We start from the raw sequence: 57,671 nt of genomic DNA, 5'->3' as shown, positions 1-57,671 counted from the left end.
TTTTCAGCGACCCTTTGATCTCGAACTGGATAGCTCCATTTTCCTCTTTTCCTTTTGGGGCAATGTAATCAAGAACGGCATCAAATACTTTGTTTTCAATGGCACCAACCGTAATCTCCAACGGAAGGTCTTCTTTTATGCGCCCCACCTCGGATTCGTCCACCTTGCCTTCAAAAATCATTTTGTTCACATCGGCAATGGCCGCAATGGTGGTTCCTTCATTAAAATTATTGCTTTCAATGACTTGGTTGCCCACTTCAACAGGCACCTCCAGTACCATTCCGCTCACAGTGGCCCTGATCATGGTATTGGCCGCATTACTAAATCCACTGGTGGTTCCTGTTTTCACAATATCATACCGTTTATTGGCAGCCGCATAGGCCTGTTTGGCCTGATCATAAGTGACTTGGGCGCGTTCCATATCGGTTTTGGAGATGACTCCTTTACCAAATAACGTAGTTTGACGTTCCAGGTTACGCTTTTGATCGTCCAAGCTGATCTTGGCTTCATCAATGGCATTTTTGGCATCGTTGAGCGCAGAAAGGTTAGGAACCACTTTGATCTTTGCCAACAGGTCGCCAGATTTTACAAAATCCCCTCCTTCCACAAATATTTCCTCTATCACCCCAGAAATGTTGGGTTTGATCAATACTTCTTCCAAAGGAAGAATACTGCCCGTAGCCACTGCTTTTTTAACAATGGTCTGTGTAGATGGTGTTTCGGTCTCATAGATTATCGGGTCCTCAGCATTTTTCTGATAGAGATAATACATGGAGCCACCGAACACGATCACGATGAGCAACAGGATGGCAATGGTTACCGACTTTTTCATTTTTGTATGCTATTATTTTGATTGATTTCTATTTATTCTGTTCGCAATGCTTCGATGGGTCTAGCCCGAATGGCACTTTGTGCTGGGATAAACCCGGCCAATAATCCAGAGACCATTAAAATGGTGAGAGCCCCTGTCACCACTCCAACACTCACACTGGGGCTCATGAACATATCCACTGGGCCAACACTATCCAAAAGGGAATTGATTCCGAAAATGACCAAAGACCCAAAGATGATACCTACCATCCCGGAAATTAGCGTCAAAAAGATGGATTCCATCAAGATTTGCTTTTTAATGGACCAAGGTTGTTCACCTAAGGCTCTACGAATCCCTATCTCCTTGGTACGCTCCTTTACCACGATCAACATGATGTTACTGACCCCGATAATACCGGAAAGCAATACCATTATTCCTACAATGTAAGCAACGCCTTTCAGTGCTCCAAAAAGACTTTCTACCCGATTGTATTGTTCGTACAGGTCAAAATAACCAACGGCCCTGGTATCCTCTGGATGCACCTTATGTCTTTCCTTCATTACGCTTACAATCTTGTCCTTCAATACGGAAATGGAACTGCCATTATGGGCTGTAATCGCCATCCAGCCCACATTTTCGCCCCTGTTAAATGCCTGGGAAAAGGAAGTGAAGGGCACAAAAATCTCCTTCTGGCCTTCTTCCCCTCCTCCGCTGTTGTTCTTTTTATAGGTTCCGATCACCATAAAATTAACCCCTTGTATCTTAATGTAAGTACCCAAGGGATCCTCATCTTTATCGTACAGATCATTCTTGACCCCCTGACCGATAATGGCCACTTTTCTTTTTTCATTGATATCATTGTAGTTCAGGAAACGGCCCGAGGTGACTGCCATGGGATCTTGGTTGATGATTTCGGGATAGTCGCCGTACACATTATAGGCTCCGGTCCTAATACCATGCACCACATTGTTGTTCCCCCCAAATCCGCCCAATTGGTTCCTTGGCGATATGAACCGAAGGTTGGGCACATTGTCCCTAATGGCCTGAACGTCATCAACCTTAAACTCAAAGCGTCTGCCTTGGGGCAATCCTTCATGGGCCCGGGTAGTGGCGCGCGTCCACATGAACATGGTATTGGTGGCGATATCGCCAAAATCCTTTTTGATACCATTTTCAAGACCCTTACCGGCAGCCAACAGCACAATAAGGATAAAGATTCCCCAACAGACCCCAAAGGCCGTAAAAATGGTACGCCACGTATTTTTTGTGAGCACCTCCAAAATTTCCCGCCATCTATCTCTATCGAACATCTTGATTTACTTTGGGCATTATTTATTCATCCCGAAGGGATTCGATCACTTTTACTTTTGCAGCACGATAAGCCGGAACAAAACCGGCCAAAGTACCAGCCACGATCAACACGAGTACGGTGGAGAAGGCCACGTTGAAATTCACTGAGGGATTCAACACATAATCCACCTCAATGTTGGGCCCCACAAGTTCCAACAAGGCCATACTAAAAATCAACCCCGCAAACCCTGAAATGGCAGTAACAAAAATGGCTTCATGCAGGATCATCCCGATTATGGACCAAGGCTTGGCGCCAAGCGCCTTTCTTATGCCAATCTCTCGAGTGCGTTCCTTAACCACGATCATCATAATATTGCTCACCCCAACCACGCCGGCAATGATGGTGCATATCCCTACAAACCAGAAAAAGAGTTTGATGTTGTTGGTAAGTCCGTAGTATCTTTTGGCCTCTTCCATGGCACTCCATACTTCCATGGCACTGGTATCGTCAGGAGCTATGGTATGGACCTGTTGTAAGTATTCCCGGAGTCCATTCTTGAAGTTGATGGCCTGGGCCACGGCTTGGTCAAAGTTTTCTACAGGAGGCAAGGCAAAGGACATATTGTTCACACGATTGCCCCCGTTGAAAGCTTTTTGTGCAGTGGTAATGGGAATGTAGATTCTTTCCTCTTCGCGGTCTTCCATTTCCTTGTATACACCGATGACCTTGAACGGAATCCCAGAAATATCGATAAACTCTCCTATGGGAGTTTCCACTTCGTTGAAAACATCCGTTTTGATCTTGTGGCCGATGATGGCCACCTTACCCACATTCACTTCATCTTGGTAGTTGATGAAACGACCTTCGGATATGGATGCATTCTCTATAAATTGAAAATCCGAAGAGATTCCCTGGACTCCATATATCAGGGCTTCTTTTCCATAATTGACGCTTACTCCACGGACAAATATTCGCGGAGAAGCATATTCAATGTCACTTTTGAACATCTCAGTGGCATTGTTGTAGTTTTCATTTACCAACTGAATGGACCTACCTGGGTTTAGTCCTTTGTATTCTTTCGAGGTTACTCCCGGCCATACCCAAACACTGGTAGAGGCATCTTCTTTGAACTCTTGCTCAATGCCATTCCTCATCCCTTGTCCAAAACCCAAAAGAATAACCAAAATAAAGATGCCCGAAGCTACGGAAAGCCCGGTCAAAAATGTGCGGAGTTTGTTCTTTCGGATGGTGTCAAATATTTCTTGCCACCGCTCTAGGTCGAACATAGGTTAGCGATTTTGATTGATGAAATACGCAAGCGTACATCTATTAGATGAAAAAAAACAGTAAATGTTACACTTCAAAAGAAAAAAAATGAGGTTTGGGACCTATCCTCTCATTTTTCTATAGATAAAATAAAAAAGTCCTGCAATCAAAACATAGGGAACGGCCATTAAATATACAATGCCATTATTGATCCCTTCGGCCGTACCACCTTCCGCCTCACTTTCCACCACCGCACGGCACATAGCACATTGCGCTTCCACTATGGAAGGAAAAGCAAAAAGTAAAACCAGAATTAAAAGCAGTTTAGCCTTCATCAAAAATCAATATTGGTAGTAGGGGGATATCATAAGGTATACGATTACCCCGGTCAAGGCAACATAAAGCCAAATAGGGAATGTATATTTGGCCCACAGCCTGTGGCTTTCAAAATCATCCAAATACACTTTTGAATAGGTGATCAACACCAAGGGAATCACAGAAATGGACAACACAATATGTGTTAAAAGGATGAAGTAGTACACATATTTTAGAAAACCTTCCCCGCCATAAATAGTGGTTTCCGATGTCATGTGATAGGCTACATACATTACTAAAAACAGTGCGGACAATACAATGTTGGTGGTCATCAACTTTTGATGAAGCGACTGTCTCCCATTTTTGATGGCAAGAACTGCAACCACCAGTAAGATGGCCGTTAATCCATTAATGCCCGCATAAATGGGCGGTAAAAATGACAGCGGTTTTGCATTGGGTATCTTGTAGCCGAACAACAGTGCTACCACCAATGGTATCGCGATGGATATCACCGTTATCCATTTATTGAACCGTTTTTCCCTCAAAGAAATTTCCTCGGTCATTCTGCCAATAATTTTTTAATGTCCTCTTTTAATATGGTAATCTGTTGGGCCTCTCCCTCATCGTTTATCCCTTGTTTTTCGGTAATGGTCCCCCTATAATAAATCAGGGGGTTACCGTATTCATCTTCCCTAGAACGAAGATACCCATTTTTATCTACCAATGCGAACATTCCTGAGTGTTCAAACCCTCCTGGGGCCTCCCCGTTCTCAGTGGCATAAATGTAAAATCCCTCTTCCGCCAATTTATAGATTACATCCTGTTTCCCTGTCATCAAATGCCAGTCTTTGTTGGTGATACCATATTTTTCGGTATATTTTTTTAGGACCGAAGGGGTATCGTATCTAGGATTTATGGTAAAGGATGCCACTCCAAAATCATCATGATCTTTGAAGGTCTTTTCTATTTCTACCAAATTTTTGGTCATGATCGGGCAGATAGTAGGGCAAGTGGTGAAGAAAAATTCTACTACATAGACCTTTCCGAGATAATCCTTGTTGGTTATCGGAACACTATCCTGGTCCAAAAAGGAGAATTCTGGCACCTTTCTTCTTTTGCCCTCGTTCACGATAAACGCCAAAGGCTTGTGCTGCATTCCCACACTCATTCGGTCGTTTTCAACAATGGATCCCCCCTTTATCCGCTTGGTGATCTCGTGCACTGCGAAACTGCCAAAAATCAAGATGATGGCCGAAACCCATACGTAGGTATACTTTTTCTTGCTATTTGATCCTGTCGGCATTGTTCTTTTTTAAAGCTAAGCGGTATTCTGCCAGAATTATCTTGACATCGTCCACCATTTTATTGTTGAGCTCCGCCACGGAAGAGGTATCGAACCCATATTTCACACCTTCGTCCTCATCATCATTTCTACCCCTAAGGGCCAAATCTTTATCTATAATGAACACATATGGGGTTGAAAGGTCGCTCCCTAGATCAAGATTGGTTCCCAAACCTTTAAAATAGGATCGGACCTCATCCTCGGGGGCATATACAAAATACCATTTATCCACTTCGGAAAGTTCTCCCAGCTCCTTCTTCAATTCCATGGTCTCCGTCTCATTCCCTTTGGGAACCACCATCACCACCTGAAAATCGTTAAACTCCCCAAACCGTTTATAAATCTTTTGATTTAGGTTAAAAGCAGATCCCTTTTTGTTTTCCAGGTCATTGCCCAAAAATCCCAAAACGGTAATCTTATCCTTTAACCTCACATTAGGGTCCATTTCATTCATATCCGGAACCTTCTCGACCAAAATGGGAAGTTTGCCAAAATTGTTCACCCCTGAGGCAAAAAAAAGATATGCCACCACAGGAAACACAAAAAGAATAAATAAAACCGCTTTTTTCTTCATGGCATTTTAAACCATACAAAAATAAAAAAAGACGGCTGGAAAACCGTCTTTTCATATCGTTAATACTTTCTTAGAAGTTCCAAGTTACAAACCCGTCCTTGTACACATTGTAGATGTAGTCCGCCTCAAAAAGCAAGATGAAAATCAAATAACAAATAAGGAACACGGGGGTCCATACGATTACCCTTCTCAAAGAGGTCTTCTCATCACGCAAGTGCATAAAGTCCCAAGCAATGTAGTAGGCCTTCACCAAAGTTAGTACGATAAAGATCCAGTTAAGCAACTTCATGCCCAACAAGTGACTGTGGGTCAAGGCTGCTGGTTTCATGATACCCAAGGCTACCTCCACAGAGGTAACAATGGAAAGAAATACCAATACGCCCCATATTTTTTGGGTGTTCGACTTAAATTTTAAAAGTCCTCTAAAAATCTCGAGTTTATGATCGTGTGCCATAAAAAATCAATGTTTTAAACCAAGTAAAAGAATGTAAATACGAATACCCAAACCAAATCCACAAAGTGCCAGTAAAGACCAACTTTCTCTACCATTTCATAATGCCCCCTGCGCTCATAGGTTCCCAAAATGACATTGAAGAATATGATAATGTTGATGATAACCCCTGAGAATACGTGGAATCCGTGGAATCCTGTAATAAAGAAGAAGAAATCGGCAAACAATCGGTGACCGTATTCGTTGTGGACCAGGTTGGCACCTTCCACCACCTGAGCAGCGTGGGAAAGCTGCGTAAGCGATTGTGCCCTATCCAAAACGGTCTTATGTCCTTCTTCATTCAATTGTTCGGTTCTGATAACGACGTTTGGATTGGCCTTGAAACCTTCTACAACCTCGTTCAAGGAGAAAGACGTTTTGTATCCTTCACCAACAAACCAAATTCCCTCACTCTTTTCGTGTTTTACCCTTTCCTCTGGAAGTGTTTTTGCAAAATCGGCCAACGATAATCTCGCTCCGCTCTCTGCATCCACAAACTGAAGGATCTTCCCAGCTTTGGTCTCAACGGCACCATGGTCTCCCCTGATGAAGGTTGCCCATTCCCAAGCCTGTGACCCAACGAAGATAAGACCACCGATAACGGTAAGGAACATATAGATGATTACCTTGTTTTGCTTCATTTTATGCCCCGCGTCCACGGCCAATACCATGGTAACGGAAGACATAATCAGAATAAAGGTCATAAAGGCCACATAGTACATGGGAAAGTTACCGTGGAAAAATGGCACGTGTGTGAACACCTCATCGGCAATAGGCCAAACTTCAATGAACTTGAACCTTGAAAAGCCATATGCCACCAAAAATCCAGAAAAGGTAAGTGCATCAGACATGATAAAGAACCACATCATCATTTTTCCATAGCTAGCGCCCAGAGGTTGATTACCACCTCCCCAAACGCTCTCTTCAGTACCGGTTGTTACCGTTGCATCCATATAAAAGGTCGTTTTATTAAAACTTTCACAAATTTACACCTTTTGATGTATTCGAAAAGATAAAGTTGAAGTAAAACTACTCCAAGCTAATTTTATTTCATGAAATACATGAAGAGGATCAAATACACCCAAATAAAATCCAAAAAATGCCAAAACGTGGCCCCCAGCTCCAATCCCAGCATTTTGCCAGACGTGTACTTGCCACGTAACTGCTGAACCATCACCACCAAAAGGGTTATCAGACCAGCCAACACGTGTGCAATGTGCACAGCGGCAAGCAAGAACACATAGGACATTTTAATGTTACTTGTGGGTCCTGTAAAATAATACCCGTTTTTCAACATTTGGGAAAACCCAATGAACTGCAGCACTATAAAAGTGATTCCCAAAGCCAAAGTCGTCGTCAAAAAAATAGTGGCTTGCTTTTGGTTTTCTTTTTTGATGGAAGCCTTGGCCATCCAATAGGTAATGCTACTTAAAATGATGATTGCCGTACTTACAAAAAACGCTTGCGGCAACTCCAGATCACTGATCCAATCCTCGCGTTTACTGCTCACAATGTAGGCACTGGTCCAACCGGCAAAGCCCATGGTCAAACTCACGATACCAAACCAGAGCATCATCTTTTTTGCCCTGACCACTTTTTCTTCTTCTGTTCCTTGGGTCAAATCCATATCAACTTACAAACTTATCTATAACGTATATTACTTGAATCAATGAAATGTAGGTCACACTGGCCAACATGAGCTTTCTTGCCGATACATTATCCCTTTTTTCATATAGCCCGAAGGCAAAGAACAGCATGACCAATCCTGCTAAAAGTACAATGGCCGCTGCCACAATGGACAGTTGTAAACGACCGGTGATTCCAAACACTGGAACAATGGAAATCACGATCATCCAGAACGTATAAAAAATAATCTGAATGGCTGTTCCCTTATCCTTGTTTCCCGTAGGCAGCATTTTAAATCCTGCCTTTTTGTAGTCTTCATCCAACATCCAGCCCAAAGCCCAAAAATGCGGGAATTGCCAAAAGAATTGGATCATGAAAAGGGTTCCTGGCTCTATGCCAAAATCGTCAGTGGCCGCCACCCAACCCAACATAAAGGGTATGGCCCCGGGAAAAGCTCCCACAAAAACTGAAAGCGGTGTCTTGGTTTTTAAAGGGGTGTATACGCTGGTGTACAGGAAAATGGAGATTGCCCCGAACATAGCTGTTTTTGGACTAAGGGCCAAAAGGGAAAGCACTCCAAGCACCGTTAACGTTACCGCAATGGTCAATGCAGTCTTTACCGACATTCTTCCTGATGGGATGGGTCGGTTTTTGGTTCGGTTCATCAAGGCGTCCAAATCCTTTTCAATGACTTGATTATAGGCGTTTGAAGCGCCTACCATACAATAACCACCAAAGGTGAGCAGCAAAACGGAAACCAGATTGATTTGGTAGGCACCCAAAAAATACCCCGCTATAGATGAGAACACCACACTGATGGCCAGTTTGGCCTTGGTGATTTCCTTGAAATCGGTATAAATCAAGGAAAGGGTATTGTTTTTAACGGAACCTACTGCAGATTTCATCCACTAAGTTAATTGGCTGGCAAAGATAACGTCAGCGGCTATCTTATGCAACCTAAGTTGCGGTTTTATGATTCACTTGCGATATATTGAAACGGAATTGCCATAAAAAAAGCCCCGATGTGATTATCAGGGCTTTTTCCATTCCTGCCTCAACAGGAATCAATCATATTTTATTGCAGTTTGAAGGTAATCGGAATACTGAATGGTACTTTTACCGGTCTTCCCCTTTGCTTACCTGGGGTCATTTTAGGTAATTTCTCAATGATCCTTCTTGCTTCGGCCTCCAAGTTCTTATCTGGTCCTCGCATTCTGATGTCCCCGATACTTCCGTCTTTTTGGATCACGAAGATTACGCTTACCCTTCCTTGAACTCCCATCTCTTGAGCAATTTCTGGATAGCGGAAATTTTTACGGATATGCTCCTGCATCTGCTCTTGGAAACAGGCCTTTTTATCTTTAGCTCCTTCGCAACCAGGGAATACGGGTACATCCTCGATTACGGCAAAAGGAACTGAAATATCTTCTTCAACCTCTTCAACCTCTACCTCTTCGATTTCAACCACTTCCTCTTCTTGGCTGGTTTCGGTAGACTCGATCACGGTTTCTTCCACTTCTTCCTCATCCTCCACTACCTCGATCACCTCTGGTGCAGCGGGCGGCGGCGGCGGCGGCGGGGTCTTGATCTGCTCCGTCATCGGAACTTCCTCGTCCAACTGATCTTCAACGTTCAAGGCGATATCATAATCGTTACCCTTGTCGTATTTCTTCCACTCCATAGCGCCATAGACCAAAGCCAAAACAGCAGCCATCCCTACCACAAAGTAAAGGGAGCTGTTTCTACCTACGTCCGCTTTTGGATTCTTTTTTAGTTCCATCCTTTCAAAAATTTAGTGTTCGCTAATTTAATTATTAATTGGTTAAATAAACAATTAAAATTTCCATTTTAACGGCTTTTCTTTAGAAAATAACCATCGAATTAATCCGATTCCTGTTAATGCTCCTAAAGAATTTGCCAAAACATCACCCATTTCGGCCATTCGGTCCGTGGTGAACAAATATTGCAATAGCTCAATAAGAATGCCATAACATATGGCGGTTACCAGCACCATCAAGGTTGCCCTTCCCAACGGGACGTTGCCCCGGGTGCGCTCCCTTAAACATAGACTACCCAAAAAAGCGAATCCGGAATAGAACACGAAATGTGTGATCTTATCCGCATAGGGAACATGTATTTTGCCCGTTTTCAGATGCAAGGTTGAGAAAGAAAATAAGCTGAGCATTGTGATCAATACCGCCCAGCCTATAAAAAATAAGGTATATCGGTTTGCCCTAAGCACCAATCAATGCCTTGTAATCCTCAGCATTCAAAAGCTCTTCAATCTCTGAGGCATCACTAATCTTTATCTTGATCATCCAACCAGCTCCGTACGGATCCGAGTTTACTTTTTCCGGTTCATCTTCCAGAGCCGAATTGAACTCTATGATCTCTCCCGTCAATGGTAAAAAAAGATCGGAAACTGTTTTTACGGCCTCCACTGTTCCAAAAACCTCTTCCTTATCCAAGGTTTCATCCAAGGTCTCCACTTCTACATAAACGATATCCCCCAACTCTCCCTGGGCAAAATCGGTAATACCAACTGTGGCAATATCCCCATCGATCCTTACCCATTCATGGTCCTTGGTGTACTTTAATTCTGATGGTATGTTCATTATTATATGTTTGAATTAGTCGTTGGGCAAATGTAACGGATTGCGGAAAGCTTTTCAAACAATAACTTCAATTAAATTGAAGGAATTTGGATTCGAATCTCGTTTAGTTTCCAAAGTTGTACCGCAACGTGAACCCAGCATTGATGGTCGTTTGCGGAAATGCAGTGGATACGGCAAACTTGGAAAAAGAATGATCATAGAAGAAAAGGGCATTCAAACTTTTGCTTAGGGCGTAATCGGCCGTAAATTTCATGGAGACCAATTTTTGACCCGATGTAATTTGGTTGTTGTCTATATCCAAGTTTCGGATGATTGTAATATTATCACGTAAGGAAAGGTCGGCCTTCAGATTCAAATCGCCCTTCAACCTTGTTTTTTCTCCACCAATATTGGTCACGAACTTTACATCTTTAAATCGATAACCCAATCCCAGCGTATATTCCTTCCCGTTGATCTCGGTCAACAAGTTATTGTCAAAACTCAAGGACAATGTTCTATCCGTGCGCACTTCTGCCAAAAAGCTAAAGGAGTTCACCATTTCAAAATCCACACGCATTAATGGGTTGAACTGATCGGTAAGCACCACATTATTGATCAAAGTCTCGGGCAACAAATCCCCCGTTTCGGCATCAAACTGGGTGTTCTGGCGTTCCAAATTGGTCTGGAACTGGTTGATACTGTATGCGGCACGATAGCCATGGCTCAATGAGAACCGTTTGAATTTCTTCTTGAACCAGCGGTTCTTCATCAAGCCGGTATACTTAATGTTCCAGTTCGGAATAGGGATTTCCCTGAAAGCATCCAAATTCACCCTATTTACATCCTGACCTGTATAAGCAGCGAAGAAAGCAGGCAATAATACTTCCTGTTGGGTTTTTCCATACAATTCCGGAAAACCGTCTTCATCCAATTCCCCTGGATTTTGGCCACGATCAGAAACCAATCGATTGGCAATGGTTATCCTGTTCTGTTTAAACTGTTCAAAGGTCTTGGAATCAAATTGGTCACTCTTGTTGAAAATGGTACCGATCATAACGGTAGAAATACTAAAATTCCCCATCTCGTTGACCAATCCGTCCTCAAAATTGATCCATTGCTCCGGACTATAATTTTCCTGCGAAGTGTTCGTGTATTGTCTGTCCGCACTAAAATCGATGGTAATATCCTGGGTAGGCTGGGCCGTGGCGGTCAGGTTCAATTGTTTCCTTGTGGTTTGGATGTATTGCGAATTGTATTCCGGATAGCTCGTTAACCAACCATTACGGGCAGCTTCGTAACGTACATCGGCTTGACTACCAAAAACGAATCCAAGGGTTGGCCTTGCTGTTCCGATAAATCCTACCGATTGGGTGTACCCTGGCAAAACGGTACCGTTATTCTCACTGTAGTTGATATTAATCCTTTTCACCATCGTCACCACATCTACCAACGTATTGAAACCTTTACTGGTCTTTCTTGGACCCTTATCTTCCTCACCACCTGCCGGATTGCCTGCCTTGTCCCTTCTGATCGGAGTTTGGTTGGCCGTTACCTTACCGTCCTTTTTCTTCAATCCTAAAAAGTCATACAAACGTTGCATGCTCAAGTTAGCGGTCAGGTTATGGGTGTTGGCGTTCTGCACAATATTGATGTTCTCACCAGCCACCTCAATCAAGGCATCACCCCCACGCTGCCAATCAAAATTACTGGTGTAGGTATATTGAGCGTTGATGAAATTCAAGAACGGTATCTTACTGAACGGCAATTCGTAGTTCAACTGCATCTGTTGCGCATGACGGTTGGGCTCCCCAATATCGAAGAAACCATCCCAAAGATCCAAGGCTTGGTTGATACCCGAATCGGGATCATCATCCACATTGAAATAATTACGGACAATATTGTTGTTGGATGCCGTTAGGTTTACCCTCAAAGATTTGGTAATACTGTAATTCAACGCGTACTGCCAATTGAAAAGATAGTTACGCTGTTGCAACAAGGGCAACGCCAAGGATTCTACCCCTGGTTCCAACACATCCCTAAAACGTTGTTGATTGAAGGAACGGTTGTAGTTGGCATTGACCGAAATACTGGTCGGTAACAAATTAAAGTTCAAATCCTTTAACCATTGCCAATACTTGCTCATGAACAACGAGTCTTTTTTGGCAAACGGGGCCACACTGGCCGGTTTAAAATTATAGTTATAAACTGCACCCGTGGTCACATTTTGATCCCTAAGGTCGGCCACCTCAAAATCGCGGTGATTGGTTTCGTTGTATGAATAGTTAAAAGTGAAGTTTTCAATATCGAAGAAGTTTTCCTTGGCTTCTTCTCCCCTGTTCTTGCGTACCCCAATCAAATTGATACTGGTCCGTTTTGTATAATCCTCGGCTTGTTTTTTAATGGTTTCAGCTTCCTCAGCTGTTGAAGCTGCGGCGATGCGGTCATCCAGTTTCAAATCATCATATACGGGGTCAAACTCGGGTGTAATCAAGGTTTCCGATATTCCGTAGTTGAAAGGCAATTGCAGGTTCCATTTTTTGGGGAACAATTGGCCCACGTTCACATTGGTTACCACGTCATAAGAAATGGCATCTTCCCTGGACCGTTCGTTCGGGGTTTGATCGATGGAACCAAATCCGGACGTACTTTTGCTCCCCGTTGCCGTAACATTGGCAAAATCGGCCATGTTGGCATCCAAAGCGGCAATGGCCGCCCATCCTCCCTTGTTGTCCAAGCCCGCCAAACGCAATTCGTTGAACCACACTTCGCCTCGTGCCGGTACGTTATCAATGTTCTTTACACCGACCATCATGGCCCGTATTCTTCCCAAAGATGGGTTACCCCTTATTCCAATCCGGATGGTACCTAAAGTTCTTGGTGCAAATTCATCCACAAGCACCGCTTCACCATCCAATATTTCATAATAATTGATCTGTGTAAGGGTTTGATCGGAAATGCCTCTGGACTTCACTTTGTTCAAATCACTTAGGGCGATATCAATTTCGTTAACATCGGGCCAGATTTCCTCTGCGGAGGAGGCACCATAGGAGGTGAACTGCAATGGTAATTCGATTTGATAGAAGTTTTCGGAAAAATCAGTTCCGATCCGAAGGAACCCGACCAATGGGGTATCACTGTCTGAATAATCCCCGTTCAATATTTTCTCGGCATGCATGAACATTTTAAGGCGTTCGTACTGTCTCACATCAATGTTCACACTTTTGAAAACACCTCTGGAATCCTGAGATTCCAAATTTTCCACCACAAAGGACAAGGATTGCTCGTTCTGACGGATGATGGTGTTGTTGTTGTTCAACTGTTCCCTAACCACTCCAGGAGGCAATACATACGGAATAGGCTGTCTGCCATAGTTCTCCTCAATGTTCACGGTGTTTACATCCGTTACGGTACCGTCATCGGTTGGGTCATTGTCCACATCCGGTTGAAGGGAACTGGTATAGGTCCTCCAATCGCCCCGGACCAAATCCAAAGTGGCAAAACGGAGCACCACATCACTGGTAAAGCCTGTAAGGTACATCCTCATAAAACTGATGGACCTAAAGTCCGCAATACCTCCCACTGCATCAGTAAAATCACTCAAAGGAACTTTGTACTGGATCCACCTTCTGTTCAATTGGGTGCCGTTGGGAAGGGTTGGGGTAAGTCCTTCACGGATATCGGTCACATACTCATCATTGATGGTGGTATTCGGTTTGATCTGGATGCGATATTCATAATAACTGTTCACCGTGTTCATGGTAAGGTCCCTATCAATATCCTCCACATCCGGAAGCGTAGTAGAACCTCTATTGGTATTGGTCACGGTCACGGGAGAGTTGCCTTGGGTATTGTTAAAATCGAGGTATCGATCCAAGATGCTTCCTTCCCTGTTCAAGTAATATTGATAGTTATCCAAAGCCGGGTCACTCGCTGGACCGTTATAAATGGCCTGTTCTTCTGCGTCGTCAAGTCCATCCAGACCAGCATCTTGGGCCGTTCTGTTGGCCTCGTCCGCATCAAAGGCATATACCAAGGATTGTGTGGAGGGCACTTGACCCCAAATGGTTTCTCTTGGAACCTCGTTATTGGTGGTCGCTGGCAGTCCGTTCTCGTATTGCTTACGGCCGTCCTTCAAAATATCTTCCGAAATATTACCCAAGTTCAATACCAATTCCCCCACATTGGCATCCGCTGCTTGCCCATCCACATAGGGATCCAAGACCCAAAATTGAACAAATTCCACATTTGATTGCTCAAAGTTGGTACTACTCAAAGGCCTCATGATTCCCGCCCATTTGTTATCAGCTGTTTCAGTTTCAAAGCTTGGGTTGGCGTTGTATGGCCCCTTTTGATTTGGGTAATAGGCAATATCCAAGGTGCTTTGTACCTGGGTTTGCCCTTGGGCAATGTCGGTTTCGGTAAACACCTCATCAATGAACACCCTACGGGTGGCGTTCAAGGAAATATCGTTGTCCGATAAGCTGGTTGGTCTTTGGTTGGTATAAAAAATGGGGTCGATGGTATACCAAGCCATTTTGGCCCTTTCGTACCCTACATCGATTCCTGTTCTGTCCTGTAAAAATTCCACTGGCGGACTTGCCAATGTCCAACCCAATGAAGAACGGATATCGATCAGGGACTGAGCTCCCTCAAAATCGTCCAGATAAGTTGTGGTCTCTCCCTGAAAATCTGCATTTTTAGGCGAGTTCGGTTTTAAGAATGCCACCTCACCTCGCAATGAAAGATTGGAGGGCACATCGGTATCAATATTGGGCAATTTGTTCGCCAAACGGGTCAGGAACGGAATTTCGGTACTGAAGTTTCCGTTCAGACCAAAAATGGTATTGTTCACGGGCTCTACCCCGTAATTGGATTTTTGGGTAAGGGGACGTTCATTCAGGTTGAGCAGGGTACCACCCAATACAAAGTTTTCATTGAACTGGTGTTCCACATTCACCCCGGCAAATCGTCTTGTCTGTTGTCCGAAAACCGCATTATTTTCCACAGAAATGTTGATGGGGGTATCCGAAGCGGCCAAACTGGGATCCAATATTTGGACCGTTCCCGCTTGATAGTTCACCGTATAGTCGATACCTTCCTGTAATTGTCTTCCGCCTGCTGTCACTCGAACCGAACCTTGTGGTACGTTAAAGGCCCCGATCGGGATGCCGTTGTTTCCGGAAGACTTATATCGACCTTTGATCTGAAAACGGTTTTTTTCTGCATTTTGAAGGGAAGCCGCCTTGGTTTTGGCATACATATTCCTAAATACGTAACGTCTTTGGTTGGAATTGTATCCTTGGTCATTTTCCACATCGTAGGTTCCGCCTCCAAGTAAATCGAAAAGGAATTCTCCAAAAGGTTCCACTTTGGTAAAGATGATGCGACCAGTTTGGGAATCAACCGTGATGCCTTCGTAATAATCAAAGAATCCATCACCACCGGGCTGAATATCATTATAGGCGTTCAACCGGTCCAAGTTAAAGACACGAAGCAGAATTTGGTCTTCCAACCCGGATGGCCATCCAATGTTTTGATCCACGGGTGTAATGTAGTTCCTTGGTGTAGGATCGGAATATAGAATATTCAACCTGAAATCTTCCTGACTCAATTGATAAGCACCGGTGGAATAAATGTTTTTCATCATCAAATCCCAAATGGGATCTTCCACATTGGTAATGTTGCTTTTCAACAACTTCAAAATCAATGTGTTGTTCTCAATGAGATTGGTTGTTGTCGAGACGGTTGTGGCATCTATACCTCCGTTGGCAAATTCACCTACTTGGTATACCTGTCCGTTAAAAGTATACTGGAAGGCAACACCCAATACCTCATCGTTGCTCAAACTTTGGCTCAATGAGATATATCCCAATTGGGGATCAAAATCATAATCCCTACCTGCTTCCAGTTTTCTGGCATTTTCAAGAATGGCATAGTCAAACCCTTGATTCACCGGATACCCTGGGATATTGAAACCAGATTCCACCGTAGCAATATCTCGGATGGATTGCGTCAATGCGCCACCACTTCCAATTTGGTTGGGATCATAGGTATTGGCAGGGTTTTGAGGTAATCCCGATGCAATGGCGGAGGGGTTGAAAAATCCTGCGGGGTCCCCATTGTTCCTTCCGATTCGGGTATTGGCTTCATTGGCTTCACCCAAATCCTGAATGGCCACCACATTCCGTACATTTTGGGTCTGTTGGTTCCGGTTGGTCACCCAAACTTCCAAACGGGTAATCTGCACCTGACTTTGAATAAACGGATAATTTTCTAGGGCGCGATCATAATTGTCCCTAAAATAATGGGCCAGAAAAAAGTGCCTGTCCTCGTCATAATCCAAGGCGGTCATGGTAAAATCCTTCACCTGTCCGCCACCTTGGGCCACAACGGTATTGTTTTGGGAACGCTGTTCCGAAAAGACAGCCGTAACGGTCGTTCTTCCAAATTTCAATTGGGTCTTTACCCCAAAAAGACTTTGTGCACCGGTAATCAGGGAACTGTTAAGAGGCATGTTCACGTTACCGATCTCTATTTTTTGGAGAATATCATCTTCTGTTGGGGTATAATCCAACTTTACCAAATTCTGAAAATCAAAAGTGGCCTCGGTATCATAGTTGGCGGTCACTTGTAGACGTTCCCCTACTTTCCCCAGCAAACTCAAACTGATACGCTGGTCAAAATCAAAAGAAAGGTTGGTCCTATTACGGGGTGAAAGGGCCGGATTGTCATTCTTTTGCCACAACACCCCCAAATCCATGGCTACGGAACCTTGGGGAATCACTTCTATTGTATTTCCACCAAAAATGGATTCGAAGAAATTACTGTTCACATAAAAATTGGGCAACAGGTTTTTTCTGGCTTCCTCACTTCCTTCCTTTTTACCGGCATAAGCATCCGACTTTTGCTTGAAGTAGGATTTCATCTGCTCCTTACGCACCAGTTCATAATACTGCTCCGGGGTAAGGATGATGGGATAGTTGATATTGAAATCCCCAACACTTTCCGTATAGATGTAACGGTCCGTTTTGGGATCGTAGGTATATTTGGCAATAATGCTATCGGGATTGTTTAAAATAAGGCGACCAAGCTCCACTCCGGTCGGTACGGAATCCTGAGCCTGCTCGGTGGTTTCCTGGCCTTTGGCAATTGCCACGACCAAAAAACAGACCATAAAGAAAATGTACTTAAAACGTGTTGGTTTAAGTATTGGTTTCGCCCCTCTTTTCAAACTAGTTACAAATTTTTCAGCGCCAGTTTTATAATGTTCTCTACGCTAAGCGAAGTGTCTTGGGCAACGACCTTGTCCACCACCTTTTCAGATTGCTTTCTGGTGAAACCAAGAACCTCTAATGCAGATAACGCTTCTTCTTTATTTGTATTGTTTGTTTGGGATGAAACTTCACCCATATCATAGACTTTCAAAATCTTGTCCTTTAAGTCCAAGATTACTCGTTGTGCCGTCTTGGCCCCAATGCCCTTTACGGCTTGGATCGTGGCCACATCACCTCCGGCAATGGCATCCCTAACATCACTTGGGGAAAGGGAAGACAACATGGTACGCGCCGTACTGGAACCCACCCCGGAAACGGAAATCAATAATCGGAAGATTTCCCGTTCGGAACGCTCTGCGAATCCGAATAAAGTATGGGAATCTTCCTTGACCAATAAGTGGGTGTGCATGTGAATGTTCTCCTGATCTTTGAGCATGGAAAAGGTGTGAAGAGAAATGTTCAAAAAATAGCCTACCCCATTGCACTCCACAATTACGTAGGTTGGATTTTTTTCTACCAGTTTTCCTCTTAAATGTTCTATCATCAGGTTTTCGGATTGCTTATGTTGCGGGTTATGGATTTACTCCTCACCCATTCGAGCTTTTCTTCTTTTTTCCCTTTCCTGGGCATCAATAACAGCTACGGCAGCCATGTTCACCATTTCATCTACGCTGGCACCCAATTGAATGATGTGGGCCGCACGTGGCAAACCAACCATGATCGGACCAATGGAATCGGCATTGTTCAACCCTTTCAACAATTTATAAGTGATGTTGGCAGATTCCAAATTCGGGAAAATAAGCGTGTTCACCTTTTTACCGGATATCTTGGAAAAAGGAAAATTATTATTGGAAAGTTCAGGACTTAAAGCAAAATCCGTCTGGATTTCTCCGTCCACTACCAATTCAGGGTTGCGTTCGTGTAAAATGCGCACCGCTTCCCTAACTTTTTGGGCATGCGGGTGAGCCGATGATCCAAAATTGGCATAGGACAACATGGCCACCACGGGATCAAAACCAAAGGTTTTGGCCACATTGGCCGTCATTTGAGCAATTTCCGCCAATTGTTCAGCATCCGGGTCTATGTTGATGGAGGTGTCCGCCAAAAACAAAGGTCCCCTTGCAGTGATCATAATATTCACGGTTGATGCATTCTTCACTCCTTTGGCCCTTCCCAATACCTCAAAAACGGGACGAAGCACACGTGGATATGATCGGGAATAACCTGAAATCATTCCATCTGCATCGCCTTCTTGCAACATCATGGCACCAAAATAGTTGCGTTTGCCCATGTTCACTCTGGCACTATACCTGGTCTCCCCTTTTCTTTGCCTGGATTCCCAGAGTTTTAATGCATATCTCGTTCGCATTTCACGGAATTCATCGGAACGCGGATCAATGATCGGCACCTGTGCATCAAAATCAAGGTCTTTCTTTAACTGTTCAATAGTTTCCTTATGACCCAAAAGTATAGGTTGCGCAATACCTTCGTCATGCACAATCTGGGCAGCCTTCAGTACATCCAACAATTCTGCTTCCGCAAAAACGATACGTTTTGGATTGAGCTTGGCCCTGTTATGCATCAAACGCACTACTTTGTTATCGTTGCCCGAACGTTGGTATAATTCCTCTTCATACTTGTCCCAATCCTGTATAGGTGCTTTGGCCACACCACTCTCCATAGCGGCCCTAGCCACGGCAGGCGGGATTGTAGTGATCAAACGGGGATCGAAGGGTTTTGGAATGATATAATCCTTACCAAAAGTCAGACGTGTAGTATCGTAGGCAATATTTACCTGTTCCGGAACGGATTCGCGGGTTAAATCGGCCAACGCCCTAACAGCCGCCATTTTCATTTCCTCATTGATTTTCGTGGATCTAACATCCAAGGCTCCCCTAAAAATAAATGGGAATCCGAGTACATTGTTCACCTGGTTGGGATGATCGGAACGACCAGTTGCCATGATGATGTCCTTACGGGTCTTACAGGCCAACTCGTATTCGATTTCCGGATCGGGATTGGCCATGGCAAAAACAATCGGGGTATCCGCCATAGAAAGCAACATATCCGGAGTAACCACATTGGCTATGGAAAGTCCGATAAAAACATCGGAATCCTTCATGGCTTCCTCAAGGGTATCAATTTTTCTATCTGTGGCGAACTCCAATTTCTCTATACTGAGATTGGGCCTATCACTTCTGATCACACCCTTGCTATCCAACATCACGATGTTTTTGGCACTTGCCCCGAAGGCTTTGTACAATCGGGTGCACGAAACGGCTGCGGCCCCTGCACCACTGACCACGATTTTTACTTCCTCAATTTTTTTATTGGCTATTTCCAATGCATTCAACAAGGCTGCCGCAGAAATTATGGCCGTACCATGCTGATCATCGTGCATCACGGGAATATCAAGTTCTTCCTTTAGGCGTCTTTCAATTTCGAACGCTTCGGGAGCCTTGATGTCTTCCAAGTTGATACCTCCAAAAGTCGGGGCAATGGTCTTTACCGTCTCGACGAACTTATCCACATCTTCCGTATCCAACTCAATGTCTATTCCGTCTATATCGGCAAAAATCTTAAAGAGCAAACTTTTTCCTTCCATTACCGGTTTGGATGCTTCGGGACCTATATTTCCCAATCCCAAAACTGCGGTTCCGTTTGAAATGACGGCTACAATATTTCCTTTGGCGGTGTATTTGTAAACGTCGTCCTTGTTCTTTTCAATTTCCAAACAGGGTTCAGCTACCCCCGGTGAATAGGCCAATGCCAAATCACGTTGAGTGGAATAGGGTTTTGTGGGAACAATCTTTATCTTTCCAGGTTGGGGCTCTGCATGATATTGCAATGCCTCCCGTCTTTGTTTTTCCTTGCTCATAAGTTAGCCAATGAATCGGTAAAGTTAGGGCATTCCGATATTTTTAGGGAACATTACGACAATCAAATATTTATATCATATTACCCAAATGGACCTGAAATGCAAATGGGACGGTATTTGATTGGCATCCTGAAAGTTATAACCCGATTCTGGATTTGTTTGGGTCTTTGGGCATGTTCAACCGGGTGGCCAAAAGTCCGGCGATCACAAAAAATGTCCCGGCAAAAAGCATCACATTTACGGAGTTTGCCCCTAAAAAATTCTTGAATATGGGACCGAAGGATACTGTTTGGATTCCCATCGGGATTACAATCATCATATTCAAAATGCCCATATATACCCCCCTTCGTTCTTGTGGAACAATTTTGGATACCATACTATAGGGAATCCCCATCATGGCCGCCCACCCAATACCGAACAACACCATGGGGAACAACACAAAAACAGGATCCGAAATGTAAGGAATGGATATCAAGGCAATGGCGGTGCCAAAAAGACTGAGGGCATAGACTTTTTTGCCTCCAAACCGAAGGGTAAGCGGCACCAAGATCAAAGCTACGACCGCTGTGACCACATTGTAAGTGGTACTCATTTTGGCCGCTTGGGCCGCCGCTTCGGAAGTACCATATCCCATGGTCACCCGGAACAATGGCGTTATAAACTGCCAATACACAAAAAGGGCATACCATTGAAAGAGGTATACGGCCGAAAGTCGCCACATAAATCCGGGCATTTCCTTAACTGCGTGCCTAATTTCCACAAACGGCATCTTAAACCTTTCGGCAAAAGGTAGATTTTTATGCCTGTTGATTTCTTCCAACTCAGCATCCGTTGGTGGAATTTCTGGAGTTTTGAATACGGACCATGAAATGGTCGCAATGGAAAGAAACGACCCAATAAAGAACGAATAGTATAGCCATTTCGGAATGGTCCCTTCAATATCCTGACCCCCACCAAACCAATCCTGGAACAAAAAGAGCGAGGCATTGGCCAACAAGATTCCCGCCCCAACAAATAAACTTTGCATTTGGTATCCCATGCTCAATTGTTCATCGGGCAATTTATCGCCTACAAAAGCACGGTAAGGCTCCATGGCCATGTTGTTGCCCACATCCAAAATCCATAGGAGACCAACGGCAAACCAAAGGGCGGGACTTAACGGAAAGGCAAAAAGACACAAACTACCCATAAGGGCACCTATCAGAAAGAAGGGTTTTCTTCTACCCCAACGTGGTGACCAAGTCTTATCTGAAATAGCCCCTATCAAAGGTTGAATCACCAATCCAGTAACCGGCCCCGCAATATTCAAAATGGGAAGGATTTCCTCTTTTGCCCCAAGAAATAGAAAAATGGGATTGATTGCACTTTGTTGCAAGCCAAAGCTATATTGGATTCCAAGAAACCCAACGTTCATATTGAAGATTTGCCAAAAGCTGAGTTTGGGTTTTATTCTGTTGAGCATAGTCTGAGTTTGGTTAATTTTCTACAGCATATATCTTGAAATGTGAATTTATCAAAATATGTGTGTTAATATAGCATTTTTCGTTATTTCAAGCCTTTTAATTTGAAAACAAACCATCTTTCATGGCAATCACTCCTTCAAAAATGTAATATTTCGCCTTAATCCTTCCCATTTGGTTCGTTTCACGGCTGATTTCTTGAAAATTTCCTGAAAAACTTCCTCGGTAATTTCTTCCCAATCCTTTTTGGAATAGTTAAGCAAATCCGGATTGGGGTTGAAAAGTGGTTCCTGGTGTGGGGCTGAAAAGCGGTTCCATGGGCAAACATCCTGGCACACATCACAACCGAACATCCAATCGTCCAATTTTCCATGAAACTCGGATGGGATTTCATTTTTCAATTCGATAGTAAAATAGGATATGCACTTACTACCATCCACTACATAAGGTTCCACGATGGCTTGGGTAGGACATGCATCGATACAAGCCGTGCAGGTTCCGCAATGATCCGTTACCGGCGTGTCATAATCCAACTCTAGATCTACAATAAGTTCGGCGATAAAGTAAAAAGACCCTACTTGCTGGGTCAACAGATTACTGTTTTTGCCGATCCAACCCAAACCACTTTTGGCTGCCCATGCCTTGTCCAAAACGGGTGCCGAATCTACAAAGGCACGCCCGTGCACCTCCCCAATTTCCTCTTGAATGAAATGGAGCAATTGTTTCAGTTTATCCTTTATCACAAAGTGATAATCGGTACCATAAGCGTATTTGGAAATTTTGTACGCATCTGGATTCTGGCTTTCGGAAGGAAAATAATTCAACAACAGGGAAATGACCGATTTGGAGCCTTCCACCAATTTGGTGGGGTCCAAACGTTTGTCAAAATGGTTTTCCATATACCTCATTTCGCCATGCATGTTCTGGTTGAGCCATTTTTCCAGTCTGGGAGCTTCAATTTCCAAAAAACCAGCTTTGGAAATACCGCACGACAAAAAACCGAGGCGTTTGGCCTCGGTCTTGATTTGTTGTGTCCATTGGGTGGCGTTCATGCCCTAAAGTTAGCAGATATTCGGATGAACTAAAAATACATTCAGTTCACTTCCTTGATGTACCCCCAACCTTCCTGCTGTTTCATCACGATTTCAAAAATCCCGTCCGGGACAGAGCCCACTCCAGGAATCAGATCATCATGTACCATCTTATGGCGTTTCATGGTCTGCTCACAGACCACCACCGATACATTGTCCCTTTTTACCATTTCGGTCAGGGTTTCCCCAGCTACGGAAGCTTTTTTATCCACCATTTCAATGGCACCACTGTAAATGACCATTTCAAATTGGGAATCGGGATAGGCCTCGGCCATCAACCGTAAATGCTTGGCTGCAGTCCGATGGACTTCCGGATTGGCGCTGGTTACATCAAAAACTACCTTTATGGGTTCTTTCTGTGCAGAAAGCAAACCTGTCATTAAAAGGCAAACGAATAAAACGAATGTTCTCATGATTTCACCTTTACTCTCCTGCAAAAATATAACCACATCCTTCCTCCTGGGCCCTCCCCAATGCCCAAACTCCTGAAGGTACAATCTGGATTCCGGGTAACACGGCAGCCTTCCACTCCTCGTATACTTCACCAGGATCTTTACCTGCGGCCTGGGCAGCAAAACTGCTGTACACGTTCAAAGCCAAATTACAAACACAGAACATAGCTCCCCTACCTATCATATCCTTGATACCCTGTATCATTGGAAGTGGAAAATCTCCTTCTTGCGGTTCGTAATAGGGGTTTCGATCGTAAACGGTACCATCCGCCTTTTTAACATGGAACATTTCCCCAAGGGGATATTTTTTCCAGAGGTCATCATGTAAAGCCAAGGGAATACCATCATGGCGTAAAACCGTCATAGCCGTTACATCAATATCTGGCGACCCCATCTCATTGTTGGACAAGTAGTAGGCCCAATTCCATATAATCGGAAATCCTTTGTGGGGATAAGAACCGTCGTACACTACACGGTGGCTTCCCTTAATGGTTTTCATCCAAGCCTCTGCATCATTCATTATTGAATGTGAAAAATCTGCCATTCCTGTCAACGCAGGATTGGAAAAAGCCGATAATGTGGATGCAGTGGCACCCAGCATCATCGCTCCCATAAACTTTCTTCGCGATGTTGCATTTGTTGTTTCCATTATTAATTGTGTTTATTTGGTTTTTTTGAGCTGATACTCCTTTTGGTAGAATTCCATAATGGGTTGGAATGGTCCCAGCTGATGCTGTTCCTCTGAGAAAGGATCCACGTATGGGCCGTAGGGCGTGGAGACAGGTTTTTTAAGAAGATTTGGAAAGTCGGCTTCCCGATTGGCCTTGGAGGGCCGAAGCTGCTGGTTGATGAACCCGGCCACGTCATAGGCTTCTTCATCCGTCAAAATTGGGTTTTCGTATGTAGTGCCAAAGGGCATATTGGCCTTAATAAATTCTGCGGCGGTGATGACACGGGTCATTCCGGCTCCATTGTTATAGGAATCCGGGCCCCACAGGGGTGGGTAAAGGTACAAATCGCTATCGGCCATTTTCTGGCCTTGACCGTCCGCTCCATGGCAAACCGTACATTGTTGGTCAAATACTTTTTTGCCATGCTCCAAATCCACGGCCCGGTTAGGTAGTTCCAAGGTCACGAAACCTTGACCTTCAATCTTTCCATCTGGGGGAGTCGTTCTTCCCAACCAATCCATATATGCCACCAAGGCCACCATGGCTTCGTTGTCCTCTGGCATCATCCTGCCGTTCATGCTCCGTTCCATGCAGCCGTTTATCCGTTGCTGGATGGTTCCTATTTTGTCTTCACGGCCACGATACTGCGGAAAACGTTTGACCACACCAATAACAGGAGCCGCAAAAAGCTGGGTTCCTCCATTCAAGTGGCAACTGGCACAGGCCAAATTGTTGCCTGCAAATATTTGATTGCTATCGGTTTGTTTGGGACCAATATGCAGCGGGGTATTCCTGAAAATTTCAAAGCCTTTTTTGATCAGGTCGTTTTCAGCAGAAGCGGTTAGTTGGTTGACGTCATATTCACCATATACCATACTTTCCGATATCGCTTCTGTGGAAAGCAACCCATCCAAGGCTCCAAAACGCAACATCAAAATGACAAACGAAAGAAGCATGATCATCCCCATTCCAACTCCGACTTTAAGGCCAAGCTTTTTGATCTGAAGGGAAAGTGCATGCCCATCTTCCAAGTGCGATGGTTTCGTGTTCTTTATTGGTTCACCCATGAGGTAAAAAGGTTGCGACCATCATTCAAAAGAAATTCAGTTCTAAACGTAAAATTGGGGACTAGCACCTTGTTTTTCCATCATGGAATAGTCAAAAATTGATTCTAAAAACACCTAAACCACTGATAAACAAAGTACTATGTAAGATACAAAAAAGAAATGGATTTTTTAACACTTTTGACGCCTGCCTAAAATGAAAGAAGTTTTTAAAAAAGACCTCCCTGAACGCCTCCTTTGATCCTTCCCAAGTGTTTGTACGCCAATTCGGTAACCTCACGCCCTCGCGGAGTACGCATGATAAATCCTTGTTGGATCAGGAAAGGTTCGTACACTTCTTCAATGGTCTCGGCACTTTCCGAAACCGCAGTGGCCAAGGTCGTAATCCCCACCGGACCACCCTTAAACTTATCGATGATGGTGGCCAATATCTTATTGTCCATTTCATCAAGGCCATGGGCATCCACGTTCAACGCCTTAAGACCAAATTGTGAAATACCAATATCGATGCTGCCATTTCCTTTGATCTGGGCAAAATCCCTTACCCGTCTCAACAAAGCATTACAAATCCTAGGGGTGCCCCTGCTCCGTCCCGCAATTTCAATGGCGGCCTCTTGGGAAATGGGCACTTTTAAAATCTCAGCACTTCGCTCTACAATGGTGGACAACAATTCGGTATTATAATATTCCAATCGACTTTGGATACCGAACCTAGCCCGCATGGGGGCCGTCAGCAAACCTGATCGCGTTGTTGCTCCAATCAAGGTAAACGGGTTCAGGTTTATCTGAACGCTTCGGGCATTGGGTCCCGTTTCGATCATGATGTCAATCTTGTAATCTTCCATGGCGGAATACAGGTATTCTTCCACAATGGGACTCAATCTATGTATCTCGTCAATGAAAAGCACATCGCGTTCCTCCAAGTTGGTCAATAGACCCGCCAAATCACCCGGTTTGTCCAATACGGGGCCAGAGGTCACTTTGATGTTCACTCCAAGCTCGTTGGCCAGAATGTGGGCCAAGGTAGTCTTCCCCAATCCGGGAGGACCGTGAAAAAGGGTATGGTCCAAGGCTTCACCACGAAGATTGGCCGCCTGCACGAACACCTTCAGGTTTTCCAATACCTGTGCCTGCCCGGTAAAATCATCAAAAGAAATGGGCCGTAATGCCCTTTCAATATCGAGTTCTTCTTGGCTAAAATTATCCGCTGTTGGGTCTAAATGTTCGTTCATCGCTTAACAAATATAGTCCAAAACGACATGGCAGGAAACATTCTTCGAGGAATGAAAAATAAGTACTTTAGGCAACCAAGTTCATTCCATCTTTTTGATGAGCTGCGAAGTATCCAAAAATTCAAGAACGGTTATTTGAGGGGTTCCATAGAGGTATACCTTGGAATTTCCCTTAATGCTGAGTTCAAGGTCTCGAAAGGCATATACCCAAGCACTGGGATCGTTCTCCATAGTGAGGATCAGGTTGCCCACTTCCATTTTTTCACCCTTCAATTTGGCGTCGCCCATTAACTTGGCCTGAATCCTATCCGAGGTACCTTCAATGGCCAAGGTCGCATTTCCTTCCAGATCTACCAACCCGGTTTCATTCACCGCATATACAAAAGCCTCTGCCCTGTGGCCCATACTAATGTTCAACGAATCCACATCCACATTGAAATTACCCTTGCTGTTATCTTCCAAATTGATATCCATAACGGCCGCATTTGCCTTGATATCCAATCTGGTCTGATTGAAACCATCTACAAAAAGCTCATCGCTTTCTATGATATCCTTTGAAACGACACTGCCATCCTTTAGGGTTATAGCCCTTAAATCGGTATAGTTGATGGTGATATCAAACTGTTTTTTTGCGGTAACATCATAATAGGAACTGATAATCAATGTACTATCCTGCACATTGAATTTTAGGATGTCAATCAAATTATCATCCGCCACAACACGATAACCCGGTCCGTATGATCTTTCGAGGACAATATCCAAATTATCATTGAGCACAATGGCATTGAACGAGGGCAGTTCCTCACTCACTTCGGTAACAATGCGGCTTCCCTTTATCTTAGGTTTTCGTTGCCCCATGGAAAACAAGGGCAGGAGCGCGATCAATAGCAGAATTATCTTTTTCACAGTGAATTGTTTTGGGGTATCGGTTGCCTAAAGATATTATAATTATATACATATCAGAGCACTACAAACAAAAAAGCCCATCCTAAAGGATGGGCGCTGTATTTGGTTCAACTTATTAGTGGTTGAGTTCTTCCTCGTTATCCTGCAAGGGGACGTTCTGTGGCACGAAATCCTGTCCTGCAATGATGTACTCCCCGTTCTCATAGGTCTTACTGTAATCGTAAGCCCAACGATATACGTGGGGGATTTCCCCTGGCCAGTTTCCATGAATGTGCTCTTGTGGAGTAGTCCACTCCAATGTATTGGAACTCCATGGGTTAACAGGTCCTTTTTTACCGTAGAAAATACTGCTGATAAAGTTATATACGAAAATCAACTGGGCCAGACCTGCAATGATGGCGAAAACGGTCATCAATACCTGTACATTGGTCAATTCATCGAACATTGGGAAAGCAGTGTTCTCATAGTAACGTCTTGGCACACCGGCCATACCTACAAAGTGCATAGGGAAAAATACCCCATAAGCACAGATAGCGGTAATCCAGAAATGTACATACCCTAAGTTCTTGTTCATCATCCTACCTTGGAACATTTTAGGGAACCAGTGGTAAATACCGGCAAACATTCCGTAAAGGGCCGAAATACCCATTACCAAATGGAAGTGCGCAACAACGAAGTACGTATCGTGAACGTTGATATCCAACGTACTGTCACCTAATATGATACCTGTAAGACCACCAGTGATGAAAGTAGAAACCAATCCGATGGAGAACAACATTGCCGGGTTCAACTGGAGGTTACCCTTCCAAAGAGTGGTGATATAGTTAAATGCCTTTACCGCTGATGGAATCGCAATCAACAAAGTTGTAAAGGTAAATACCGATCCCAAGAACGGATTCATACCTGATACGAACATGTGGTGACCCCATACGATTGTGGATAAGAAAGCAATGGCCAAAATAGAGGCCACCATCGCCCTATATCCGAAGATAGGCTTTCTGGCGTTGGTAGACATTACTTCCGAAGTAATACCCAAAGCTGGTAGCAATACGATGTATACCTCAGGGTGTCCCAAGAACCAAAACAAATGTTCATACAATACGGGGGATCCTCCTTGGTAATGCAATACTTCACCTTGAATAAAAATATCCGAAAGGAAGAAAGAGGTACCAAAACTTCTGTCCATGATCAACAACAACGCTGCGGACAACAACACTGGGAAAGAAACCACACCGATGATGGCGGTCACAAAGAAAGCCCAAATAGTCAATGGTAAACGTGTCATGGACATTCCCTTGGTCCTCAAGTTGATTACCGTAACGATATAGTTCAACGAACCTAATAGGGATGATGCAATAAATATAGCCATGGATACCAGCCAAAGGGTCATACCCATTCCTGAACCAGGCTGTGCCATGGGCAATGCGCTCAATGGAGGATAAATGGTCCAACCGGCTGCTGCGGGTCCTGCTTCAACAAACAATGAGATGATCATGATCACACTGGAAACAAAGAACATCCAGTAAGACACCATGTTCATAAAACCAGAGGCCATATCCCTTGCACCGATCTGCAATGGAATGAGTAAGTTACTGAAGGTTCCGCTCAATCCCTGTGTCAATACGAAGAAAACCATCAACGTACCGTGGATGGTTACCAAAGCCAAATAAATATCGGCATCCATAACACCTTCAGGTGCCCATTTGCCCAAAACAGCCTTGAAAATCCCGAAAGACTCCCCGGGCCATGCCAATTGCATTCTAAACAACAATGACATTGCAATACCTACGAATCCCATGATCAGACCAGTGATCAGATATTGTTTGGATATCATCTTGTGGTCTTGACTGAAGATATATTTGGTTACGAAGGTCTCCTTATGATGATGCCCGTGATCTTCGTGTCCGTGTTCGTGTGCAGTAGCTGACATAATCTCTTTTAAATTTTGTATTGGTTCTTTTCCTTGCCTGTATTATTCCGCGGGAGCCATGCTGGCCTTAAAGGTCTTCTGCTCCGCCATCCATTTATTGAATTCCTCTTCGGTCTCCACAATGATCTTCATTTGCATGTTATAGTGGGACTTACCACAAATCTTATTACAAAGCAAGAGGTAATCGAATTCCCATGGATCTGAATTCGGCAAGCCTTCCGCAGCCTTTTTGGCCCTGATCTCATTGGTTCTCCTCACCTTTTCCACCACATCGGGGTTCAAACGCATTTCCTCAGTGGTTACAGTTGGTGTGAAGGAGAACTGAGTAATCATTCCGGGAACACAGTTCATCTGTGCCCTAAAGTGTGGCATATAGGCCGAGTGCAATACATCTTGCGACCTCATTTTAAAGTTTACCTTTCTACCAACGGGCAAATGCAGTTCTTTAACAATAACATCATCATCGCCATTGGGATCGGATTCATCGATTCCCAAAACGTTGGCCCTATCGATATCGATCAGGCGTACGTTGGCATCCCCAAGCACATTATCGGCGCCTGAATAACGCGCAGTCCAGTTGAACTGCTGCGCATAAAGTTCCACTACCATGGGGTCATCATCCTCATTGAAATCCATGATGTTGCTCCATGTGTACAATCCCCAAAGAATCAAACCTGCCAAAACGATTACCGGGATAATGGTCCAGATGAACTCCAAACGGTCGTTGTCCGCAAAGAAAAGTGCCTTTCTGCCTTTCTCACCCCTATACTTGAAACCAAAGTAGTGCAACAAAGCTTGGGTTATGGTCTGTACAAAGAAGATGATCGCAAAGGAAATCCACATCAATTGGTCATAATCACCTCCGTGTTCCGAAGCAGCTTCCGGCAATAACATTTTACCATAGCTCACAAAGCTAAAAATGGTGATTCCGTAGATGAAAATAAGGAATCCGAACAAAAGATACCCGTTGTTCTTGTTATCGGAGTCGTTCGCAATCTCGGCGTACTCTGTTTTAGCTTGTGACAATTCGAAAATCTTGGTCATTTGCCAAATCGCAATCGCCACCAATACCAGAACAGTCAATGTTAATAATGCAGTCATCGTTTATCTATCTAAGACTTAAATCGTATTAATAATGAAAATGCTTACTTTCCTCAATGAACGGGTTACGTTTGGGCTGCAATGGAGCCTTCGTCAAGGTGGTGAACACCCAGAACACAAACAAACCACCAAAGAACAGTACGCCACCAATCTCTGGCAATCCAATATACCACTGATCTCCGACCGTAGCTGGCATCACCATGTTGAAAATATCCAAATAGTGACCTGCCAATACCACAATACCGGCCATTACCACAAACCAGTTAACCCGTTTGTAGTCGCTGTTCATCAACACCAACAATGGGAACACAAAGTTCATGACCAACATTCCAAAAAATGGCAATTTGTAATCTTGGAACCTTGCGATGTAATACGTTACTTCTTCAGGGATATCGGCATACCAAATCAACATGAATTGGGAGAACCATAGGTATGTCCAGAAAATGCTGATACCGAACATGAACTTGGCCAAATCGTGGATGTGGCTGTTGTTTACATTTTCCAAATATCCTCTGGATTTTAGGTAAATGGTCACCATGGCGATAACGGTAATACCGGATACGAACATACTAGCGAACACATACCATCCGAAAAGAGTACTGAACCAGTGTGGATCCAAACTCATGATCCAATCCCATGACATCATGGACTCGGTAACCAAGTAGAACACCAAGAAACCGGCGGACCACCTAAAATTCTTTACAAAGTTGCTGTTGTCATCAGACGCATCTTGAGCCAAGGACAATTTTCTGGAGTACTCCCTGTAGAAAATCCAACCGCCCAAGAAAAGGGCAGCCCTAATTAAGAAGAATGTTGTGCTCAAATAGCCTGATTTGCCTTGCAACAGTTCATCATGGGCAACGGTATCGGCATCCATCCATACGAACAAGTGGTTCATATGAAGGGAAGAAAGAACCAAGATCACAAATACAATGATACCACCAGGCACCAAATATCCGGTGATACCTTCCATCACCCTGAACAATAATGGGGACCAACCAGCCTGTGCGGCCCTTTGAATGGCATAGAATGCCAATACCCCCAATGAAATCATAAAAAAGAAGAAAGCGGCAACATATAGCGCAGACCAAGGTCTGTTCTGTAATTGATGCAACAAATGCGTATCATGTGAAGCATCATGCCCTTCTTCGTGGGAAGCTTGTGCACCATGGCCCTGTTCCTCTCCTTGGCTCTCCACAGCAGCTTCTGCGTGGCCACCTCCATGTCCTTCTTCATGTACCGCTACCATGGCCTTGGCCTCTTCCACTGTTGATGGGGCGGATACAAAACCTATTACCAATAAAATTGCCCCGAGGGCCATGGCAATGAAAGATCCTATTCTAAGTCTGTTTGAAAAGGTGTACATAGTTTGCTCTTATCCAATTATTTTGTTAGGTCTTCCTTTAATTTCATCACATATTCGGATACCTGCCACATCTCCTCTTCATTGGCGAACTGAGAAGCGTAGGAACCCATGGAATTCAATCCGTAGTAGATGGTATGGTATGCCGTACCCACTGTAATGTTACGGGCCATATCATCATAACTGGGAACACCCAATATTTTTTCACGTTTTACAAGATTACCCTGTCCGTCTCCTTTGGCACCATGGCAAATGGCACAATAGATATCGTACAGTTCCCTTCCTTTGGCCAAATCGGTTTCCATGTTCAAGGAATCCAATGGACTTGGGTTCAATCTTGCCAATTCTTTTCCTTCCGGAGTGTTTTCGAACTCATAGGGCATGTAACCTCTGGAGATGGTACCTTCTACCGGCAACATGGCCTCGGTTCCGTCAGGGAACAAGCCATTGTCTATACCTTGATAGGTTTCATAACCAACGGGTTCGTACATGTTCGGCATGTATTGGTAGTTTGGTCTGTTCTTATCGGCACAGGATACCACGAGCAGTACCAAGACCAAAGCAACACTTATTTTACCTAATTGCTTCATATTATTAAAACTCCTTTTCTGTAACTTTTACTTCTACCGCTCCTGTTTCCCACAAAAGATCGGCAAGTTCCTTTTCATTGTCGTGCACTCCGATTTCCATCAAAAAGTGGTCGTCGGTAGTACGTTTATCAGGGTTTTCCGCTTTTTTGAAAGGCCACATCCTACTTCTTAAATAGAAGGTAATCACCATCAAGTGGGCCGCGAAGAAAACCGTTAATTCGAACATGATCGGTACAAAGGCCGGCATGTTTTCCAAATAGCTAAAACTTGGCTTACCACCAATATCCTGTGGCCAATCCTTGATCATGATATAGTTCATCATGACAATAGCTACGGTAAGTCCCAAACAGCCATACATAAAGGAGGTGATCGCAATACGGGTACCTGCCAATCCCATGGCCTTGTCTAGACCGTGAACAGGGAACGGGGTGTACACTTCCTCTATATGATGGTGCTCTGCCCTAACTTTTTTTACGGCATGCATCAACACATCGTCATCGTTGTAAAGTGCCTGAATAACTTTTGATGCCATAATTACTTTTTATCTTCGTTTAGTTTTTTCGCCTGTCCGGCCCAATCATCACGTTGTGCTCTTCCTGGGAAGGAACCGGTGATGGAATCCAACAGGTCATATTCCTTTTCGGTCATTCGGCTAACCTGAGCAAAGGTGTAGATACCAATTTGGTTCAACGTCTGCTCCATTTGAGGACCGATGCCCTTCACTTTCTTCAGATCGTCCGCAGTCTCCGTTTCTGGATTGAATGTTCCAATAGTCTCCAACAAAGTCGATACATGTGCTTCGTTTGCTTCCACTTTTGGAGTTTCTGCTACTGCAGTTTTTCCTTTTACAGCAGGCATTTCATATAAAGGCTTACCTGCTTCACGTAATTTTTTGTACTTCTCACCAGAAGCCTTCAAGATGGATTTTACTTCCGCTTGGGCGATTACCGGGAATGTTCTGGAATACAACAGGAACAATACGAAGAAGAATCCGATGGTTCCCACAAAGATTCCGATATCCACAAAGGTTGGGGAGAACATGGTCCAAGAAGATGGAAGGTAATCCCTGTGCAATGAGGTTACAATGATCACGAAACGCTCGAACCACATCCCGATGTTTACTACAATGGAGATGAAGAATGAGAACATGATACTGGTACGTAGTCTCTTGATCCACATGAACTGTGGAGAGAACACGTTACAGGTCATCATGGACCAATATGCCCAAGCATAAGGACCGGTTGCCCTGTTCAAGAAGGCATACTGCTCGTATTCCACTCCGGAATACCAAGCGATGAACAACTCGGTGATATAGGCACATCCTACGATGGAACCCGTAATCATGATCACCAAGTTCATCAATTCAATATGTTGTAGGGTGATATAGGCTTCAAGGTTGCACACTTTTCTCATGATGATCAAAAGCGTGTTCACCATGGCAAATCCAGAGAAGATCGCACCGGCAACGAAGTACGGTGGGAAGATGGTGGTGTGCCATCCTGGAATTACCGAAGTGGCAAAGTCAAAAGATACGATGGTGTGTACGGAAAGTACCAATGGAGTGGCCAAACCTGCCAAAACCAAGGAAACTTCCTCAAAACGTTGCCAGTCTTTGGCACGACCTGTCCAACCAAAACTCAAGATTCCGTAAATCTTTTGTTGGAAAGGTTTTACCGCCCTATCCCGGATCATGGCGAAGTCAGGCAAAAGACCTGTCCACCAGAATACCAAGGATACGGACAAATAGGTTGAAATCGCAAATACGTCCCAAAGCAAAGGTGAGTTAAAGTTCACCCAAAGGGAACCGAATTGGTTCGGGATAGGAAGTACCCAGTAACCCAACCATGGACGACCCATGTGGATGATCGGGAACAAACCTGCCTGAACAACGGAGAAAATGGTCATCGCTTCCGCAGAACGGTTGATCGCCATTCTCCATTTTTGCCTGAACAGCAAAAGTACGGCCGAAATCAGGGTTCCAGCGTGACCGATACCCACCCACCACACAAAGTTGGTGATGTCCCAGGCCCAGTTTACGGTTCGGTTAAGACCCCAAACCCCAATACCCGTGGAAACGGTATAAATGATACATCCTAGACCCCAAAGGAATGCCACAAGGGCAATGGTGAAAACAATCCACCATTGTTTGTTGGCCCTTCCCTCAACCGGACGGGCAATGTCCACTGTTACATCGTGGTATCCTTTGTCTCCGACAACTAAGGGCTTTCGAATAGGTGCTTCGTAATGCGACGCCATAATTTATCTTCTAGTTACTTCTTTTTTATTTGATTAAGCCTCTGTGGTGTTACGTACCTTAACATGATAGAACACATTGGGTTTGGTTCCTACGTGCTCCAACAAGTGGTACATTCTATCATCTTCCTTCAACTTGGCCACTTTGCTTTCTTTATCGTTCACATCACCAAAGACCATGGCTCCAGTGCTACAAGCTGCTGAACAGGCTGTTTGGAACTCACCATCCTTGATCACCCTTCCGTCCCTCTTGGCATCCAAGATGGTTTTCTGGGTCATTTGGATACACATGGAGCATTTTTCCATCACACCACGCGAACGAACATTCACATCGGGGTTGATTACCATTTTACCCAAATCGTTGTTCATATTGAAGTTGAACTCGTCATTGTTGTTGTACAAGAACCAGTTGAACCTACGAACTTTATAAGGACAGTTGTTGGCACAATACCTTGTACCCACGCAACGGTTGTATGCCATGTGGTTCTGACCTTGTCTGCTGTGAGAGGTTGCCGCAACTGGGCAAACCGTTTCACAAGGAGCGTGGTTACAGTGCTGGCACATTACCGGCTGGAAAGCCACCTGTGGATTGGCCGATGGATCTTCCATTGACCTGAATCCGCCCAAGGAGCCTTTTTCTCCCCATAGGCCGTCCATACTTTCCTTTTTCTCATTATCTTCCTCAAAAGTCTCTTCGGAAGAGTAGTATCTATCGATGCGCAACCAGTGCATATCACGGGAACGACGCATTTCTCTTTTACCTACAACAGGAACATTGTTCTCTGCATGACAAGCGATCACACAAGCCCCACATCCTGTACAAGCATTTAAATCGATGGACAGATTAAAGTGGTGTCCGATGGAACGATCAAAAGATTCCCAAAGGTCAGCATCCGGAGATGTAACAGGGATTTCTTGATGGTTCAAAGTAACTTGAGGCATGTGGTTCCACTCGGCGTGATCTTTGGTATTGAAAATCTCCAAGGTAGTTTCCTTGATGATATCTCCCCTACCCATCAACGTTTTATGGGATTGGATACAGGCAAATTCGTGTGTACCAACAGCTTTTTCTACTGTTACGGACTGTACGTTGGAGAAATTGGAATACAAGGCATAAGCGTTTACACCATTGATCATCTCCTCCTGCATGCCTGCTTTTTTGCCATATCCGAAAGAAAGACCAACTGTACCTACTGCCTGACCTGGCTGCACAATTACCGGAACATTGTCCAATACCTTACCATCCACAGTCAATTTCACGTAGCTACCGTTCAATCCCCCATCAGCAACGATTTCATTTTCAAGGCCCCACTTTTCGGCATCGGCTTTGGAAACGGTTACGTAGTTATCCCAAGACACCCTTGAAATAGGGTCTGGAAACTCTTGCAGCCAAGGGTTGTTGGCCTGACGACCATCTCCCATACCCGTTTTGGAATACAATACCAATTCGGTACCGGCACTAGTGGCGTTTACCAAGGAACGAATCGCAGAAGCGATAGGCACCACGGTGGTTTCTTGAGCTTCGGTTGCATCAGCTGAAACAGCCTCGGCAACTTCTTCGGTTTCTATAGTTGGAGCCATGAAAACACCATCTTGCAAGGCTTTGTTCCACGAACCACCTTGAAGCACATCGGTACTCCATGTCTCCTTAATATAGTCGTAGTATGTTTTTTCACTGCCCATCCAGCCCAACAAAGCGGTCTGGAACTGTTTGGTATCGAACAACTCGCGGATAGCAGGTTGCATCAAACTGAATTGTCCTTTTTTGAACTGGGCATCACCCCAAGACTCCAAATAATGCGAAGCAGCCCCAACGTAAGACGCAGCTTGCGCCGTTTCATCATTACTGAACGAGAAGGCCACGGATAAATCCACTTTTTCAAGTCCGGATACAAACTCTTCCGCATTCGGAAGGGTGTACACAGGGTTCACACCATCCATCAACAAAGCACCTACACGACCTGCATTCATGTCGGCAATCAACTTGGTTACCTTAGCCGTATCCCCTTGGCGGATGTATTTTGGATTTTCAGCATCGAAAGCCTCACTGGCCAACAATTGGTTGATGGCCAATACGACGGTCTGTGCATTTACGTCGTTAAGACCACTGACCACAACGGCTTTGCTTCCCGCTTTTTTAATTTCAGCAGCTACTTTTTCAACAGCATCATCCACATCTGAAGTACCACCACCAACATTACTGCCATTCAATTTGCCATACAATTTGCCATACAATTTGGCCAAGGCAATTTTCTGTTGGGTCGGGGTCATCAAGTAGCGTTTGTCGGCATTGGCACCAGACAGGGACATGTTAGACTCCAATTGGATGTGTCTAGACATTTTACCATGTTTGGGAACTCTACCTTTGGCGTAACCACCATCAAAACCACCACCTTGCCAATCTCCAAGGAAATCAGCTCCGAAAGAAACAATCAATTCGGCTTTTTCAAAGTCGTAATCGGCCAAGGCACGTTCGCCATAAGCCATTTGATATGCATTAAGCGCGGCATCCTCGGAAATGGCATCGTAAACCACGTGGCTTACATTTTCACCATAGGCAGCCTTGAACTCAGCAATCAATTTGTCCGTAGAAGGACTCGCATACGTTTGGGTCAATAGGACCACTTGCTTGCTGGAGCCTTTCAAGCTGTTCAATTTGGCCCTTACCGTGGCATCAAGAACCTTCCATTCGATTGGTTCTCCTTTTGCCAAAGGACCTTGAACTCTTTTACTGTCATAAAGGGAAAGTACGGAAGCCTGCACCCTGGCATTGGCACTTCCAAGAACCTTGGCATCGGTATTGTTCTCGATCTTGATCGGTCTTCCTTCCCTGGTCTTCACCAAAATGCTGGCAAAGTCAAATCCATCGGCAATGGTGGTAGCGTAGTAGTTGGCCACACCCGGAACAATTCGGTCCGGCTGCACCACATAAGGAATGGATTTGTGCACTGGGCCCTCACAGGCAGCAATGGTAGCCGCTGCTGTACTGAAACCCACATATTTCAAAAAGTCCCTTCTGGAGGTATTGGAGGCCGACAGGTTTTCCTTATCGCCCAAAAACTCATCAACGGGAATCTGTTCTGTAAACTCGTTGTGTCTTAGCGCCTCAACAATGGAATCGTTCGGATTCAACTCCGCTTCACTTTTCCAATATTTCTTGTTTGATGCCATACGATATATCTGAGATTATCTGCTTTTTAATTCTTAATAGTGACACTTACCACATTCGATACCACCCATCATGGCAGCGGTCAACTGCCCAACGCCATATTTCCTGGATAGTTCTTCATGAATGGCCTCGTAGTATTCGTTGCCTTCCATCTTCACGTTGGTGGTACGGTGACAATTGATACACCATCCCATGGTAAGCGGGGAGAATTGCTCCACGATTTCCATTTCCTCAACCGGACCGTGACATGTCTGACATGCAACACCGGCTACGGTTACGTGTTGGGAGTGGTTGAAGTAGGCAAAATCGGGAAGATTGTGGATCCTCACCCATTCTACAGGTTGTGTCTCACCTGTGTATTTTTGGTTCTCCTCATCCCATCCAACGGCCTTGTACAATTTCTTGATCTCACCAGTATAGAAATCATTGGTATGTCCCGCAGCCAAATCCTCAGCAGAAGGTCCTTCAGGATTTCCAGCGTATTGGTAAATGGATTTGTGACAGTTCATACACACATTCAATGAAGGAATACCCGAAGTTTTGGAAACCCTAGCAGAGGAGTGACAATATTTACAATCGACCTTGTTATCACCTGCATGAATTTTATGAGAGAAGTGAATTGGCTGAACAGGAGCATATCCTTGATCCACCCCAACTTGCATCATATAACCGTAAGCAAAGTAGGCACTGGCCAAAAGAAGGAAAATAGCGGTCACCAAAACCAAGAACTGGTTTTGCGCGAACGCCTTCCAAATGGGCAATCTCTTTTCCTTTTCCTGCTCGAGAACAACACCATTGGCCTCAGCAATACGACGCAAGGTCTTGTTCACCAAAATCAACATTATCACCAACAGACCAAACACAAGCACCAAAGCACCTAGAATCATTTCATTGGAGATTCCCCCAGATGATCCTGCCGAACCAGCACTGGCATCTGTAGCGGTTGCCGAAGCGACAGCCGGAGTTGCAGGAGGTGCAGCGGTATAGGCAAGGATATCATCAATATCCTGATTGGACAAGGTTGGGAACGGGGTCATGGCCGCTTGGTTGTACTCCGCATAAAGCGCAGTGGCATAAGCATCACCAGAGGCAATTACCCCAGGGCTATTCTTAACCCAGGCATATATCCATTCGCGACCCAAGCCGGCATCGTCTGCCAAACGCTGCTCCACATTGGCCAAGGCAGGTCCGGTCATCTTGCGATCCAACGCATGACAAGCGGCACAGTTTTGGTTGAAAAGCTGTTTTCCTTTGACAGCATCACCCCCACCTGTTTCAGCGGCGGCCGTTTCTTCCTGTGCGTAAAGAGATGTGGAGAAAAGTAGGAGAGTTAAACCTAAAACTTTTGAAAATAGATGGCGGTATAAAACCTTTTTCATATTTACGAAATTTCTATCGAAATCCTTGGCACGATTCTTTCTATTGAAATTGAGAACAATAGCTTTTTGCGCTACCAAGAGTGGCAACAAAAGTAAGACATACAGGCATTTTTTAAAATGTTAAGGTATTTATAACATCTAATTTATAAAGATTCTAAATAAACTGGCTCGATCCGGTTTCGGACATAATAAATTACATTTGCACCAACAGATAATCCAAAAATACCGGAACAATATGAAAACTCCCGTATTTACTGCTATTTTGATAGGTTTAACACTTCATCTTTCCGCACAGGAGGGCAAGGTGACCATTCAGCAAGATCCAAAAATTGACCAATTGGTAAAATTATATACCGACGTAAATTCAAAATCTGGATTTTATCAGATTCAAGTAGGTTTTGGGGACTACCAAAAGGCCCAAAATCTAAAATCCCAAGTAGAGATTGATTTTCCGGATTGGTACTCCAAAATCGAGTTTGAATCGCCCACCTATCGTGTAAGATTGGGCAGGTTCAAGACCAAATTGGAAGCGGAACGAAAGTATCTTGAGGTTCGAAAGAAATATCCAGATGCCATGCTCCTAAAACCGGAGAACGAATCCAAATCATAAAAAAAATCCCGCCATAAGCGGGATTTCCTTTTTAGTACTATCAATCTGATTACAGCTTTTTCTTCACTGCAACCTCTTGGAAGGCTTCTACAATATCCCCTTCCCGAATGTCATTATAATTTTTGATCTGTAATCCACAGTCATACCCTTTGGATACTTCCTTGACGTCATCCTTGAATCGTTTCAAGGAAGCCAACTCGCCTGTGTAGACCACCACGCCATCACGGATCAACCTAATGCGCGAATTTCTAAAGATTTTACCACTTGTCACCATACAACCGGCAATGGTGCCAATTTTGGAAATCTTGAAGGTTTCCCTGATCTCGGCATTACCGGTGATCTCTTCTTTGATTTCTGGTGACAACATGCCCTCCATGGCGTCTTTAAGATCGTTGATGGCATCGTAGATGATGGAATAGGTCCTGATATCGATTTCTTCCTTATCTGCAACCTGACGGGCATTACCCATCGGCCTTACGTTAAATCCAATGATGATGGCATCTGAAGCACTTGCTAACAACACGTCCGATTCGGTAATGGCTCCAACACCTTTATGGATGATGTTCACCTGAATCTCAGCAGTGGACAATTTCTGGAACGAATCGGTCAAGGCCTCCACGGAACCATCCACATCCCCTTTAAGGATAATGTTCAACTCCTTGAAGTCGCCCAAGGCGATACGTCTTCCGATCTCATCCAACGTAATGTGACGCTGTGTCCTTACCGATTGTTCACGTTGCAATTGCGAACGTTTTGCGGCAATTTGCTTGGCCTCACGTTCATCTTGCAGAACATTGAACCTATCACCGGCCTGTGGCGCCCCATCCAATCCCAAAATGGAAATTGGGGTGGAGGGCCCAGCTTTTTTGATGATTTTTCCTCGTTCATCCTGCATGGCCTTGACTTTACCACTACAGGTTCCGGCCAATACATAGTCTCCAATATTCAAGGTACCAGACTGCACCAAGACAGTGGAAACATATCCACGACCTTTATCCAAGAAAGCCTCCACAACGGTACCTGAGGCCAATTTGTCCGGATTTGCTTTCAGCTCCAATAATTCGGCTTCAAGCAATACCTTTTCCAACAACTCCTTAACTCCCTGTCCTGTTTTGGCAGAAATGTCATGGGATTGGATCTTACCCCCCCAATCTTCAACCAATAGGTTCATTTGGGCAAGTCCTTCTTTTATCTTATCTGGATTGGCCGTAGGCTTATCCACTTTGTTGATAGCAAACACAATGGGAACACCGGCTGCCTGTGCATGGCTGATGGCTTCCTTGGTCTGTGGCATGATGTCATCATCCGCAGCGATAACAATGATGGCGATATCCGTAACCTGGGCACCACGTGCACGCATCGCGGTAAACGCTTCGTGACCCGGCGTATCCAAGAAGGTTATTCTCTGGCCACCATCCAAGGTTACCCCATACGCGCCGATGTGCTGGGTGATACCACCGCTTTCCCCAGCAATTACGTTCTCTTCTCGAATGTAATCCAACAGCGAGGTTTTACCGTGGTCAACGTGACCCATTACGGTCACAATCGGCGCCCTTGGTTTCAAGTCTTCCGCTGCATCTACTTCCTCCTCAATGGCCTCTTCGATATCTGCGGTGACAAATTCAACTTCATATCCAAATTCGTCGGCTACAATGGAAAGGGTTTCTGCATCCAAACGTTGGTTCATGGTCACCATGATACCCAATGACATACAGGCAGATATAATCTTGGTAGTAGGAACATCCATCATGGCCGCTACCTCGTTTACCGTTACGAACTCTGTAACTTTGAGGATTTTGCTGTCCAATTCCTGTTGCTCCAGGTCCTTCTCCGTTTGTTGGCGGTGTTGGTCCCTTTTCTCCCTGCGGTATTTGGCTCCTTTGCCTTTACTGGCCTTACCTTGGAGTTTCTCCAAAGTTTCCCTTACCTGCTTTTGTACTTCTTCTTCGGTAGGCTCTACCTTTGGCATGGTTGAAGGACGTTGCCCTTTTCGGGGTCCTTGCCCACTGCCCATGGGCCTGTTCGGATGGCCATTGCCCCCCTGTTGCTGTGGACCGTTTTTAACGATACGCTTTCTGCGTTTTCTTCTATCGGCTCCAGCATCCGAACCAGCCGTATTGGACTTTTGATTGTCCTCTTTTTTCTTTTTGGGCTTTTCGAATTGGGAAAGATCAATTTTATCACCTGTGATCTTAGGTCCGGAAAGTTTTTGGTATTGGGTCTTGATGGTATCGGACTCCTTAGGGCCATCCTCTTCTTCCACCTTTTCAACCTTTTCAACTTTTTCCTCTTTGGGCTCAACCTTCACCTCCTCTTTCTTGACCTCCACAACAGGCGGCTTCTCCTCAACAGGCGGCGTTAGTTTTGGTTCTTCCACCACCTCTTGTTTGGGCTCTTCCACCTTGGGCAAGTTCGGTTTTGCGTCAAGGTCGATTTTACCAACCGTTTTTGGTCCGGCAAGTTCAGCCTTAGCCTTTATCACCTGTTGCTCCGAATTGCGTTTTTCCCTGGCGATTCTTCGTTCCTCTTGTTCTTGTTCCATTTGGACACGGATAGCCTCTTTTTCCTTCCTCTTCTCTTCACCAACTTCTTTGGAAGCTACTTTTTTACTCTTATCCGTTTGGAACTCATCCAACAGGACCTGATACACCTCATCTGAAATTTTTGTAGTAGGACGTGCCTCTACCTCGTGGCCTTCGGCCGCCAGGTAGTCCACCGCCCTTTCCAGTGAAATGTTCAATTCCCTAAGAACTTTATTAAGTCGTATTGTTGGATTTTCTGCCATAAATTAATTTCCTTGCCCTAAAATTCGCTGCTAATATAAGTCTAATCTTCAAATTCTTCCTTCAGGATGCGAATCACATCCATGATAGTTTCCTCTTCCAAATCGGTTCGTTTTGTAAGATCGTTCAAATCATGCTCCAAAACGCTTCGTGCGGTATCCAATCCAATCTTCTTGAATTCCTCTATTACCCAGCTTTCGATTTCGTCTGAGAACTCGGTCAATTCCACATCTTCTTCCACACCTTCACGGAACACATCTATTTCATAACCAGTCAATTGACCAGCCAATCGTATGTTATGCCCACCTCTACCAATAGCTTTGGAAACTTCCTCTGGCTTTAGGTAAACCTGGGCTGTTTTTTTCTCTTCGTTCAATTTAACCGAAGAAACCTTTGCAGGACTCAGCGCCCTTGTAATCATCAATTGCGCATTGTTGGTCCAGTTGATCACATCAATGTTCTCATTACCCAATTCGCGAACGATACCATGTATACGAGACCCCTTCATCCCCACACAGGCACCAACCGGGTCGATTCTGTCATCATAGGAATCCACGGCAACCTTGGCTTTTTCTCCAGGAATACGGACCGCCTTTTTAATGGTAATCAATCCATCGAACACTTCTGGGATTTCTTGGAAGAACAATTGCTCCAAAAACGTTGGGGAAGTCCTGGACATGATAATGGTAGGCTTGTTCCCTTTCAACTCCACACTCTCAATGATTCCACGTACGTTGTCCCCTTTGCGGAAAAAGTCGGATGGAATCTGTTTTTCTTTTGGAAGGATAATCTCATTGCCCTCATCGTCCAACAAGATAACGGCCTTGTGGCGGATGTGATGAACCTCAGCAGTATAGATCTCTCCTTCAAGATCTTTAAATTGTTTATAGATCGTGGTGTTATCATGCTCATGGATCTTGGATATAAGGTTTTGGCGCAATGCCAAAATGGCCCTTCTCCCCAAATCGATGAGTTTCACTTCTTCCGAAACATCTTCCCCAACTTCAAAATCGGGCTCGATCTTTCTGGCTTCGGTAAGGGAAATTTCCTCATTGGGATCTTCCACTTCACCGTCTTCCACAACCACTCGGTTTCTCCATATCTCCAAATCCCCTTTATCAGGGTTGATGATGATATCAAAATTGTCGTCAGAACCAAACTTCTTCTTGAGGGCACTTCGGAACACTTCTTCCAAAATGGCCATAAGGGTCACCCTGTCTATAAACTTATCGTCCTTGAACTCCGAAAAGGATTCGATGAGCGCTAGGTTTTCCATTTTTCTACTACGATTAAAATTTTAATATAACTTTTGCTTCCTGGATATCAGAAAATGCAATTTCTTGCTTTTTCTGCACTGTTACCTTTCCCTTACCATTGGGTTTGGGCTCACGCGCCTTCCACTCCAAGGTAATACTATTTTCAGAGGTTTCCACCAAAGTTCCTTCCAATTCATGGCCATTGGTGTGTACCTTCAATTGTCGTCCAATATTCTTGGCATACTGTCTTGGCAATCGCATGGGCGAAGCCGCTCCGGCCGAGGCCACTTCGAGAGAAAAATCTTCTTCCTCACGGTCGAGATTGTGTTCTATGGCCCTGCTCACATCCATACAATCCTGAAGGCTCACTCCTTTATCACCGTCCAGAACAACTTTAATAGTATTGTCCCCGCCTACGGTAAAATCAATCAAAAACAAGGAAGGACGTTCTTCCAAGGCCTTGCTCAACAACGATTCCACTTTTTCCTTCAACATAAGAAATCAGTAATAAAAGAGGGGACACAAAGTCCCCTCATGAATACTTCTATATCCGTTCAGTGGCGCAAATATACGACAAATATTTCCGCAAGTGCAAGTATGTGGCACACAAAACTTTGATACGCCTTTATTCATGAAGCGTTTGGTCCAGAGCACCCCAAGATTACTTGCCATTTCAACAAACGACCCCTGCAGTTTCCGCTTGTTGTTAAAGCCCCAGACTAAACAAATTTACCTATTAACATGGCTAAATACCCATTTCACAACAAATATTTTCAGTAAAGGATCACGGGCTTAGCTTTGTATTCAAATCAACATGGAACATGACCTCAACATTGTTCGTCAAGGGAAAATCCCCTAAAATTTCCAATGGCCATAAATTGCTCTTGGCCTTTTTTTTATGGGGAAGCTTCCTCTCTTTTTCCCAGACCACACTTTGGAGTGAAAACTTCAGCTATAGTAATGGTACAACCAGCGGTACTGCCACGGGACCTTCAGCCTCAAGTTGGACTACCGACAGAGGCGGTAGTCTTTCTGTTCAAAACAGCGAATTACGTGCAAGAAATTTGGGAGGAATGGGCACTTGGCAGGTTAACGCTATCAACATAACGGGGTACTCTTTCATCAGTTTTAGTATGGATACTAGGGTAAATGACCCTAACCGTATGGATGATGGACAGGATTACTTCATTGGGGAATACCGTATTGATGGAGGCTCTTGGCTGCAATTCGAGAACGCCTCCGGTTCCAATTCAGATCCTTTAAACTCCTCTTATACGGTTAATATACCCACATCCGGAAATAGTACACTTGAACTCAGGGTTCGGATGTACAACAACAACAACAACGAACAATACTTTATTGATAACGTGACCGTTGAGGGCGTTTCAGGAATTTGTAATGGTGAAATAGATTTTGAATTTTACGATGGTGTACCTTCTGGCAGTACTGTCGATAATATTCCGACCACCGGTGCCTTGGGATCTGGAACGTACACCAGTTTTGACGTAAACAATCTCCAAAATCAGGAAGATCCAGGGGATACTGACAGTTTTGGGATCCGATACAAGGGTTACCTGCAAATAGACACCGCAGGAAGTCATACCTTTTACACTTCTTCGGATGACGGATCAAAGCTTTACATTGATGGCGTCCAGATCGTAAACAATGACGGTAACCACGGCAACCAAGAAAGATCAGGTTCCGTTACCCTTTCCGTGGGTCTGCATGATATCATGGTTTTATTTTTTGAAAATGGCGGTAGTTCCAACTTGGCAGTACAGTATCAGGGACCCTCCATTTCCAAACAGAATATTCCCTTTTCCAAATTGTATTCCAATTGTGGCACTACCGTTAACGACCTAGATGGTGACGGTATTGACGATACTACAGATGTGGATGATGACAACGACGGTATATTGGACACCGATGAATGTGGTGGTTTGGGAGGAAGCTTTGTACAGACCGCTACAAACATTAGAAATTTTACTAATGCCTCCAATGCTGAAGGGGCTCCCGGCACTACTTTTGCCTACAACCCCATAAGCACTTACCCTGGATCAAGTTCAATCCTTTTGCTAAGGTTCCCTGAAGCTATACCTGTGGGGACCAGTGTCAGTGTATTCGTCGGGGCGGATCCCGCCGTGACCGATACCGACATGCAATTGCAAAGATCCGATGCTGCCGGGAACAGTAACGGCTGGATCGCCAACGCGGACAATACAGCCCCCGGATCGATCAGGGAAGTAACTTTTACCGTATCGGGCAGTGCCTTGGAATATCTACGTGTTGAAGCCTATCAAGTTGGAGCGAGGGTATATGGTGCCAGTTACGCGGGGGCGTTCGATTGTACCACTATGGATACGGACGGAGATGGGATACCCAACTACCAAGATTTGGATAGTGACGGTGATGGAATCCCTGACAATGTGGAAGCGCAAACATCTACAGGTTATACGGCACCTTCAGGAACCGATGCCAATAATAATGGATTGGACGATGCCTACGAAAGTGGAGGAATTGCCTACGTTGATACAGATGGTGATGCAACACCGGATTTCCTGGATACAGATAGCGATAATGACGGCGCCAATGACACCACCGAAGCTGCACTGTCGCTTTCTGGCAGCGACTCGGACAATGATGGATTGGACAACAACATGGATACCTCTACGGATTACAGCGATCCAGGGGGAACCATAGACGACCCCACGACCACCAGTGGAGGCAGCTTAATGCTTCCCGATTCTGATGGGGATTTGGGATCCGGAGGGGATTTGGATTTTAGGGACGACATCAACAACGGTAATCAACCTCCTTCTGTAACGGCTACGGGAGATCAAATATTCTGCCCAGGAAATACCATTTCAGTGGTGGAAAGTATCAGCATCACCGATCCGGATAGTAGCACTTTGGATGCTGTTTTCGTGCAGATTACGTCCAATTACGACAACACGGGAGATCTCTTAAGCTTGACCGGATCGCATCCAAGCATTGCGGCCACCTGGAGTTCTTCCGAAGGAAGATTGACCTTGACGGGGCCCGCAACCTTGGCAGAATTTGAGGCAGCCATTAATGCAGTCGTGTTTCAAACCACAGCAACAGTAGCTTCTGGGGATACCCGAAGTTTCTCCATTGTGCTGGATGAAGCAAACTACCTGGCATCAACCGGTCACTATTACGAATATGTCCCCGCATTGGGAATTACTTGGACCAACGCACGTGATGCTGCTGCATTACGAACTTTCTATGGTCTCCAAGGATATTTGGCTACCATTTCCATCCAGGATGAATCCGATCTTTTAGGTTCCCAGGCACCCGGTGCCGGATGGATTGGAGCCAGTGATGCGGCTTTGGAAGGTGATTGGTACTGGGTTACCGGTCCTGAAGCCGGAACTTTGTTTTGGCGTGGTAACGCAGGAGGTACAGCGTTCGCTTATTCTTTCTGGAATACCGGAGAGCCAAATCAATCCGGGGATGAAGACTATGCACACATTACCGCTCCAGGGATAGGATTGCCCGGATCCTGGAACGACCTTTCCAATACTGGGGCCGCCAGCGGTGATTATCAACCTAAGGGATATTTAGTGGAATATGGGGGTATGCCGGGTGACCCAGCTGGCCCAAACTTGGCCGCTACAACAACCATCACCGTAGACCCAACTGCGCCAACGGCCAGTGCCCCGGCTCCGTTGACCGTGTATTGTTCTGACGACATCCCGGCCGCCGATGTGAACATTGTTACTGATGAAGCAGATAACTGCGACCCAAGTCCGACCGTTACTTTTATCAGTGACGCAAGCGACGGGGGATCCAACCCAGAAATCATAACAAGAACTTATAGGATTACTGATGCCTCTGGTAATACCTTTGATGTGGAACAGACCATCACGGTAGATCCTTTCACCATCGACACACAACCTTCGGATCAAAATATAATCGTGGGCAATAACGGAAGTTTTTCCGTTTCCACCACGGGGATTGATACCTACCAATGGCAAGTGAGCACCGACGGGGGAAGTAATTTTGTTCCTTTGGCAGATGGTCCCGATTATAGCGGAACCTCAACGACAAATCTCACCGTGAACAGTCCGGATTTGGATAAAAACGGATATATCTTCCGTGTTTTGGTTTCCAATTCCACGGCAAGCTGTACTGCATTGACCTCAAACCAAGCCACTTTGAACTTAAAGGTCGGGACGGTCATCACCAACAGAAAAGTCACCTATCGGGTAAATAAGAACTAACAAAAAAGGGAGCTAAAGCAGCTCCCTTTTTTGTTCTTTACTTTTTCTCAAAAACGCCAACCATTTGACCTTCAAACAGGTTTTGGATTTCTGAAAGAATTTCTGGATCATCAATGGTTGAAGGTACATTGTACTCCTTGCCATCGGCAATGGCCCGAATTATTTTTCTGAGTATTTTTCCAGATCGAGTCTTTGGCAAGCGTTCCACAACCAGCACCTTTTTTAGTGCGGCCACAGGACCAATTGCCTTGCGGACATCATTCACCACTTCCGACTGTAATTGAAAATGTTCAATCTCCGAACCAGCCTTGAGTACTGCAAGCGCTAGAGGTACCTGTCCTTTTAAGTCATCCTCTATTCCCACCACACAACATTCGGCCACATCGGGGTGCTTGGCCACCACTTCTTCCATTTCCGCAGTAGATAAACGGTGACCGGCCACATTGATGATGTCATCTACCCTTCCGGTGATGAACACATATCCCTCCTCATCTATATAGCCACCATCACCAGAAAAATAATAGCCTTCAAATCTTTGCAGGTACCCCTTTACAAATCGCTCCGTATCTCCCCAAAGATTGGGCAAGGTTCCTGGGGGCAATGGCAATTTCACCGCCACATAGCCTTCTTCCCTTGGTTGGGCTTGGGTACCATCTTCCCGAAGAATCTGTACATCGTATCCACAAACCGGTTTGGTTGCCGATCCAGGCTTTACCTCAAAATGATTTTCAAATCCCATCATATTGGCAACGATGGGCCATCCAGATTCGGTTTGCCACCAATGGTCGATTACGGGCACGTTCAATTTTTCCCCAGCCCACTCCAATGTGCTTGCATCGCAACGTTCCCCGGCCAAAAAGAGATACCTTAGATTGCACATTTTAAACTGTTTGATGAATTCCCCATTCGGGTCTTCTTTTTTAATGGCACGTATGGCCGTGGGTGCTGTGAACATCACATTTACATCATGATCGTTGATTACCCGCCAAAAAGTAGAGGCATCGGGGGTTCGAACAGGTTTCCCTTCAAAAAGCACCGTAGTACAGCCATAGATCAGGGGGGCGTACACAATGTAACTGTGTCCCACGACCCATCCCACGTCGCTGGCCGCCCAAAATACTTCTCTTGGGTTGACCCCGTAAACATGTTTCATACTGTAGTGCATGGCCACGGCATGCCCTCCATTGTCACGAATGATTCCCTTAGGTTTGCCTGTTGTTCCAGAAGTATACAAAATGTACAAGGGATCGGTGGCGTCCACTTCGGTCCAACGAACAGGATCCGCGATTTTCATCAACGTGGCATAATCAATATCGTTCTCCCCATCGGGGCGAATCGCTCCCAGTTTTCGGTTGAAGACAATGACGTGTTCCGGGGAATGGGTTGCCGTTTTTATGGCTTCATCCACCATGGGCTTGTAGGGAATGATGCGATTCACCTCTATCCCTGAAGTCGCCGTAATAATGAGTTTCGGTTTGGCATCGTCTATCCTGATAGCCAACTCATGCGGGGCAAAACCACCGAATACCACTGAGTGTATCGCCCCAAGCCTTGCGCAGGCCAACATGGATACCACCGCCTGTGGAATCATGGGCATATAAATGATGACGGTGTCCCCCTTTTCGACCCCCAAGCGCTGCATCCCGCCAGCCAATCGACTTACCATGTCCCTCAATTCCAGATAGGTGTGTTTCGCAATCGATTGCGTAACCGGAGAATCGTAAATCAGTGCAATGTCGTCTCCCCGACCATTTTCGATATGGGCATCAAGGGCTAAATAAGAGGTATTCAATTTTCCTCCTTTGAACCATTGGTAAAACCCATTGGCTTCCTTACTGATTGCCCGCGTTGGTTTTTGAAACCAACTGATCTGCGAAGCTTGATCCATCCAGAAATTTTCCGGATCCTTTATGGATCTTTTGAACTCCTGTTCATAATTGATCTGCGCCATTGTTCGTGTCGTTTGTTTAATCTGTTTGTGCATGTAATCACCATAACAGAACTATCTGATTTCAAAGTAGTTCTAATGGTAAATACCTGCCTAATGTACAGATTAATCCCCTGTGGAACGGTTTTTAATTTGCTAAATTGATATAGGTCAAAAATTCAATCTAGACAATCGATACCTAATGAATGGCGCACCTTGAATTTGTACTTCTCCTTCTTCCCGGAACCCCAACCTGAAAAGCCCTTGGACCTTAGTGCGGGATCGGGGCAGCAAAATGGTGATGGAGTCGAGTCCCATTTCATTAAAAGCTTGCTCAATGATCTTGGTATAAATGGATTTGCCCATGCCCCAATAATCGGGATGTAGCACCATGGCCAAATCAGCTTCCCCACTTTCCGGTTGCAGTCCACCCCAACCCACAAATTCATCATCAACATAAAAGGCCCAAGGGCCATACCCAAAGTTGGTCCACAATTGTTCCTTGGCGATTACAAATTTTTCAACATCCCCCTTGGTAAAATCCCCTTCAAACAGTGGCATTTGTCTTCGTACCAATTCATGGTTCATCAATAGGAGCAAATCATCGGGATTGACCTCATTAAGTCTTTTAAATTCTATCTTCATGTTTATATGCTCATGTACCATTGGTTCGATAAGGGCTTTGTCCATTACAAAATCCTGTTACCTTTATGCCATGATCAACTTCGGGAATCCCAAAACCAAGTACTACCTTAAACGCATACTGCCCTTCGGAATCATCTGGCTGGTTTTGAGTTGGTTCATTCTATTGATCGAGTCCATGGCCACGGATTACGAGAACAAACGCCCCGAAACGGATATTACAGTGGACTGGGCCATTTTTCTATTTGCCTCCTTTGCGGTTTTCATGGTAGGAATTGCTATGGGAACCGTAGAAGTACTTTGGTTGGGAAAGCAGTTTAAATCGAAAAGTTTTGGCCGTAAGATCCTTTATAAAATGGGGTTTTACCTATTGTTCATGCTGGTCATCAATTGCATTACTTTTCCACTGGCGGCCAGTATAGAGATGGGCACCTCTATTTTGGACAGTGGGGTTTGGGGAAAATTTTCACTTTACATGGTGAGTTCCACCTTTTTGAGCACCATGGTATCCCTTTCTTTCAGCATTTTTGTTTCCTTGTTGTATTCGGGTATCAGTGAACACCTAGGTCATGAAGTGCTGCTCAACTTTTTCCTGGGAAAATATCATCACCCTAAAGCGGAAAATCGCATTTTCATGTTTCTGGACATGAAATCTTCCACTTCCCTGGCCGAACAACTGGGGCACCAAACCTATTTTCAATTTTTGAGGGATTATTATAACCAACTTTCGGATGCCATTATCCAATACAGAGGCGAGGTATACCAATACGTTGGTGATGAAATCGTGATTTCGTGGAAAAAAGAAGATGGGGTTTCACGTCAAAATTGTATCCAATGCTTTTATGGAATGAAGTCTCGTTTGAATAAAAAGTCGGGGTATTTTGAAAAAAAATATGGTGTGGTCCCCTCCTTTCGGGCGGGCATGCACGTGGGGCCAGTGACAACTGGTGAAATCGGTGCACTTAAAAAGGATATCTTTTTTACCGGGGATGTTTTAAACGTAACTTCCCGAATACAGAAACTCTGTAAAACCTATGGTGAAGAATTGCTCCTTTCAGGTCAACTGAAAGAGGCCCTTCAGCAAATTGACGGCATTCCATTTCAATTCATAGCCGCTGTTGAATTGGAGGGAAGGTTAGAACCCATGACCTTATTTTTTCCAAACCGACCGTAAAAGCAATACAATTTAATATACAAAAGCAAAATGCCATTTTTGCCCGAAGAATTCATTGTTAATTAAAATGAAAATTTGGATGCGAAATTCATCAAAGCCATTACGGTTTGGTATTTTCGCAGTCGCGATACAGTTCAAGTATGATGGTCTGGATAATCTTCCTGTTGGGAATACTTTCCTTTTTAGCTCTCGATTTGGGGGTTTTTAATAAAAATGCCCATGTCATCAGTGTGAAAGAAGCCTCGATGTGGACCACTATTTGGGTCACCCTTTCCCTTTTGTTCTCTTTTGTGGTGCATTGGCTGTACAGTTCCGGCAATATAGACAATCCCGATGCCCTCCAACCTACGGAGGCCAGCATGAAATACCTTACGGGTTACCTCATCGAACTTTCCCTCAGTATTGACAATATTTTTGTGATCGCCGTAATTTTCGGCTCTTTTAAAATTCCACAGAAATACCAACACAGGGTCTTGTTTTGGGGCATTTTGGGTGCCATCGTCTTTAGGGCCCTTATGATTTTCTTCGGGGTTGCCTTGATCAAAAAATTCAGCTTTACCACCTATGTTTTTGGTGCCTTTCTGATTTTTACCGCAATAAGAATGGTCGTTTCCAAGGAAAAACCCTTTAATCCGAAGAAATCTTTTATATACAGGAACCTACGAAAGGTAATGCCCATCACCTCGCACATGCAGGGGCAAAAATTCTTTATCAAGATAAAGCATATAACAGCAGCTACCCCTCTTTTTATCGCTTTGGTAGTTATTGAGTTCACCGATATTTTGTTCGCCCTGGATAGCGTTCCTGCCATTTTGGCCATTACTTCCGACCCATTTTTGGTCTTCAGTTCCAACATTTTTGCCATTCTGGGCCTACGGTCCATGTACTTTTTCTTGGCGAACATGCTCAATAGGTTCCAACACCTTAAATACAGTTTGGTGGCTATCCTGAGTTTTGTGGGAGTCAAACTCATTTTGGCCCATCACTACACGTTTCCAGAATGGTTATCCCTAGGGTTTATTGGACTATCCCTGTTAATAGGGATTTTGGCTTCCTTCTTGGATAAAAATTCGAATAACAAACATTGATCCGAAATATTGGAAAATAAAAAACCTCCCAATCTCGCGAAAGGGAGGTTTTTTGTTGGCCTACTAGGACTCGAACCTAGAATGACTGAACCAAAATCAGTAGTGTTGCCAATTACACCATAGGCCAGTACCACATCAAAGCCGAAATTGTTTCAGCATTTGAGCGTGCAAATTTAGAACAAACTTTGGTATCAGCAAATATTTTGACAAGAATACATGCTAATTTTATCTCCGTTGGATGTTAAAGGTTTTTGAAAAATGACCGACCTTCTCTGCTATATTTACTAAATTCGCCCCAACTCGGTTAACAACCAACTCTTATGTTTGCAAAAGACTTCAAAAAATGGGATACCATCGTCGGGTGGATTTCCTTCGCAATCGCCTTTGCCGTTTATGCCCTGACCGTTGAACCCACAGGAAGTTTTTGGGATGCCGGGGAATATATTTCCACCGCCGCCAAGCTACAAGTAGGACACCCGCCAGGGGCTCCCCTCCTTCAGATGATCGGTGCTTTTTTCTCCATTTTTGCGTTTGGGGACGAGACCAAGATTGCCCTTATGGTGAATGCAGTCTCTATCGTATCCAGTGCCTTTGCTGTATTGTTTACCTTTTGGTCCATCACCAACCTTGCACAAAAACTTGTCAATTCCGATAAACCTTTGTCCAACAGCAAGGCCATTGCCGTATTGGGAAGTGGGCTCGTGGGCGCTTTGGCCTTTACATTTTCCGATAGCTTTTGGTTCAACGCCGTAGAAACCGAGGTATATGCCATGGCTAGTTTAATTATGGCCCTTTTGCTTTGGTTGGGATTGAAATGGGTTGATGATTTGGACGACCCCAGAGGCAACCGTTGGCTTTTGCTCATCAGTTTTTTGGTGGGATTGACCTTCGGTATCCAATTTATGGGCTTTTTGGCCATTCCTACCGTTGGCCTCCTCTATTATTTTAAAAGATATAAGACCACAACCGTCAAGAATTTCCTTTTGGCGAATGTGGCCGTAGTGGTCATCCTGATCTTGGTCTATAAATTTTCGCTTACCTATGTGCTGAAACTTTTCGGTTGGAGCGAAGTGTTCTTCATCAACGAAATTGGACTTCCCTTTAATTCGGGATCTATCATTATGGGCTTGCTCTTTGTAGCCGCCTTTTATTTTGGATTGAAATATACCCGAAAGCACAAGTTTTACATGGGCAACCTGATCATCATGTGCTTGATGTTCCTTATCCTTGGTTTTTCCTCTTGGCTGATGTTGCCCATTAGGGCCAACGCCCAGACCGTGGTAAATGAGAACAACCCTGCCGATGCCCGTGCCCTTTTGGCCTACTACAACCGGGAACAATACCCTGGGGTAGACAGCCCAATTTATGGTGCCTATTATTCCGATGCCTTTGCCCCTTCTGGAGAGGAAAGGGACGACAGTCCCAAATACGAAAAAGACCTGAAACTGGGCAAATACGTCATTGTAAACCACTATGAGAAAGCAGTTCCTGGGCCCAATCCAAAGCATGTGGGCCTTTTGCCCAGGATGTGGAGCGACCAACATGCCGAAAATTATATGAAGTACTTTGGCGTACTCAATTTTAGAATCAAATCGGAATACATTTCCAACAACGATCTTAGGGACGCAGTTAACCAGTTCAAGTCAGCCTATGTCAAAGGCGAGCTGGATTCGGAACAATACATCCGCTTTTTACGTGAATTCGGGGAGTATATTGAAGTAGAGCCGCCAACCTTGTGGCAGAACATCCAATACATGTTCGATTTCCAATTTGGTTATATGTACATGCGCTATTTCATGTGGAACTTTGTGGGCAAACAGAACGACATACAAGGCAAATACGATGAAAACGGAAACTGGCTCAGTGGTGTAGGTTTTATTGATAGCTTACGATTGGGCAGCCAAAAGAACCTTCCGAGCGATTGGGAAAACAACAAAGGGCGCAACACCTATTTCTTCCTACCCTTAATTTTGGGCATCTTGGGCATCGTTTTTCAAATTTCGAAGAACCCCAAACAGTTTTGGGCACTTTTCGTGTTCTTTATGTTCACGGGATTGGCCATTCAATTCTACACCAATCCCTATATCTTCCAACCCCGTGAAAGGGATTATTCCTTGGTGGGATCCTTTTATGTATTCTGCATTTGGATCGGTCTTGGGGTATATGGATTGTATGAAGAGTTCAAAAAACTGATCCCGGCCAAGATTGCGGCACCGGCAATCACAACCTTATGCCTTTTGGGCGTTCCCATTTTAATGGGATTCCAAAACTGGGACGATCATGACCGTTCCGGAAAGTTTACGGCTCCTTCCACGGCCAAGGCCTATTTGGATTCTTGCCAAGAAGATGCCGGGGCCATCTTGTTCACCATTGGGGACAACGATACCTTCCCACTGTGGTATGCCCAGGAAATTGAAAACTACAGGACCGATGTCCGCATTGTGAACACCAGTCTGTTCGCCACGGATTGGTACATAGACCAAATGAAACGCAAGGCTTACGAAAGCGACCCGATACCGTCTCAATTAACGCATGACAAGTACCGATACGGAACCCGTGATGCTGTATATCACACCAAGGCAGATGACGTTTTCAATAAACCGGTTTCCGAAAGCAGATGGTCCATCCAAGATTTTATGAATTGGATCGGTAGTGACAATCCCGAGACCAAATTCGGGTTTGTGTTGGAAAAACGGGGCATGGATGTGAACCAATATCCTGAAAGTACTTTAGATATTGTGTACTACCCCACCAACAAGATCCGTATTCCAGTGAACAAAAAGAATGTAATTGAAAGCGGTCTGGTCAAAGAGAAAGATTCTGCCCTCATTTTGGATTATATTGACATTGACCTACCGCAAAGTGCTTTGCCAAAGAACAGGATCTTAATGTTGGATGTCATCGCCAACAACGATTGGAAACGACCCATTTATTTCTCCGGAGGAAGTTTTGACAGCTCGGAATACATTTGGATGAAGGACTACCTACAGTTGGATGGCCTAGTGTACAAACTGGTTCCCATCAAGACCCCTAACAGGAATTCGTTTGAAATGGGACGAATTGATTCTGACCTGATGTATGATATTGTGAAGGATTGGGATTGGGGCAATTCCGGAAGTGATAAAATCTACCACGACCCGCAGACCCGTTCCCAAGGACTTTCGTTCCGAAGCAATTTGGCCAGGTTGATGGAAACCTTGATCGAAGAGAACAAAATTGACAAGGCCAAGGACGTTATCGATATTGCCATGACCAATATGCCTGTGGAGGACTTTTATTTCTATGCCTTTGTAGAACCTTTTGTAGATGGATACTACAAAGTAGGAGAAACCGAAAAGGCCAGGGCATTATATGGCAAATTGAAAAAAATCTATCAAGAACATTTGGAATACTATGCCAACATTCCGCTGGATGAGCAATACAAAAAGATTGACGATATCTTGGCCGATATGCAAGCTTACCGAAGGAACATTGACATCCTTATTGATAACCAGGACAGAGAATTGGCCGAATCTGAAACGGTGATCTTCAATGAGTATATCGACAAGTTCTCCCAATTTGTGAATGATGGCGAAGAAGAATTGTTGGAGGAACAGCTACCTTCCGATCCCGATTTGGAAGACTCTATTCCTTTGGATACTATGGAACATGTAACCGATTCAGTAGTTCCGCAACAATAGCATAAAAAAAGCGAGGTAAAAACCTCGCTTTTTTTATTATATGTATTCGTTTAAGATGCCTATCAAGGTGTTGGCGTCCTGTTCGCCGCTCTGCCGCCAGACCATCTCACCTTTCTTGTAGATCATGAGCGTGGGAAGGCCCTTAATGCGTAGGGCCTGGGAAAGCTCCTTGTTTTTGTCCACATCAATTTTTATGACTTTTCCCTTGTCTCCCAATGCCGCGGCTACATCGCGCAACACGGGGTGCATGGAAGTGGATTGCTCGTTCCATTCTGCATAAAAGTCCAACAAAACAGGGACCTTTAAATCTATGAGTTCACCAAACTTGGACATGTATTCTATAGGTTTGTAGTCAAAAGTAAGAAAAAATGTTAAAGTTTAACATCAAGTAATCGCTTTACGGTATTGCCCTTAGTTAAATTCACGTTAAACCTTCATTATAAAAATTGTTGAGGTTTTGTCTGCAAGATTGATTGGGTTCAAGGTTCGTCCCAAATCAAGAAAGCTTTACCCTTCCTTTCTTCCGTTTCATCTTATTTCCCCAACCCTGAATGCAAGTCAAGAACTAACATTGCTTCAAACTTAAAAATCTCACCATGAAAAAAATTCTTTTTGCAATGATGATGTTCTCGTTCGCCCTTGGATTTTCACAGGAAGACGAGCAATACACCCAAATCTTGGAAAAGCAAATCGAGACCCTACAGCTGACCGGTGAAAAGAAAGAAGCCTTCATCGAAATCAGTGACAAGTACTATGAAAAGATCAAGGCCGCCCAAGAAAGCGAAGGTTCCAGAATGTCAAAGTTCAAAGAGCTAAAAGCGATCCAAGACAGTAAAAACGAAGAAGTGAAAGCAATTTTGAGCAAAGACGAATTTGAAGCTTTTAAGGAACTCCAGAAGGAAAACCGAAGCGCCCTCAAAGATCGTTTCAAGCAAAAGAACAAATCATAAAGAGCAACTTTTTCATTCCTAATCCCAGGCTTTCCCGGTCAACCGTTGTGGATTGGGGAAGCCTTTGTACTTTTAAAAAATGAAAATGATCAAGACCGAAAAAAGGGTATTGTTGTTGACCTCTGTTTTGGTGGCCATTGCCTTGAACGTCCACAGACTGTTCGTGCTATTGCCGGGTGAAGCAAGGAACATTGG

The 57,671-nt window shown here is 44.5% G+C and carries 45 protein-coding genes and 1 tRNA gene (2 of these 46 running past the window's edge); 7 read left to right on the top strand and 39 right to left on the bottom strand.

Features of this window, described 5'->3' with window-relative positions:
* The 32 genes from GTK07_RS08205 to GTK07_RS08050 form a co-directional block, all read right to left on the bottom strand.
* Positions 1-832, bottom strand: partial view of an efflux RND transporter periplasmic adaptor subunit gene (locus GTK07_RS08205; RefSeq protein WP_163634802.1) — the 5' portion only. It extends 269 nt beyond the left edge of the window; the window shows 832 of its 1,101 coding nt (coding positions 1-832); the start codon lies at positions 830-832; the stop codon falls past the left edge of the window.
* A gap of 32 nt (positions 833-864) precedes the next feature.
* Complete coding sequence (locus tag GTK07_RS08200) at positions 865-2,121, bottom strand: ABC transporter permease (protein ID WP_163634801.1); 1,257 nt, start codon at positions 2,119-2,121, stop codon at positions 865-867.
* Positions 2,122-2,143: 22 nt separating this feature from the next.
* Positions 2,144-3,388 carry an ABC transporter permease gene (locus GTK07_RS08195; protein ID WP_163634800.1) on the bottom strand — a complete coding sequence of 415 codons (1,245 nt, stop codon included), beginning with the start codon at positions 3,386-3,388 and terminating at the stop codon, positions 2,144-2,146.
* A 102-nt stretch (positions 3,389-3,490) separates the two neighbouring features.
* A complete protein-coding gene (locus GTK07_RS08190) occupies positions 3,491-3,703 on the bottom strand; it encodes a hypothetical protein (RefSeq protein WP_163634799.1) in 213 nt (70 codons plus the stop codon).
* Positions 3,704-3,709: 6 nt separating this feature from the next.
* Entirely contained in the window at positions 3,710-4,246 is a 537-nt protein-coding gene (locus tag GTK07_RS08185; protein ID WP_163634798.1) for a DUF420 domain-containing protein, read from the bottom strand.
* Entirely contained in the window at positions 4,243-4,986 is a 744-nt protein-coding gene (locus tag GTK07_RS08180) for an SCO family protein (RefSeq protein ID WP_163634797.1), read from the bottom strand. The genes GTK07_RS08185 and GTK07_RS08180 overlap by 4 nt, the downstream gene beginning before the upstream one ends.
* Complete coding sequence (locus tag GTK07_RS08175; RefSeq protein ID WP_163634796.1) at positions 4,967-5,599, bottom strand: hypothetical protein; 633 nt, start codon at positions 5,597-5,599, stop codon at positions 4,967-4,969. The genes GTK07_RS08180 and GTK07_RS08175 overlap by 20 nt, the downstream gene beginning before the upstream one ends.
* Positions 5,600-5,669: 70 nt before the next feature.
* The gene (locus GTK07_RS08170) at positions 5,670-6,053 is read right to left on the bottom strand and encodes a cytochrome C oxidase subunit IV family protein (RefSeq protein WP_163634795.1); all 384 of its coding nucleotides are present in this window, start codon (positions 6,051-6,053) and stop codon (positions 5,670-5,672) included.
* A 14-nt stretch (positions 6,054-6,067) separates the two neighbouring features.
* Positions 6,068-7,042: a cytochrome c oxidase subunit 3 gene (locus GTK07_RS08165; RefSeq protein WP_163634794.1), complete on the bottom strand. Its 975-nt coding sequence runs from the start codon at positions 7,040-7,042 to the stop codon at positions 6,068-6,070.
* 92 nt (positions 7,043-7,134) lie between these two features.
* Positions 7,135-7,716, bottom strand: a complete 582-nt coding sequence (locus GTK07_RS08160) for a cytochrome c oxidase subunit 3 (protein WP_163634793.1) — start codon at positions 7,714-7,716, stop codon at positions 7,135-7,137.
* 1 nt (position 7,717) lies between these two features.
* Positions 7,718-8,620, bottom strand: a complete 903-nt coding sequence (gene cyoE, locus GTK07_RS08155) for a heme o synthase (protein WP_163634792.1) — start codon at positions 8,618-8,620, stop codon at positions 7,718-7,720.
* A 170-nt stretch (positions 8,621-8,790) separates the two neighbouring features.
* The gene (locus tag GTK07_RS08150) at positions 8,791-9,495 is read right to left on the bottom strand and encodes an energy transducer TonB (RefSeq protein WP_163634791.1); all 705 of its coding nucleotides are present in this window, start codon (positions 9,493-9,495) and stop codon (positions 8,791-8,793) included.
* 54 nt (positions 9,496-9,549) lie between these two features.
* On the bottom strand, positions 9,550-9,873 hold the full coding sequence (locus GTK07_RS08145) for a VanZ family protein (protein ID WP_163634790.1): 324 nt from the start codon (positions 9,871-9,873) through the stop codon (positions 9,550-9,552).
* 76 nt (positions 9,874-9,949) lie between these two features.
* On the bottom strand, positions 9,950-10,330 hold the full coding sequence (gcvH, locus tag GTK07_RS08140; protein ID WP_163634789.1) for a glycine cleavage system protein GcvH: 381 nt from the start codon (positions 10,328-10,330) through the stop codon (positions 9,950-9,952).
* A 103-nt stretch (positions 10,331-10,433) separates the two neighbouring features.
* Entirely contained in the window at positions 10,434-17,540 is a 7,107-nt protein-coding gene (sov, locus tag GTK07_RS08135; protein WP_163634788.1) for a T9SS outer membrane translocon Sov/SprA, read from the bottom strand.
* Between the two features lie 5 nt (positions 17,541-17,545).
* Positions 17,546-18,127 (bottom strand): Holliday junction branch migration protein RuvA, encoded by a 582-nt coding sequence (ruvA, locus tag GTK07_RS08130; RefSeq protein WP_163634787.1) that lies wholly within the window; start codon positions 18,125-18,127, stop codon positions 17,546-17,548.
* Positions 18,128-18,163: 36 nt separating this feature from the next.
* A complete protein-coding gene (locus tag GTK07_RS08125; RefSeq protein ID WP_163634786.1) occupies positions 18,164-20,461 on the bottom strand; it encodes an NADP-dependent malic enzyme in 2,298 nt (765 codons plus the stop codon).
* Positions 20,462-20,597: 136 nt separating this feature from the next.
* Positions 20,598-21,923 carry an MFS transporter gene (locus tag GTK07_RS08120; RefSeq protein ID WP_163634785.1) on the bottom strand — a complete coding sequence of 442 codons (1,326 nt, stop codon included), beginning with the start codon at positions 21,921-21,923 and terminating at the stop codon, positions 20,598-20,600.
* A gap of 129 nt (positions 21,924-22,052) precedes the next feature.
* Positions 22,053-22,973 carry a tRNA epoxyqueuosine(34) reductase QueG gene (queG, locus tag GTK07_RS08115; protein ID WP_163634784.1) on the bottom strand — a complete coding sequence of 307 codons (921 nt, stop codon included), beginning with the start codon at positions 22,971-22,973 and terminating at the stop codon, positions 22,053-22,055.
* A 41-nt stretch (positions 22,974-23,014) separates the two neighbouring features.
* Positions 23,015-23,425: a DsrE family protein gene (locus tag GTK07_RS08110; RefSeq protein ID WP_163634783.1), complete on the bottom strand. Its 411-nt coding sequence runs from the start codon at positions 23,423-23,425 to the stop codon at positions 23,015-23,017.
* Between the two features lie 10 nt (positions 23,426-23,435).
* Positions 23,436-24,113 (bottom strand): Tat (twin-arginine translocation) pathway signal sequence containing protein, encoded by a 678-nt coding sequence (locus GTK07_RS08105; RefSeq protein WP_163634782.1) that lies wholly within the window; start codon positions 24,111-24,113, stop codon positions 23,436-23,438.
* A 12-nt stretch (positions 24,114-24,125) separates the two neighbouring features.
* The gene (locus tag GTK07_RS08100; RefSeq protein ID WP_163634781.1) at positions 24,126-25,202 is read right to left on the bottom strand and encodes a c-type cytochrome; all 1,077 of its coding nucleotides are present in this window, start codon (positions 25,200-25,202) and stop codon (positions 24,126-24,128) included.
* A gap of 206 nt (positions 25,203-25,408) precedes the next feature.
* Complete coding sequence (ruvB, locus tag GTK07_RS08095; RefSeq protein WP_163634780.1) at positions 25,409-26,431, bottom strand: Holliday junction branch migration DNA helicase RuvB; 1,023 nt, start codon at positions 26,429-26,431, stop codon at positions 25,409-25,411.
* An 81-nt stretch (positions 26,432-26,512) separates the two neighbouring features.
* Positions 26,513-27,337, bottom strand: coding sequence for a GIN domain-containing protein (locus GTK07_RS08090; protein WP_163634779.1), 825 nt, complete (start codon positions 27,335-27,337; stop codon positions 26,513-26,515).
* A 115-nt stretch (positions 27,338-27,452) separates the two neighbouring features.
* The gene (locus GTK07_RS08085) at positions 27,453-29,267 is read right to left on the bottom strand and encodes a cytochrome c oxidase subunit I (protein WP_163634778.1); all 1,815 of its coding nucleotides are present in this window, start codon (positions 29,265-29,267) and stop codon (positions 27,453-27,455) included.
* A gap of 42 nt (positions 29,268-29,309) precedes the next feature.
* Entirely contained in the window at positions 29,310-30,368 is a 1,059-nt protein-coding gene (locus GTK07_RS08080; protein WP_163634777.1) for a cytochrome c oxidase subunit II, read from the bottom strand.
* A 28-nt stretch (positions 30,369-30,396) separates the two neighbouring features.
* The gene (locus GTK07_RS08075) at positions 30,397-31,734 is read right to left on the bottom strand and encodes a quinol:cytochrome C oxidoreductase (protein WP_163634776.1); all 1,338 of its coding nucleotides are present in this window, start codon (positions 31,732-31,734) and stop codon (positions 30,397-30,399) included.
* Positions 31,735-31,751: 17 nt separating this feature from the next.
* On the bottom strand, positions 31,752-32,321 hold the full coding sequence (locus GTK07_RS08070) for a c-type cytochrome (RefSeq protein WP_163634775.1): 570 nt from the start codon (positions 32,319-32,321) through the stop codon (positions 31,752-31,754).
* 4 nt (positions 32,322-32,325) lie between these two features.
* A complete protein-coding gene (locus GTK07_RS08065; RefSeq protein ID WP_163634774.1) occupies positions 32,326-32,853 on the bottom strand; it encodes a DUF3341 domain-containing protein in 528 nt (175 codons plus the stop codon).
* A gap of 2 nt (positions 32,854-32,855) precedes the next feature.
* On the bottom strand, positions 32,856-34,577 hold the full coding sequence (nrfD, locus tag GTK07_RS08060) for an NrfD/PsrC family molybdoenzyme membrane anchor subunit (RefSeq protein WP_163634773.1): 1,722 nt from the start codon (positions 34,575-34,577) through the stop codon (positions 32,856-32,858).
* Between the two features lie 33 nt (positions 34,578-34,610).
* The gene (locus tag GTK07_RS08055; protein ID WP_163634772.1) at positions 34,611-37,745 is read right to left on the bottom strand and encodes a TAT-variant-translocated molybdopterin oxidoreductase; all 3,135 of its coding nucleotides are present in this window, start codon (positions 37,743-37,745) and stop codon (positions 34,611-34,613) included.
* Positions 37,746-37,778: 33 nt separating this feature from the next.
* On the bottom strand, positions 37,779-39,122 hold the full coding sequence (locus GTK07_RS08050; protein ID WP_163634771.1) for a cytochrome c3 family protein: 1,344 nt from the start codon (positions 39,120-39,122) through the stop codon (positions 37,779-37,781).
* 235 nt (positions 39,123-39,357) lie between these two features.
* On the opposite strand from GTK07_RS08050, the gene GTK07_RS08045 reads away from it, so the two are divergent.
* Positions 39,358-39,732, top strand: a complete 375-nt coding sequence (locus GTK07_RS08045; RefSeq protein ID WP_163634770.1) for an SPOR domain-containing protein — start codon at positions 39,358-39,360, stop codon at positions 39,730-39,732.
* Positions 39,733-39,781: 49 nt separating this feature from the next.
* On the opposite strand, the gene infB is transcribed toward GTK07_RS08045, so the two are convergent.
* Genes infB through rimP form a run of 3 tightly spaced genes read right to left on the bottom strand, consistent with a single transcriptional unit; the run spans position 39,782 to position 44,266 of the window.
* A complete protein-coding gene (infB, locus tag GTK07_RS08040; protein WP_163634769.1) occupies positions 39,782-42,517 on the bottom strand; it encodes a translation initiation factor IF-2 in 2,736 nt (911 codons plus the stop codon).
* Between the two features lie 41 nt (positions 42,518-42,558).
* Positions 42,559-43,791, bottom strand: coding sequence for a transcription termination factor NusA (gene nusA, locus GTK07_RS08035; RefSeq protein WP_163634768.1), 1,233 nt, complete (start codon positions 43,789-43,791; stop codon positions 42,559-42,561).
* 13 nt (positions 43,792-43,804) lie between these two features.
* Positions 43,805-44,266: a ribosome assembly cofactor RimP gene (gene rimP, locus GTK07_RS08030; RefSeq protein WP_163634767.1), complete on the bottom strand. Its 462-nt coding sequence runs from the start codon at positions 44,264-44,266 to the stop codon at positions 43,805-43,807.
* Between the two features lie 326 nt (positions 44,267-44,592).
* Here rimP and GTK07_RS08025 point away from each other — a divergent pair, with 326 nt between their 5' ends.
* Positions 44,593-48,015: a PA14 domain-containing protein gene (locus GTK07_RS08025; protein ID WP_163634766.1), complete on the top strand. Its 3,423-nt coding sequence runs from the start codon at positions 44,593-44,595 to the stop codon at positions 48,013-48,015.
* A 37-nt stretch (positions 48,016-48,052) separates the two neighbouring features.
* Here the strand turns inward: GTK07_RS08025 and GTK07_RS08020 are convergent, their stop codons facing one another.
* Together GTK07_RS08020 and GTK07_RS08015 are read right to left on the bottom strand one after the other, a co-directional pair.
* Positions 48,053-49,999: a propionyl-CoA synthetase gene (locus GTK07_RS08020; protein WP_163634765.1), complete on the bottom strand. Its 1,947-nt coding sequence runs from the start codon at positions 49,997-49,999 to the stop codon at positions 48,053-48,055.
* 114 nt (positions 50,000-50,113) lie between these two features.
* Positions 50,114-50,587 (bottom strand): GNAT family N-acetyltransferase, encoded by a 474-nt coding sequence (locus tag GTK07_RS08015; RefSeq protein WP_163634764.1) that lies wholly within the window; start codon positions 50,585-50,587, stop codon positions 50,114-50,116.
* Here GTK07_RS08015 and GTK07_RS08010 point away from each other — a divergent pair.
* On the top strand, positions 50,586-51,758 hold the full coding sequence (locus GTK07_RS08010; protein ID WP_163634763.1) for an adenylate/guanylate cyclase domain-containing protein: 1,173 nt from the start codon (positions 50,586-50,588) through the stop codon (positions 51,756-51,758). The two genes, GTK07_RS08015 and GTK07_RS08010, sit on opposite strands and share 2 nt — an antisense overlap.
* Before the next feature lie 140 nt (positions 51,759-51,898).
* Positions 51,899-52,846, top strand: a complete 948-nt coding sequence (locus tag GTK07_RS08005) for a TerC family protein (protein ID WP_163634762.1) — start codon at positions 51,899-51,901, stop codon at positions 52,844-52,846.
* A gap of 55 nt (positions 52,847-52,901) precedes the next feature.
* Here the strand turns inward: GTK07_RS08005 and GTK07_RS08000 are convergent.
* A tRNA-Gln gene (locus GTK07_RS08000) sits at positions 52,902-52,973 on the bottom strand.
* 193 nt (positions 52,974-53,166) lie between these two features.
* Between GTK07_RS08000 and GTK07_RS07995 the strand changes: the two genes are divergently transcribed.
* Positions 53,167-56,526, top strand: a complete 3,360-nt coding sequence (locus tag GTK07_RS07995) for a glycosyltransferase family 117 protein (RefSeq protein WP_163634761.1) — start codon at positions 53,167-53,169, stop codon at positions 56,524-56,526.
* A gap of 36 nt (positions 56,527-56,562) precedes the next feature.
* On the opposite strand, the gene GTK07_RS07990 is transcribed toward GTK07_RS07995, so the two are convergent.
* Positions 56,563-56,859, bottom strand: a complete 297-nt coding sequence (locus GTK07_RS07990) for a thioredoxin family protein (protein WP_036382448.1) — start codon at positions 56,857-56,859, stop codon at positions 56,563-56,565.
* A gap of 263 nt (positions 56,860-57,122) precedes the next feature.
* On the opposite strand from GTK07_RS07990, the gene GTK07_RS07985 reads away from it, so the two are divergent.
* Positions 57,123-57,476, top strand: coding sequence for a hypothetical protein (locus tag GTK07_RS07985; RefSeq protein ID WP_163634760.1), 354 nt, complete (start codon positions 57,123-57,125; stop codon positions 57,474-57,476).
* Positions 57,477-57,561: 85 nt separating this feature from the next.
* Positions 57,562-57,671: the 5' end (the start) of a sensor histidine kinase gene (locus GTK07_RS07980; RefSeq protein WP_163634759.1), read on the top strand. 913 nt of this gene lie beyond the right edge of the window; the window shows 110 of its 1,023 coding nt (coding positions 1-110); its start codon is at positions 57,562-57,564; the stop codon falls past the right edge of the window.

The organism is Flagellimonas sediminis (genome assembly GCF_010500845.1).
GTDB lineage: Bacteria > Bacteroidota > Bacteroidia > Flavobacteriales > Flavobacteriaceae > Flagellimonas > Flagellimonas sediminis.
The sequence above is the reverse complement of the archived record's forward strand: the minus strand, read 5'-3'. Positions and strand labels throughout refer to the sequence as shown.

Bases quoted from the DNA above. Each gene is read 5' to 3' on its own strand.
- ruvA (WP_163634787.1), bottom strand. From the start codon at position 18,127: ATGATAGAACATTTAAGAGGAAAACTGGTAGAAAAAAATCCAACCTAC.
- GTK07_RS08185 (WP_163634798.1), bottom strand. From the start codon at position 4,246: ATGACCGAGGAAATTTCTTTGAGGGAAAAACGGTTCAATAAATGGATA.
- GTK07_RS08065 (WP_163634774.1), bottom strand. From the start codon at position 32,853: ATGGCATCAAAAGTTATTCAGGCACTTTACAACGATGACGATGTGTTG.
- GTK07_RS07985 (WP_163634760.1), top strand. From the start codon at position 57,123: ATGAAAAAAATTCTTTTTGCAATGATGATGTTCTCGTTCGCCCTTGGA.
- GTK07_RS08050 (WP_163634771.1), bottom strand. From the start codon at position 39,122: ATGAAAAAGGTTTTATACCGCCATCTATTTTCAAAAGTTTTAGGTTTA.
- GTK07_RS08010 (WP_163634763.1), top strand. From the start codon at position 50,586: ATGTTTATATGCTCATGTACCATTGGTTCGATAAGGGCTTTGTCCATT.
- ruvB (WP_163634780.1), bottom strand. From the start codon at position 26,431: ATGAACGAACATTTAGACCCAACAGCGGATAATTTTAGCCAAGAAGAA.
- GTK07_RS08125 (WP_163634786.1), bottom strand. From the start codon at position 20,461: ATGAGCAAGGAAAAACAAAGACGGGAGGCATTGCAATATCATGCAGAG.
- cyoE (WP_163634792.1), bottom strand. From the start codon at position 8,620: ATGAAATCTGCAGTAGGTTCCGTTAAAAACAATACCCTTTCCTTGATT.
- GTK07_RS08045 (WP_163634770.1), top strand. From the start codon at position 39,358: ATGAAAACTCCCGTATTTACTGCTATTTTGATAGGTTTAACACTTCAT.
- rimP (WP_163634767.1), bottom strand. From the start codon at position 44,266: ATGTTGAAGGAAAAAGTGGAATCGTTGTTGAGCAAGGCCTTGGAAGAA.
- GTK07_RS07990 (WP_036382448.1), bottom strand. From the start codon at position 56,859: ATGTCCAAGTTTGGTGAACTCATAGATTTAAAGGTCCCTGTTTTGTTG.
- GTK07_RS08120 (WP_163634785.1), bottom strand. From the start codon at position 21,923: ATGCTCAACAGAATAAAACCCAAACTCAGCTTTTGGCAAATCTTCAAT.
- GTK07_RS08075 (WP_163634776.1), bottom strand. From the start codon at position 31,734: ATGTACACCTTTTCAAACAGACTTAGAATAGGATCTTTCATTGCCATG.
- GTK07_RS08055 (WP_163634772.1), bottom strand. From the start codon at position 37,745: ATGGCATCAAACAAGAAATATTGGAAAAGTGAAGCGGAGTTGAATCCG.
- GTK07_RS08070 (WP_163634775.1), bottom strand. From the start codon at position 32,321: ATGAAGCAATTAGGTAAAATAAGTGTTGCTTTGGTCTTGGTACTGCTC.
- GTK07_RS08025 (WP_163634766.1), top strand. From the start codon at position 44,593: ATGACCTCAACATTGTTCGTCAAGGGAAAATCCCCTAAAATTTCCAAT.
- GTK07_RS08170 (WP_163634795.1), bottom strand. From the start codon at position 6,053: ATGGCACACGATCATAAACTCGAGATTTTTAGAGGACTTTTAAAATTT.
- GTK07_RS08175 (WP_163634796.1), bottom strand. From the start codon at position 5,599: ATGAAGAAAAAAGCGGTTTTATTTATTCTTTTTGTGTTTCCTGTGGTG.
- nusA (WP_163634768.1), bottom strand. From the start codon at position 43,791: ATGGAAAACCTAGCGCTCATCGAATCCTTTTCGGAGTTCAAGGACGAT.
- GTK07_RS08150 (WP_163634791.1), bottom strand. From the start codon at position 9,495: ATGGAACTAAAAAAGAATCCAAAAGCGGACGTAGGTAGAAACAGCTCC.
- GTK07_RS08100 (WP_163634781.1), bottom strand. From the start codon at position 25,202: ATGGGTGAACCAATAAAGAACACGAAACCATCGCACTTGGAAGATGGG.
- GTK07_RS08020 (WP_163634765.1), bottom strand. From the start codon at position 49,999: ATGCACAAACAGATTAAACAAACGACACGAACAATGGCGCAGATCAAT.
- GTK07_RS08080 (WP_163634777.1), bottom strand. From the start codon at position 30,368: ATGACTGCATTATTAACATTGACTGTTCTGGTATTGGTGGCGATTGCG.
- GTK07_RS08180 (WP_163634797.1), bottom strand. From the start codon at position 4,986: ATGCCGACAGGATCAAATAGCAAGAAAAAGTATACCTACGTATGGGTT.
- GTK07_RS08005 (WP_163634762.1), top strand. From the start codon at position 51,899: ATGATGGTCTGGATAATCTTCCTGTTGGGAATACTTTCCTTTTTAGCT.
- gcvH (WP_163634789.1), bottom strand. From the start codon at position 10,330: ATGAACATACCATCAGAATTAAAGTACACCAAGGACCATGAATGGGTA.
- GTK07_RS08165 (WP_163634794.1), bottom strand. From the start codon at position 7,042: ATGGATGCAACGGTAACAACCGGTACTGAAGAGAGCGTTTGGGGAGGT.
- GTK07_RS08085 (WP_163634778.1), bottom strand. From the start codon at position 29,267: ATGTCAGCTACTGCACACGAACACGGACACGAAGATCACGGGCATCAT.
- GTK07_RS08200 (WP_163634801.1), bottom strand. From the start codon at position 2,121: ATGTTCGATAGAGATAGATGGCGGGAAATTTTGGAGGTGCTCACAAAA.
- GTK07_RS08160 (WP_163634793.1), bottom strand. From the start codon at position 7,716: ATGGATTTGACCCAAGGAACAGAAGAAGAAAAAGTGGTCAGGGCAAAA.
- GTK07_RS08110 (WP_163634783.1), bottom strand. From the start codon at position 23,425: ATGAGAACATTCGTTTTATTCGTTTGCCTTTTAATGACAGGTTTGCTT.
- GTK07_RS08015 (WP_163634764.1), bottom strand. From the start codon at position 50,587: ATGAAGATAGAATTTAAAAGACTTAATGAGGTCAATCCCGATGATTTG.
- queG (WP_163634784.1), bottom strand. From the start codon at position 22,973: ATGAACGCCACCCAATGGACACAACAAATCAAGACCGAGGCCAAACGC.
- infB (WP_163634769.1), bottom strand. From the start codon at position 42,517: ATGGCAGAAAATCCAACAATACGACTTAATAAAGTTCTTAGGGAATTG.
- nrfD (WP_163634773.1), bottom strand. From the start codon at position 34,577: ATGGCGTCGCATTACGAAGCACCTATTCGAAAGCCCTTAGTTGTCGGA.
- GTK07_RS08195 (WP_163634800.1), bottom strand. From the start codon at position 3,388: ATGTTCGACCTAGAGCGGTGGCAAGAAATATTTGACACCATCCGAAAG.
- GTK07_RS07995 (WP_163634761.1), top strand. From the start codon at position 53,167: ATGTTTGCAAAAGACTTCAAAAAATGGGATACCATCGTCGGGTGGATT.
- GTK07_RS08105 (WP_163634782.1), bottom strand. From the start codon at position 24,113: ATGGAAACAACAAATGCAACATCGCGAAGAAAGTTTATGGGAGCGATG.
- GTK07_RS08190 (WP_163634799.1), bottom strand. From the start codon at position 3,703: ATGAAGGCTAAACTGCTTTTAATTCTGGTTTTACTTTTTGCTTTTCCT.